The sequence below is a fragment of the Nocardia ninae NBRC 108245 genome (assembly GCF_007990755.1).
GTDB lineage: Bacteria > Actinomycetota > Actinomycetes > Mycobacteriales > Mycobacteriaceae > Nocardia > Nocardia ninae.
The window spans coordinates 1-52,337 of record NZ_BJXA01000068.1 but is presented as its reverse complement, the minus strand read 5'-3'; the positions used below and the strand labels follow the sequence as shown (position 1 = coordinate 52,337).

Sequence of the window (52,337 nt, the reverse complement as noted above, 5' to 3'; positions counted from 1 at the left end):
GCCGCCGCCATCGCCCCGCCCGCCGAAGTCGGCGGCTGCGGCAGTGCCTGCGGTGCTTGTTCGCTGCGCGACGCCTGCCAGCCCGCGACCTGACCGCTACTCGGCGCAGTCCGGTGCGGGCACGCTGCGGGACAGCGGACTCCCGACCGGGTTGAGGTAGAGCACGCAGAGTTTTACGGCGACCGACCCGCGATTACGTGCGACGTGGGGATAATTTGGGCCGCTCGGTTCGCGGAAGAATCGGCCACGGCGATAGGTCACCGGCGCGCAGTCCGCGCCGGGATGGTCGAGCACGCCCTTGGTGACCAGCACGAACAAGGTGCCGTCGTGAAAGTGCCAGCCGCTGCTGCCGCCCGGCTCGATGATCGTCTGGCGCAGCATGAGCTCGCGCTTGCCGAGGGTGCGGCGGAACAACACGCGGCTCGCGGTGCCCCGTGCGGGTGCGGCGTTCACCTGGTACTTGCGTCGCATCACCACACCATCGAATCATCCCCAGCTATCCACAGGGCTGTGGCGACGGGTGTGAAAGATCGGCCGAGTTACGTTTCGGGTCCAACCCTGTCGGCATCGTTACCGGCGGTCCATACTTGGGGCGTTGCAGTACCGGCGTGATTTCGGGGTAGAGATGACTGTGTTGGACCTGATGGCCGCGGGCGATACCTGGGGGATCTCCGGACCGGATTTCATGGCGTTGTACTGGCCGTGCGTGGCCATCGCGGTGCTGCTCGGGTTGTGGATGCGGCTGCGGGTGACCCGCGGGGCCGTCGATACCCGCGGTATCGAACGACCGGGCACAGAGCTCTCACTGCCTGAGGTCGCCATGCTGTTCGACGACCGCCGGGCGGCGCTGACCGCGCTGGCCCGGCTGCGCAGCCACGACCTCATCGACTCCGCCGCGGCGCCGGCGAGGCCGCTGAACGCCGAGGACCGCAGGCAACTGGATCCGTTCACCCGGTCGATCTACGAACGGATCGCCGCCGGGGCCAAGCCGACGGTCGCCGCGCTGACCGCAGGCTCGGCGGCGGCGCTCGGTCCGCTGCGCGACTCGATGATCAAGCGCGGCTACTTTCCCGACGCGGCTTTTCGGCGCAGCCTGCGGGACGCCGGGCTGCCGGTGCTGATCGTCGGAGCGGTCGGTGTGGTGCGGTTCGTCGCAGGGACGCTGAACCACAACCCGGTCGCGTTCCTCGTGCTCGCCCTGGTGGTGCAGGCGTTCTGCTATTTCTTCTTGGTGGCCAAACCGCGGCTGACACCACTCGGCAGGCTGGCCCGCAAGAACGCGACCAGTAGCAATGCGCATCTGCGGCCGTCCAATTCGCCTGCTTATGCCACGTACGGCGCCGAAAGTGCCGCACTTGCCGCGGCGATCTTCGGCGGCGCCGCGCTGTTGTCGCTGGACCCCGGTCTCGCGAGTGCCGTCGAGCCACCGAGCTCGTCGGGCGGCGACGGCGGTAGCGGTGGTGGTGGTGACGGCGGTGGCGGAGGTGGCGGCTGCGGGGGTGGTGGCGGCGGCTGTGGCGGCTGACCACGGCAGCGGCCGGAGCCCGCGGATGAGCGGACCCCTGCCGGACGGCGCGCTCGGGATCGGCTGGCGGCCGGAGATCTGCGGCGTGCTCGCGGAGCTGGACGGGTTGGGGTTCGCGGAGGTGATCGCGGAGTCGCTACCGGTCCGGCGGCGGCTGCTCGGCAGGTCGGAGCTCACGATTCCCGCCGAACTTGCAGCCTTGCGCGCGGGCGGGACCGTGATTGTGCCGCACGGTATTTCGTTGTCGCTCGGTGGCGCCGAACCGTTGCACGAGCACCGGATCGAGCATCTCGCCGCGTGCGCCGAAGCGCTCGGTGCGCCGCTGGTGAGCGAGCATGTCGCTTTCGTGCGCGCGGGTGGTGTCGAGGCAGGGCATCTGCTGCCGGTGCCGCGTTCCAAGGCGGCGCTGGATGTGTTGGTGCGCAACATATCCCGCACCCAGGCGGTGCTCGATGTGCCGCTCGCGGTGGAGAACATCGCGGCACTGTTCGACTGGCCCGACGACGAATACACCGACTCGGAGTTCCTCGCCGAGCTCGTCGACCGGACCGGCGTCTATCTGCTGGTCGACATCGCCAACGTCTACGCGAACGCCCGCAACCGCGCCCGCGATCCGCTTACCGAATTGCTGCGGCTGCCGACGGATCGCGTTGCCTACTGTCACGTCGCGGGCGGGCACGATGCCGACGGCCGCTACCACGACACGCACACCGATCCGATCCCCGCCGAAGTCCTCGCTCTCGTAGGTGCTTTCACCGACATGCACCCGGTGCCGCTGATGCTGGAACGCGACGGCAACTATCCACCCGCCGCCGAGCTCCTCGACGAACTCGATGCGATCGCCGCGGCCGCGCACCGACCATTGATCACCGGACGCGCGCGTTCGGCGCGCACATGAATCCGCAGCCGCTGGATGTCGATACCGCTCTGCTCGCCGAGCGCCAGGCGGCGTTGGTTCGGGCACTGGTGGCGGGGAGCCCGGTGCCGGACGGTTTCGATACCGAAGCCGTCGCCGCGGCGGCACGGGCGTTGCTGCGCAAACGCGCAGGCGAGGTCGCGCGCCGCTTCCCATTGCTGGCGCACGCCTGCGGTGCGGACTTCACCGCGCGCTTCATAGCTTGGGCCGCGGACAAGCCCAAGACGTCGACCGCCGCGGACGCAACGGCTTTCGCCGAGTACGTGGGCGTTGCGCTCAGCGGCGCCGCTTCTTCTCGCACCCGAAAGTTGTTGCTCCGCAGACGCTCATAGCGGGTACCGCCGTGTGCCACGCTTATTCGCCGTGCATCCGTGAGCAGGGCCTATTCGCTCCGGTTCGTTGCCATATCGCAGAGTTGCAGCGATTCACCAGGTGCCAGCACAGTGGTGTGCACACCGAGATCCGCAGCGGCGGCGCGGAACTCGGCCAGCGAATCGTCGACCTCCACGTAGTACGGGGGCCGGTCCAAGCCGAAGTGGATCGGAACGACAGTACGTGCGCCGAGTAGGTGCCCCGCCAGCACGGCCTGCTCCGGCGTGAGCACTGCGGGCAACGGGCTTGCCGGTTGCAAGTGTGGAAAGTCCACTGCCGCACCGTTTATCGGTAGGAACGCGACATCGAACGGGCCGCAGCGGCGGGCGATGAGCCACCACATGCCGTGGAAGAGCGTGTCGCCGCCGTGGAAGATCCGGTGGCCGCCGGCGCCGACGACCCAGTTCAGCTGTGGGTCGCCGAGTCCGTCGACGGCGGGTACCGCGGTCACGTCGAACGGGCCGATGGCGGTGGTTGCCCACTCCGTCATCACCCTGGTCGGCAGATCGTGTGCGGCGAAGCCCTTTTCGGCTGCGGCGGTCCACGCGAGATCGTCGCCGCTGCCCACCATCGGCTCGGGGCGCAGCACAATGCCGTCGGCCGCCAGGATGCGCGACAGCCCGGAGGGATCGGCGTGATCGAGGTGCAGGTGGGTGACCAGTGCGGCATTCGCGGGCTGCGGGGTGGTCAACGCGCCGTCCGGCAGTGCACCGCGCAGCAGCTCGCTGTCCTGTACGGCGTCGATCACCAGTGTGGCGCCGTCGAATTCGACTTCCACGCCTGCCCAGCCCAGTCGGCGGATCTTCATCGTCGTTCCTTCGTTCGTATCGCTTTGGGCAAGTGTACGGACGAACGTTCGTATATTTCCAGTATGCCCAGACATCCCATGGTGTGACGAAATACGTACTTCTCGGTTCGATCAGGGCACAGTCGCGGCGTTAGCGTGTGTTGTGCGATTCCTCAGCAAGTTCTATATCGACGGTTTCATCCTGTCGATCCTCGCTACGGTTGCCCTGGCCAGCGTTTTTCCCGCCCGGGGTACCGCTGCCGACGTAGTCGGTGTGCTGACGAAGATTGCCATCGCATTGCTCTTCCTGCTGTACGGCACCCGGCTCTCGCCGAAGGAGGCGCTGGCGGGGCTCACCCATTGGCGGCTGCACGTCGTCGTGCTGGCCAGCACCTTCGTGCTCTTCCCGTTGCTCGGGCTGGCGGCGCACCTGCTGGTGCCCGGCGTGCTGACCGACGACCTGTACACCGGGCTGCTGTTCCTGTGCCTGGTGCCGTCCACCGTGCAGTCCTCGATCGCGTTCACCTCGATCGCAAAGGGCAACGTGCCCGGCGCGATCGTGAGCGCGACGGCGTCGAACCTGCTCGGTGTCTTCGTGACTCCGCTGCTGGTGATCCTGTTGATGAACACCACGGGCCAGGCCAGCGTCGATTTCTCCTCGATCGGCGACATCATGCTGCAACTGCTGGTGCCCTTCTTCATCGGCCAGCTGATCCGGCCAAAGGTGCACCGCTGGCTCAGCCGGTACGCCGAGCCGACGAAGCTGGTGGACCGCGGCTCGATCCTGCTCGTCGTCTACAGCGCGTTCAGCGCGGGCATGGTGGAGGGCATCTGGCACATGCTCTCGCCGTGGCGGATCCTCGCGCTGGCCGGGGTGTGCTGCGTGCTGCTCGCGCTCGTCATCGGGGTGACCATGTTGATCGGCCGGGTCTTCGGGTTCTCGCGCGCGGACCGGATCGTGATCGTGTTCTGCGGCTCCAAGAAGAGCCTCGCCACCGGATTGCCCATGGCGACGGTGCTTTTCGCGAGCCAGCCGGTCGGGCTGATCGTGCTGCCGCTGATGATGTTCCACCAAATCCAGCTGATCACCTGCGCCGCATTGGCCCAACGCTGGGCCAAGCAGGCGGAGGAACCCGACGCGGCAGTGGCCGCCTGACGCGCGCGGCTACTTGTGAAGCGTCTTGAGCGCCCGCAGAACAGCGTGCGCCGCTACCGGATCACCAACCGCAATGCGCGCGCTCCCATCTGGATACGCCTTGGCGGCGATGCCCGCCCGCCGCAGCGCGGTGGCCACACCGGGTCCCGGCAGGTACAGGAAGTTCGCGTGACTGCGCGGCACCGCGATCCCGCAGCGCCCTAGCGCGTCGCGCAGTGCGTCCCGCTCGGCGGTGATCCGCATGGTCCGCGCGGCGAGTTCGGGCTCGGCCGCGTAGGACGCGGACACCGCCGCCGCCGCCGCGGCGCTCATCCCGAAGGGCAATTGCAGCCTGCGCACCCGGGCCACCAGCTCGCGCCTGCCGAAGGCATAGCCGATGCGCAGCCCTGCCAAGCCGTACGCCTTCGAGAAGGTGCGCAGCACAAGCAGATTGGGATGGCGGCGCAAGAGCGCGAGCGGATCGATGTACTCGGCGGCGCCCAGGAACTCGACATAGGCCTCGTCCAGAATCACCGGCACCCGCGCAGGCACCTCGCCCAAGAACGCCCTCAACTCACTCGCCGAGACCACGGTGCCCGTGGGATTGTGCGGGCGGCACACCGCCACCAGTCCGGTCCGTTTATCGATGGCCCTGGCCATCGCGGGCAGATCCTGATTGCCGGCCGAGTTCAACGGCACCGCGACCGTCTCCAGGCCCGTCATCTCGGCCATGATCGGGTAACCGTCGAATGTCGGTGTCGCGTAGACCATTCCGGCACCGGACGTGGTCAACGACTGCATGATCTGCAGCGCCACCCCGGTCGCGCCCGAGCCGACCACGACCTGATCCGGATGCAGGCCCAGATGTCGCGCGATCACCGTCGGCAGCTCGCGCGGCAAGAACTCCGGATACCGATTGGCTTGGGCCAGCGCACTGTTCACCGCACGCAGCACCGAGGGCAACGGCGGGAACGGGTTCTCGCTCAGTGTCAGGTCGAACTCCGCCGCCGCCGAAGAGCCGCCACGCTGCCGCGACGGCGTGCTCTCCTCGACGAGGTGCAGGCTCATCGCGCCGCGCCCCACCGAATGGCCGCGGCGCCCGCGAAGTCGCCCGCGTGCGCGAACGCCGACATCAGCACCACCGAACCGTTGCGCAGCCTGCCCGCCCGGTTCTCGATGTCCAGCGTCACCGGAATGCCTGCGGCGAACAGGTTTCCGCACCGGTCGAAGGTGTCCGGATGCCGTTCGGCGGGCAGCTCGAGCGCGTCGTGCCAGTTGCGCAGGAACAGCCGGTTCGGCTGATTGGTGACGAACGTGTCGATATCGCGGCCCTTCACCCCGATCCGATCGCACACCGCCTGCGCCACCTCCGGCACCAGCCGGTTACCGCGCGCGAACACCTTGGTGATCTTCGATTCGGTGAAGCTCACGCAGCCCTGGCCCTCGCCCGGCTCCCAGTACTTGCGGTCGCCGTTGGTGGAAAACTCCATGTCCCCGGCGAATTCGGGGTAGGTGCGGCACTCGATGTCCAGGATCGGCGCGCTGTCGTCCTTCACCAGCAGACCCACCCCGCAGCCGTCGCCGGGCACCGGTGCCTGGGCCAGCTTGCGGATATCGGGCTGGGTGAACACCGGTCCCGCGCAGTTCTGCGTCGCCGCGATCAGCGCGGTCCGGGCGCTGGTGGTCTGCAACACTATTCGGGCCATCGACATCATGTGCACGAAGGCGGCACAGCCGCCGTTGTGCACGTCGTAGACGAAGTCGGGGCGGGCGCCGAGCCGCTTGGCGACCTCAGGACCGCACCCCATCACCGGGTTGGTCGGCAGCTGGGTGTGTGTGATCAGTACGTCGATATCCGAGATGAACTGCGCGCCATGGCGTTCGATCAGCGGCGCGACGGCGCGCTCGACCATGTCCACCGCCGTCTCGTCCCGGTCCACGTGGTGGCGGGCCTTGGGCGAGCGGAACATCACGTTCTTGGCCATCCGGTCCGAGCGGGAGAACTGCGTGAAGTATTCGGTGCCGACCGGCTCCCCCGGCAGGTAGCTGGCCACATCGACCAGGCTGACCGAGGGCAGTCCCGGAGCGTCCGGGTTGGTGGAAGTCATGCGCATCTCACTTCATCCAGTCGGGTTTGACGGGCAGGCCGTGCGCTGCCCGGTACTCGCAGATCGCCTTGAGGTTGTCCATCTCCAGCTGATGGCCCGCGGAGAACATGTCCCAGAAGTCGCCGACCCAGACCGGCCGCTTCGGCGGCGCGGTCTCCGGATAGGGGTTCTCGTCGTAGAACGGATGCCTGCAATTGACCCACAGCACCACCGAACCCGGCTTGTTGAACACCGTCTGTGCATCGACGACCCGCAGCAGGTAGATCATCCACAGGTGTTGTGACTGGTCCCAGGCGCAGTGGTAGTCGACGGTCATCGCCTCGGGGTGCTCGACGGTCCTGGTGAAAATCTTGGTCTCGTCGCCGAGCCGGTCGTAGGCCAGCCACAGGCCCGGCTCCTCGGCCGGGACGAAACCGCGCAGGCTGTAGGTCCACTCCTCCAGCGAGCGGGTGTCGGCGAGGTACTCGTACACCTCGCGCGGCGGCGCGGCGATATAGGCCTGCACCGGACAGTATTCGCCGAAGACCTGGTCGTGCGGGTACACCGACCGCAGCATGTCCATGATGATCGGCGTGGTCGCGTCCTTGTCGGAGTTCTCGATACGCAGGACACCGGGTGGCGCGTCGTCGGCCGGGATATCGCTGAGTGCTGGCAGGGCGCTTGTCGTCATTGTTTACTCCTGAATTTGTTCGATGGCGGTCAAGAACGGCAGAAACGGCGGAATCTCGTCCGGGTCCACGTCGATCGAGAGGAACGACGGGCCAGGGTTGTGCAGGCAATGTGGCAGGGCCGCGGCCAATTCGGCAGTGCTGCGCACCGAGCAGGTGGACAGACCGGGGAACATGGCGTCGACGCCGTCCCCGAGGTGCGCGGTCTGAAACCTGTTGAAGGAGTAGCGGTCTCGGTAGTACAGCCGCTCCCTGGCCACGCACATGGCGTGAGCGTTGTTGTTCAGCACGATGAAGGTGATCGGCAACTTGTGTTCGATCGCGGTGTGAATCTCCATGCCGTGCATGAAGAACGCGCCGTCACCGGCCACGACAACGGTGCGGTGCCCGGCGCCGCGGGCGAACGCGGAGCCGATGCCCGCGCCGAACGCGTAACCCATGCCGCCCATCCCGAGCGCGACGACGAACCGGCCGCCGCGCGGCACGCGCAGGTGATGCACCACGGCCGCACCGGTATTGCCCGCGTCGGCGAAGACGTCGGTGCCGTCGGGCAGCGCCGCCTCGATGGTCTCCACCAGCTGCCGGTAGCGCAGCCCGGGGCCGGTGGATTCCGGAACACACAGCGGAGTGAGCGGAGTGGCTCGGCGCTGTTCGAACAGCGCTGGCGCAGCCGCGAATTCGTCTGCGAGATCGCTCAACGTGCGGGCCAGGTCGGTGCTCGTCGCATGCACGGCGGGCAGATAGGGCGGCATCACGCCGATGCTCGCCACGGCAGCACCCGTGAGCAGTTCATCCAGTCCGGTACGGGTCGTGATCGGCATCGGGGTGCCGACGAGCAGACACAACGCCGCAGACCGGATCGCCGCACCGAGTCCCGGATGCCCCATGCTGCCAGCGACGCCGCAGAAGCCGGCGTCGTGGTTGTCGTAGGTGTCCTTGGCGTCCGGGGCGACGCCCACCGCCGCATCCAAGACGGCGGCCAGGCGAGCCAGTTCGTCCCGCGCATCGTCGCGGGCGACCTGGTCGCCCGCGATGATCACGACCTTCCCGGTCCGTCGCGCCGTTGTCAGCGCGGCACGCAATCGGACCAGCCCCGCCTCATCGCGCCGATATACCTTGGTGGGCAAGCGAATCGGCGTCGCCTCACCTATGCTCGCCTGCTGCACCTCCTTGGGCAGCAGCAGCACGGCGGGACCGCCGCGCCGAGCAGCGCCGACCGCTTTGGCCAGCTGATCCGGCAGCTCGGCGGCGGTCTCGACGCGGGCGCAGTACCGGCTGATCTCGCCGAACATCTTGGCGGCATCGATGGTGCCCGGATGCCCACTGGTGTCCTGAAAGGCGCCGTTGCCCGCGTGCGCCGTCGGCGGCTGGCCGACCAGCGCGAGCACCGGCACCCGGGAGGCGAATGATTCGGCAAGTCCGGCAACGAGATTCATCGCGCCGCCGCCGGAGGTCGCGGCGACGACACCGAGTCCGCCGGTCGATCGGGCGTAACCGTCGGCCATGGTCGCCGCGGCGAACTCGTGTTTGGCGATCACCCCGGTGACGTCGTACGGCGCGTCGAAGATCGCGTCGTACAGGTCCTCGATATTCGCACCGTCCACACCGAAGAGGTGCCGGACGCCCAGGGCCGAAACCGCCTGTACCAGATAATCGACGACCCTGGTCTGCATCGGCACTCCTTCCCGCGGTGTCCACCTGTGCATCGGGCACACGCGAGATCACTTTCTGCGTACAGGAGTGATACGAGTCGGGACGCTGGGCGGTTCAACGCTTGACTACCGGGGAGCGGCGACGGTGTGTCGGCCCGAGTTGACCCGCCTCGGCGAACGCTCCCCGAACGGGCAAATCCGCAGCTCTACCGGGAGCGCTTGCGTGTACGTATACATCTACGTATAGTTGGGTTATGCCCAACAAGACGATCTACGTTGCCGATGACGATCTGCCGCTGTTCCAGCGGGCCCAGGAGCTGGTTGGCGGCAATCTCTCCGGGGCGGTGACCACGGCGCTGCGCCGGTTCATCGAATTGGAAGAGGGTCGACAAGAAGGGTACGACGAGGTCATCGTCCGGGTCGGCCACAACGGCGTCCGGCAGGTGCGATTCTCCGGGGCGCTGCTCTTCGAGACGAACGAGGTCACCGACACCCGCATGGAACACATCCGGGTGTTCCGCAGTCGCAAAGGCAAATTCGTGCTGCACGCGCACTACTCCAACTGGGACGAGTATCCGCAATCCGAGAACTGGATCAAGGATTTGACGAACTGGCGGCGCATGCTCGGCGTCGGCGAACAGGACTGGGGGGACTTCATTTTGGAGATCGTGGACTCGGTCGAGGAATTGAAAGACAAGCTGCCGGAAAAGGTGTACGAGCGGGTGCTCGATATCGCGAAACGCCCGCAGATCGAGGATCTCGACATCTAGTCGAACAACCTCGGCACAACTGAACAGAACTGCTCGACAGCTCGAGCCGCACCGGGACACCGGGTGCGGTGTAACTCAGTCATGCATGCATGCGCATTCAGTAATTGATTTCTCCGAAAGGACCGCCATGGTCAACGGCCATCGCGCACCCGCCATCTCGGCACTGGGCCTGCGCAAATCATTCGGCGAGCACGTCGTGCTCGACGGCATCGACATCACCGTCCCCGAGGGCACCGTCTACTCGCTGCTCGGCCCCAACGGCGCGGGCAAGACCACCACCGTGCAGATTCTGAGCACCCTCATCCACGCCGACGGTGGCGAAACCCGGGTCGGCGGGCACGATGTCGAGTCCGAACGCGACGCGGTGCGCAAAGCGATCGGCGTCACCGGCCAGTTCTCCGCGGTCGACGAACTGCTCACCGGCCGGGAGAACCTGATCCTGATGGGCGACCTGCAACATCTGCCGCGGCGCGAAAGCAAAAGGCTGGCAGCGGATCTGCTGGCACGCTTCGATCTGGTCGAGGCAGGCGACAAGCCCGCGTCCACCTACTCCGGCGGCATGACCCGGCGGCTGGATCTGGCGATGACCCTGGTCGGCGATCCGCGCATCATCTTCCTCGACGAGCCGACCACCGGTCTGGATCCGCGCAGTCGCCGGGTCATCTGGGATCTCATCCGCGGGTTGGTCGACGACTACAACGTCACCGTCTTCCTCACCACGCAGTATCTGGAGGAGGCCGACCACCTGGCCGACCGTATCGCGGTGCTCGACCACGGCCGGATCGTCGCGGAAGGCACTGCGGCGGAACTGAAGCGGCTGGTGCCGGGTGGGCATATCCGGTTGCAGTTCGCCGATCGCACCGCCTTGTTCGCCGCGTCCGCCGCGCTGGGTGTGGCCGCGCGGTTGGTCGATGACGACGACGTCGACGATGACGACCTGACCCTCGCGGTGCCGAGCGACGGCAGCGTGAAATCGCTACGGGCCCTGCTGGATCGACTCGACTACGAGCAGATCGAGGTCGAGGGCCTCGCCGTGCACACGCCCAATCTCGACGATGTCTTCCTCACCCTCACCGGCCAGCCGACCTCCGAAAAGGAAACCGTCGCATGAGTACCATGTCCTACGCCCTCGCCGACTCCGCAACGATGTTGCGGCGCAATCTGACCCATGCGAAGCGCTATCCGAGCATGAGCATCGGCGTCGTGGTGATGCCGACCGTCCTGCTGCTGGTGTTCAAGTTCGTCTTCGGCGGCGCGCTCGAAAAGTCCTCCGGCGGAAACTATATCGACTACCTCGCGCCCGGCATGCTGCTGATGGTGCCGGCCTACATCACGGCGTCGGTGGCGGTGTCCATCGCCTCCGATACGTCCAAGGGCATCGTCAACCGGTTCCGCACCATGGGCATCACGCAGTCGTCGATGCTGACCGGCCACGTGCTCGGTGCGTTGCTGCAAGCACTGGGCGGCATCGTGTTGATGGCCGCGGTCTCGTTGCTCATCGGGTGGCGCCCCGACGCCAACGTGGCCGAATGGATCGCCGCGTTCGGTCTGCTCACCTTCACCATCTTCGGATTGAACTGGCTCGCAGTGGCCTTGGGTCTGCTGTCGTCGAACCCGGAGGGCGCCAGCAACGTCGTCTTCCCGATCATCATGCTGCCTTTCCTGGGCAGCGGCCTGGTCGCCACCGACACCATGCCCGTCGGGCTGCGCCAGTTCGCCGAGTATCAGCCGTTCACGCCGATCACCGAGACCGTGCGCGGTCTGCTGATGGGCAGCGAGATCGGTAATAACGGCATCCTCGCGCTGGCCTGGTGCGCCGGCCTCACCGCCGTCGGATTCTATTGGGCCAACTCGACTTTCCGCCGTCAGACCCAGTGAGCACGACCGCACGATGAGGGGTACCGAGCCCCCCGCCATATCCGGCGGGGGGCTCGGTCTGTTGTCAGACCGTGCCGGACAGCAGCGTTTTGCCGGTCGACGCCAACCGGATCTCCACGGCTCGGATCTGGTCCGGCGCCTTGTCGATGGTCCGGTCGATGGTCAGCTCGGTGCCCGGACCGGCCGGCCACTGGTCGAGTTCGGTCTGGCTGCCGTCGGTGCCGAGCACGAACAGCTTCAATGTCCAGTTGTACTGCTGGTTACTCGGTCCGTAACTGCAGCTCATCACGATCCGCGTCCGGTTGTCGGCCCGCACGACCTTGAAACTCGCCGTCACCGGACTCGGCTCGAGCGCCTGCATACTGCGTACGGCGACAACCTGTTCGGTGGTCGGAGTATCCGACGACGTGACGGAGGCGACCACCGGCACCGCGATGGCCACCGCGGCGGCCGCGGCCGCGACGGCGGCACCGACGGACACCCACCGGCTGCGGCGCCTGCGCTGTTCGGCCGCGGCGGCGAGCCTCGGCAGCAACTGCGGCACGGGAGGACCTGCCTCGGGGGCAGGCGAGCCGGCATCCGGCGCAACGGCTTCGGGCGGCTCGAGCAGCGCCAGCGCGGTCGCCGGATCGACCATGGCGAGCATGCCGGGCATCCCGGCCAGCTCGGCGACGGCGGCCTGGCAGGCGGGGCAGCCGGCCAAATGCTCCTCGTATTCCCGGCGTTCGGTCCTGGTCAGGGAGCCGAGCACGTAAGGGGCGTCCCACGTGGTGTAGTCATCCGCGAGTTCGTTCATTGGTTCGTCACCCCCATCTCCTGTAATGCCAGCCGTAGTGCCCGCATGCCATAGTGCATTCGCGATTTCACCGTGCCCGGCGGAATGTCGAGTTCCGCGGCGATCTGATGTGTGGAAAGGCCCCGATAGTAGGCCCGCACGATCACCTCGCGGTGGTCGGGGCTGAGCCTGCCCAACGCGTCCGCGACCACCCAGCCGTCCAGCGCGCGGTCGGCCTGGTCGGGTGTGGCCTGCTCGGGCGGTGCGTCGGTGCGGAACTCGCGCCGGTTGCGGGCGCTGCGATGTTCATCCACGGCGAGATTGCGGGCCACGGTGAACAGCCACGCGCGCGCCGAGGTGTCGGACTGATCCAACACGTTCGGGCGCTGCCACGCCCGCAGCAACGTCTCCTGCACGATGTCCTCGGCCCGGCCGGGGTCGCGCACCAGACCGAGCGTGTACCGCCACAGCGCGGCCGCGTGTTCGTCGTACAGGACCCGCAACAACTCCGTACGGTTGTCGGGCATTGCTCACCTCCCGCTCATCCCACGAATCAGCAGGGGTGAACGGTTCAATCGGAGCGCACATCTCAATTTCGTTCGAGTTCGATCGGGTGGGTGGCCAGCAGTGAAAGGGGGAGGGGCTGGCGGCGCAGGACGTGCGCCCAGAGGTCCGCGCGGCCGGTGCTGATCGGGTCGGAGGGCAACGCGGACAGCACGATCCAGTCGTCGTTCTCCAGCTCGCCCTCGAGCTGCCCGAAGGTCCAGCCCGCGTATCCCGCGAACACCCGGATGCCCTCGACCAGCCTGCCGATCTCCTCCGGATCCGCGTCCAGGTCGACGAGCACCACCCGGCCGTCGATCCGGCGCAGGCCGGGGACGCCGTCGATGGTCGCGCCGACGCGCACGGTGCCGAGGCACAGTGCCGCGTCCCGTTTGACCGGGCCGCCGATGAACAGGGTGCGCGGCGCGGCCGCCACCTCCGTCCATCGGGGGAGCACGTCGTGCACGGCCGTATCGCTCGGCCGGTTCAGCACGACGCCGAGGCTGCCCGCCTCGTTGTGCTCGATGATGTAGACAACGGTGCGCCGAAAGGTGGGTTCGGCCAGCTCGGTCGCCGACACCAGCAGCGTGCCGGCGCGCACCACCTGCTCGCCGTGCCGGAAATCGCGCCGCTTACGGTCGCCGTGCCCGCCGCGAGTTTTCCGATCATCCGGGTCGTCTGCGCGTGCCACTCGGACATCATCGCAGTTGTTTCGGGGATATGCGCTTCCGCAGACGAGTTAGGTGCCCGGAATTTTGCGTCGGGGGCCGGTGTCGGGCGGATTCGGGCGTCGTAGAGTCCGTGTCATGGAACCGCCCGAGGTGCGCCTCGAGAACAGCGACACCGTGTACGACTTCTATCTCGACCATCGCCAGAATCGGCTGAAAGCCTGGGGTGCGTACGCCATTCTGGCCCGTCGCTACTATCCCCGCGTCGCGTACGCCGAGGGTGCGCGCGCAGGTTTGCGGGACGCGATTCGGCAGGGCAGGCCGCTGTTGATCTCGATCAATCATCTTTCCGAGAACGATCCGTATACGGTCGCGGCGGCGGCGTGGCGCAGTGCGTTGCGACCGGTGATCGGGCGGGTGCGGGTGCTGGCCAAGGACGAGCTGTTCGAGGAGCCCGAGCAGCGGCGCAAGATCGACATGATGGGCGGGATACCGGTGTTCCGCGGTAAGGACCACGGGATCCGGGCGGTCAATGCGGCTGGTCAGCGGATGATGGATATCTGCGCGCAGCGGATCGCGCGCGGCGACGGGGTCGCGGTGTTCCCGGAGGGCACCTGCAACGAGGTGGACCCCACCCAGGTGCAGCCGGTCGGTAGCGGCATCGGGCACATCGCGTTTCGCGCGATGAAGCTCGGCGTCGAGCCGGTGCTGGTGTCCATGGGCCTGAGTTACGGGCGGCGCCTGGACCCCACCGTGCAGCCGAACAAGGAGGAGGCCAAGTCGGCCAGCTTCTACTTCGGGAAGCCGATCACCGAATTGCCGAACAAGCCCGGCGATATCGCGCGACTGGTGCGCGCCGATCTGCAACAGGCGCTCGACGGGGCGGTCGCCGCTTACTGAGGCAGGTTCAAACTGTCACGCGCCCAATGCGGCACCATCACCAGGTATTCGGGCCTGGTCTCGATGAAGTGGTGCACCATCGGGCACATGGGCAGTGCGCCCAGTTTGTCCTGGGCGGTGCTGTTCAACGCCGCCTCGACCAGTACGCGGCCGTAGCCCTGGCCCTCGTAGCGCGGGTAGATCTCGGTGTGCACGAACGCGCGTTCGGCTTGGGTGTCTTGATACTCGACGTACCCGGCGTTCGCGTCGTCGACATAGAGCTCGAAGCGTTCCAGCGCGGTGTTGATACGGACCTCCGTCGACATGGCTCGACGCTACTCCCGTGCGACGTCATCCGCGCATTCCGCAACGCCTACCGTCCGGTCCGCTCGGTTCCCGTCCGGTCTGCCGACGGGCCGCGGCTCAGCCGTCAATTGCCGCGCGTGACCGGCGGAATCGGTCGCTCGACTTGTCTCCGCGCTCCCGGCCTGCGCAGAATGCTCATGATCGGGGTCGCGCACGCGCGCGTGGCGGCGGCCCGTGGAGGTACGAAACATGATGAAGGTTCGGCTGTTCTCCGGTGCCGCGGCTGCCATGGCCGCGGGCCTGCTCGGTGGATCGATCATGTCCGGTCCGGCCGCGGCCGCGCCGGGTCCGTCCTTCGGCGACTGCCCGGCGGGGTCAGTGGCCGCAGGTCACGGCGTGCGGTGCGCCGTCGTCGAGGTGCCGATGAACTACGCGGAACCGGACGGGCCGAAGATCCAGGTGACTGTCAGCCGGATCGCGGCGACCGGTGAACGGCGCGGTGTCGTCTTCGCCAATCCGGGTGGGCCCGGCGCGGACGGGCTTGACTTCTGGGGCCAGCGGACCGACGTGTTTCCCGCCGAGCTGACCGCCCACTACGACCGGATCGCGGTGCAGCCGCGCGGATTGCGCTGGGCCACCCCGCTGGACTGCGCCACCGGGGACGGCGGGCAGGGGTCGCTCGGCGGCGGCGACCGCAACGCCATCAAGAAGGCCTGCGACGCCGCGCTGCCCGGTTACCTCGACACCATCACCACCGAGAACACTGCTCGCGATATGGACGCGGTGCGTGCGGCACTCGGTCTGGAGCGAATCAGTTACCTCGGCACCTCGTACGGCACCTACCTCGGCGCGGTGTATGCCTCGTTGTTCCCCGACCGGGTCGAGCGAATGGTGTTGGACTCCAACGTCAATCCCGACTGGGTGTGGACCGAGGAGTTCGCTCAGCAGCAGATCGCGGGTAAGCAGCGGCTCGATGATTTGTTCACCTGGATCGCCGAGCACAGCTCCGAATATCACCTCGGCGACACCGCTTTGCAGGTCTATCAGAACTGGGTACGCCTCGCCGTCGACCAGGGCGGCGGCTGGTACGCCAACCTGACTCCGCCCCCGGCCAGCCTCGCCGATCTGCCCGGCTCGTTGCCCGAACCGCTGGCCGAGATCGCCCGCGACGGATACAACGGCGGTCTCGAACAGACCGGCAAACTGCAGAATCTGTTGCGCACCTTGATCTCTCGTGGCGCCACCACGCGGGGTCCACTGCTCGGCGCCACCTCGGTGGCCACCTATACCCGCACCTACTGGCCCACCTTCGCCCGCGCGATGGCCGACGCGCTCGCCAACCCGGCGAACGTGCAACGCCTGCGCACCATCGAAGGCGCCACCTCCGCCGACGCCACCGGGCGCTCCGTCTTCGCCGCGATCACCTGCAATGAGAACGCCGTACCCGGCCGTCTGGACGTCATCGGCTCGGCGATAGCCACTATCGCCTCGGGCGGCAATGCGATGGATGCCAGGGCCGACCTGGTTCGCTCCGGAATGGCTTGCGGCTCTTGGAAACCCGTCACCACACCCGTCGTGATCAGTGGTGCCGGGCTCGCCACTCCGCCGCTTGTCATCCAGAGCAAGCACGACGCCCTCACCAAATACGAAGGCGGACCGGCTATGTCGCGTGCGCTGAACGGATCCCTCGTCACCGTCGAAGGTGGGGATCACGGGAACTTCGGCCGCGGCAACCCCGTGGTCGACGACGCCGTGATGACCTATCTGCGCACCGGTCAGGTGACGATCACGCACGCAGAGGAAGCACCACTGCCCGCGCGCTGACGCGTTCGGCTCGGCCGTGCGTCAGACGATCTCACCGGTCTGCAGCGCGGCGAGGATGTTGAGCATCATCGACAGCGGGCCGTACAGTGCCGCCGCCAACGGATCACCGCCGTTCTGACCAGCCAGAACCCAATCGAAACTGAACGAGCTCATAGCATTCCTCCATGTGTCGGCTTCGGGTCGCAAACGCCAAGCACCATATATTCGTGGCGGACCACGGCGCGGATGGGCGCGGTCTCGGCAGCGGCACGCAGTGCGGATGTCTGGCCGAGTGGACGATAACTTCGTGGGGGCGTTGCCTGTCCGGTTCGGGCGGATCACACTGCGAAACATGACCACGTGGACACCGCTGCACGGGCATCCGTATCAGCCGATTCCTTACCACCCCAACCGGATTCCCGTCGCGGAAGCGCTCGCCAAGTCGGCCGAGTTCCGCCGGCGGATGGACGAGCGCCGCACCGTGCGGATGTTCTCGACCGATCCGGTGCCGGAGCAATTGGTGCTCGACGCCATCGCGGTGGCCAACACCGCGCCGTCGGGCGCCCATCAACAACCGTGGACCTTCGTCCTCGTCGAAGATCCCGAGGTGCGCGCCAGGATTCGGGAGGCGGCCGAAGCGGAGGAACGCATCTCCTACAACGGCCGCCTCGGCGAGGAATGGCTCTCCGCGCTGCGCCCCCTCGGCACCGACGAGCACAAGCCGCACCTCACCGAGGCCCCGTACCTGCTCGTCGTCTTCCAGCAGCGTTTCGGCCTGCGCCCCGACGGCACCACCTACAAGCACTACTACGGCGACGAATCGGTAGGCATCGCGGTCGGCATGCTCCTCACCGCCCTGCACATCTCCGGCCTGGCCGCCCTCACCCACACCCCCAGCCCGATGAAGTTCCTCTCCGAAGTCCTCAACCGCCCCCGCAACGAAAAAGCCTTCGCCGTCATCCCCATCGGCTACCCCGCCGACCATGCCGTAGTCCCCGACCTCACCCGCAAAACCATGGACCAGGTCCTCGTCCGAATCTGAACGCCGACAACGGTTACCCGGCGCGACGAAACCCCAGGACGGGGTAATGCGGGTCGGTGCCGCCTCCTCTGCCCTGGCCGTGGCCGACGAAGGACGCCGCCGCGGCCAAGTGGAGGTTGGTGGCGAGCACCGAGCGCGGTGAGTTGTGCACAGGTATCGGTGTGCGGTCGATCTTCCGGAACGGCGTTGTCTGACAGGCGGGCGGCCGCGACCTTGTCCACAGTGGTGAGGAAGAGCCCGCCGGGCCGCAGGACTCGGGCCACCTCGGTCAGTACCGGTTCAGCGTCGGTGAGCAAGTGCAACAACCACACTGCGGTCACCGTGTCGACAGAAGCGTCCGGCAGCGGGAGCGCGGTGGCGTCGGCTCGCGCCACTCTGCCCGGCAATCGTCGGGCCGCGTGCCGCAGCATGCCGTCCGAAAGATCTATGCCGACCACTCGGTGCCCGAGTGCCGCGAGTTCGGCGGCCACGATTCCGGTGCCGACGGCAAGGTCGAGTACCAGGCTGCGCGGCGGCAGCATGCTACTGAGTGCGGAGGCCGCAGCCTCCGCTCGGGGCACTCCGCCTCGGGTCCGGTCATAGTGGGTCGCTTCGTTGTCGTAGTCGAGCACCCCACCATCATGCGTAATGCAGTGTGCGATGGGCGGATCCGGTATATCGGTGCGCATACTCCTGGCTGTTCGTACGCCCATCACGGGAGGGTCAGGTAGTTCGAAAGTTTGAACATTTCAGTAATAGCAATTTGATACATGTCGTCGGTAGCCTGCTCCGCATGTCATTCAACGGGTCGCCCCCGCATGTCATCCGAGCGGTTGTCTTCGACTGGCGAGGCACGCTTGTTTCGGAACTCACGCCGCAAGGTTGGGCGCGCGAGGCGCTGCAGCGAGCAGGACGTGAATCCCACGCCGATGCCGTGTACAAGTTGTTGCTGGACATCAAAATGGCTGCGGGCCAACCGAATCGGCTGCAATCGCCGCAGGGCAATATCAGCTTCGAGGCGCATCGGGACACCTATTATGCGGTGTTCGCGGATGCGAAGCTCCCCGGTGAGGTCGCCGATGCACTATTTCATGTGGATTCCGACGCAGGCTTCAACAAGTTTGCCGTCGACGCCGCCGCCACCCTCATCGCGCTCAAACAAAGCGCCTATAAGATCTGCGTTCTGAGCAACATTCACTTCGATATCCGGCCGGTCTTCAAAGACGCGAACCTGCTCGACTTGATCGACACCTTCGTCCTGTCGAATGAGGAAGGTGTGCAGAAACCGGACCCCGCGATATTCGAGCGGGCACTCGAAAAACTCGGCACCTGTGCCGTAGAAACACTGATGGTCGGTGACCGTCCTTCGCGAGACGGCGTCGCCGTCGAGGTCGGCATGCCGACCCTGCTCGTCCCGGCCCTGACCGATCCGCAGCAACGCCGGCTGCACCTCGTCACGAGCGCGGTCGGTGTCGACCTCGGAATGCTCCCGCCGGTGCAGAACGACGCAATGCCGGACGCCGGCAAGGGAATTCCCGATACGCAGCGGCAGGAAGCGCTGACGTAAAGGCCGCAACAGTCGCGAAGGCCGAGTCCGTCTCTGCAGGGCGGGCTCGGCCCCGATCAGGCAAGCCGCATCGCACGTTCGATCGCCCCGAGCCCGGCATCGACCGCGCTCGGCTGCGCCCGTCTGCTCAGTTCGTCGACCAGATCCCGCACCGTCGGGTGGTTGTAGACATACTGCGGCGCCAGGCGTATCGCGCGCTCGAGCTGCTCGACGGCGGCAGCATCGTGTTTGAGCCTGCCCTGCGCGCGGGCGACTTCGATGCGGTGCCGAGTGTGGCGTTCCTTGGACATCAGGCCCGCCAGATTGATGCTGGTGTGGTGCTTCAGTGCGATGTCGGGTCGGTCGAGGGCGACGGCGATCTCGGTCGCGTGGATCCTGCAGTTGGTCGGTCCGAAGACTGTTTGAAAGTCGTTGCGGTCCATGCCGAGTCGAGCGGCACCCGCCTCGGCCTCGGCCAGATATGCCCATGCGGTGCTGCCATCGTGCAGGCGGGCCGACGCGACCGCACACCGTAGGTGCAACGCGCCCCAGAGCGAAAGTACCTGCGGTGTAGGCGATGTCATGAGGTCTTGCAGCTCGGTCAACGCGGCCTCGGCGACCGTGAGTGCCTCGTCCAGCGTGTCCGTGTGCAGCAGCACGCCGCAGCGATCCCACGCCGAGCAGGCACTCATCAGGGGGTCACCGAGCCTGGCCGCTGCGGTGGCGGCGTTCTCGACGGCGGTCCAGGCCAGATCGTGGTAACCGAGCTGGTTGAGCACGGTGCGGGCGACATGTGAGGTCTCGATGATGAGGCCGTCGATCACGTCCCGCTCGATGCCCGCGGCCAGCAAGGCGCCGGTGTTCAGCGCTTCGGTGAGATCGGGCAACTGCCGCATCACCTCGAACAGATTCGCGGCCTGCCTGCGCCTGGTGATCCGGTCGACATCGTCGCGCAGGTCGGTGAGCAGCGGCTGTGGTGTCACGGCCCGCAGGCCTGCGTGCCCGGACAGGCTGAGGCTGGTGCGCCGCAACGCGGCCCGCAGTGCGGGTACCGCGCTGTGCCCAGTGTCCTGGGTGAGCTCGCACCGCTGACCGAGCAGCCACGCCACATCGACCTCGAGGACGTCGGCCAGTCGGTCGATCACCGAGTGCTTGTCCAGTTTGATCCGGCCTGCCTCGATGCCGCGCATCCACGACTCGGACCGATCGACGTGCGCGGCGAGCGTTGCCTGGCTCATCTTCTTGGTCCGCCGGGAGCGCCGGATCCGCGAGCCGATAGTTGATGCGGCGGTGTTACTTGTTGCCACTCACCGAGTGTATTGCAGATTCTTCCTGCGAAACCGTCAACTATTTGACGGTCTTCCGGTCGATGAGTTGTCAGGCTATAAGCAACTGACGTAACGACTTCGGCGACGAGGTATCGAAATGATCATGGCCGCTACAAACGCGCGCGGACCACCATCGATCATCGAAAAATATCCGAATCAACCTTGCATATGTAAACAACGGACTGCACATGACTATAGGCAAACCACCTGCCGAAGGCAGCGATTCACGCTTACCACCGAACAATCTGGGCCCGCTGATCACGCCGCTGCTGGGATTGATATTGAGCACGGCCCTGACCGCGATCGCCGGGTTCCTTACCGACTGGCACACGGCATCGTTGGTCTTCCTCTCCGCCACAGCGCTTTTCAGTTCCGCGCAGCGGGAGCCGTGATCGAATAGGAGGATCTATCAGCCCGAATCCACAGTGCGTTCGATGCCGACCAGCCCGGCGTCGAACGCACTGGGAGAACCGACGAGACGTGCTTAGCGGGGTACCGGCGGCAGGTCGGGCACCTGGGCGACCAGTTCCTCGGGCGCGGACAACCGCCACGCCTCGAAGACGAGTTCGGCCAGTTCGTCGGCGGCGATACCGGACAGGTGCACGACGACCCAGCCGAAACCGCCTGCCGTGAACTGTTCCTCGAACACTTCGGGCCGTTCGGATACCAGCGCCTTCTGCTCGGAGAGGGTTTGCTTCAGGCCGACGGTCTGGGTGCGCGGCCAGTAATAGCCGAACAGCTTGCCGCGCACCTTGTACGAGGTGTACTTCTCGCCTTTCGTGGGTTGCACATCGGCGAGGGTGCCCACAATCCGGAAGAACTCGTCACTCTGCACAGCCACCGTGGACTCCTCGAAAAGTCAGAATCCGAAATATACCTGTGCCAGTTCATTCCGCCGCATCGGTGCGCCGCCGCGGGGATCGAGCTCAGCGGGTGACGGTGGCCGAGGTGAGCACGACCTGCTGGACGGGGACGTCCTGCGCACCCGTCTTGACCTTGCCGATCTGGTCGACGACGTCCTGGCCGCGGGTGACCTTGCCGAATACCGCGTAACCCCAGCCGTCCTGGCCCGGGTAGTCGAGGAACGCGTTGTCGTTGGTGTTGATGAAGAACTGGGCCGACGCCGACTGCGGGTCGGACGTGCGGGCCATCGCCACGCTGTAGGTGACGTTCTTCAGCCCGTTCTTCGCCTCGTTCTCGACCTTGTTGGGCGCGGGCTTCTCGCGCATGGTGGTGTCGATGCCACCGCCCTGGATCATGAAACCGTCGATCACCCGGTGGAAAATCGTGCCGTCGTAGTGGCCACTGTTGACGTAGGTCAGGAAATTACGCACGGTCTTGGGTGCCTTCGCTTCATCGAGTTCGAGCTCGATGTCACCCATGGAGGTTTGCAGCAGGACCTTGATCATGATTTCCCCAATTTGTGCGACAGGCTCAGTCCCGCAGTCGCCCTGACGGACTCGTGCTCCAACCGAGCTGGACACGGACCAATGCATCTTACCGGTGCGTGGCCAGGAGGAATCGGGTTCAGCGGGACTGCCCGCTACACAGTCGGTTCGGGCAGCTCCGCACCGGTCTCCAGCAAGGACTTGAGCCCGGACAAGATGCTCGGCCAACCACCGCTGATCGATTCCAGCAGAGCACTTCCCGGCTGGAAGCCGTCGTGCACCACGGTCAGCTTCACTACCTCGTCCCCGGCGGGCTCGAGTTCGAAGGTCACTTTCGAACGCGGCTCATCGGCCAGGGCGGCCACCTCACTCGTCGGCATGCCGAAGGTTTCCGCGAACGCAGAGTCGAAGGTGTGCCAGGTGTAGGCCAGCTTGGTGTACGGGTCGGCTTCCAGCACAACCTGTTCCGGATCCTTGCTGGTCCAATTCTTCTGGTGCCACACCATTTCGGAGCCGGGCTGCCAGTCGGTGTCGAAGGTCGCGCCCCAGTAGCGATCGGTGAACGCCGGGTCGGTGAGCGCGTGCCACAGCGTTTCCGGGGTGGTCTTGATGTAGGTCGTGTAGACGAATGCGTTGTCGCTCATGGGTTTTGCCTCCAGTGCCTTCTTGAGATCGGCCAGCGCGTGCACGCGGGCACGGTGGTAGTTGGTGATCCAGCGCTCGGTGATGGCGTTGATGGGTTCGGCGTTGAGGTAGTGCAGTTTTTCGCGGCCGCTGCGACGGGTGGTGATCAAGTTGGCCGCCTCCAGTACGGCCAGGTGTTTGCTGACCGACTGGCGCGCCATCGCGAGCCCGGCGCACAATTCGCGCAGGGTTTGCCCGTTGCGCGCGTTGAGGCTGTCGAGCAGTCGCCGACGATGGGGGTCGGCCAGCGCCTTGAATACCTCGTCCATGCCACCTTCCAGATTTATGCAGCCGTTCGGCTGCATGTTCAGAGATTAGGCAGCCGAACGGCTGCATGTCAAGGATGGCCCCGAGGAGTAATGCATTGTCGCGGCGAAATGTAGTAGATATGCTACGAGTCGACGGTAACCCGCAACGGGGAGAGAACCATGACAGTGGGTCAGGGCGTCGCAATCGACGTCGAAAAACTGCGGATGCGATACGGCAGCACCGATGTCCTGCACGACGTGACGTTCCAGGCCCGGCACGGCGAGGTGCTGGTGCTGCTCGGCCCGAACGGTGCGGGCAAGACGACCACCATCGAGATCCTGGAGGGCTTCCGCATGCGGTCGGCCGGCCGCGCCGAAGTGCTCGGCACCGATCCGGCGCACGGCGATGAGGCCTGGCGGGCGCGCATCGGCGTCGTCCTGCAATCATGGCGCGACCACGGCAAGTGGCGGGTGCGCGAATTGCTCGACTACCTGGGTGCCTTTTATGCGCCCTACGGCACCGAAGGCATCCAACGCCCTTGGGACACAGATGAACTCATCAAAGCTGTGGGTCTCACCGGCCAGGCGTCGAGCAGGATCAAAGACCTGTCCGGCGGCCAGCGCCGCAGGATCGACGTGGCGATCGGCATCGTGGGCCGCCCCGAAGTGCTGTTCCTGGACGAGCCGACCGCCGGCTTCGATCCGGAGGCCCGGCGCGAGTTCCACGATCTGGTCCATCGCCTCGCCGACGACCAGCAGACCACCATCCTGCTCACCACTCATGATCTCGACGAGGCCGAGAAGCTCGCCGACCGGATCCTGATCCTGGCCGGCGGGCGCATCATCGCGGACGGTTCGGCCGACGAACTCTCCCGCCGGATATCCGGTGCGGCCGAGGTGAGCTGGACCAACGGCGGGCAACGATTCGTGCACTCCACCACCGAGTCGACCGAGTTCGTGCACGAACTGTTCAAGCAGCACGGCGAGGCCATCGGCGACCTGGAGGTCCGCCGCGCCTCACTGGAGGACACCTATATGACGCTGGTGCGCCGGTTCGAATCCGGGCAGGTCGAGTCCGAGGTGCACACGATCGAGGAAGTAGGGCGATGAATCCGATGGCGATTGCGGTTCGGCAGGGCTGGACGCGCGGCATGATCGAGCTGAGACAAGGACTCACCAACGGCCAAGACCTGTTCGGGATGCTGTTCTGGCCCGCCGCCATGCTGGTGGTGCTGTTCTTCATGCGGAACGCGTCGTTCGAGGGGAGCGGCGTGCTGCTCGGCTCGCTCGCGTTGCCCAGCACGATCGGCATGGTGGTCGCGATCAACGGCATGATCGGCATGGGTCAGCAGCTCACCCTCGACCGGGAAGACGGCACGCTGTTGCGGGCCAAGGCGACCCCGAACGGGATGGTCGGCTACCTGATCGGCAAAATCGTCCAGGTGTCCGGCTGGGTGCTCATTCCGTCTGCGTTGCTGCTGGTCGGCGGCATGTTCATCGTCGACGGACTCGCGCTCGGCCAGGTCGGGTCGTGGATGACGTTGACCTGGGTGATCGTGCTCGGCTTGCTGGCCACCCTGCCGATCGGGGCAATCTTCGGCTCGGTGTTCGCCGATCCGCGCAATTTCGCGTTCATGACCTTCCCGATCATGGCGCTCGTCGCGGTGTCCGGCATCTTCTACCCGATCACCTCGATGCCCGGCTGGGTGCAGGGCGCGGCCCAGCTGTTCCCGGTGTACTGGCTCGGGCTCGGCATGCGTTCGGCGCTGCTGCCGGACGAGGCGGCCGCCATCGAACTCGGACAGTCCTGGCGGCATCTGGAAACCGTTGGCGTGCTCGGTATCTGGGCGATTGCGGGCTTGCTCATCGCGCCGGTGGTGCTGCGCAGGATGGCCCGCCGCGAGTCCGGCTCCAGCGTGGCCGTCCGACGGGAGAAAGCGATGCAGCGTGCCTACTGAGGTCATCTACAACCGCATCGCGATGTTGCGCGCCGAGCGCGGCATCTCGCGCCGCGAGTTGGCGGAGGCGCTCGGCGTGCACTATCAAACGATCGGCTACCTGGAGCGCGGCGAGTACAGCCCGAGCTTGCATCTGGCCCTGCGGATCGCGGCTTACTTCGAGGTGACCGTGGAAGTCGTCTTCTCCACCAGCCCCTTCCCGCGCCTCGGGTCCCGCGTCGAGACAGCTTGACCAGCAAGCCGACTCGACGCTCGGACCGGCGGCACTACGTGTGGTCGCCGCGGAGCACGGCGAAGGTGGGGACGAGCTCGCCGCGCCGCCCGCTTTCGGCGATCGCCCGGTGCCAGTAGGCCTGAACGGTCCGGGCCAGGGCGGTGTCGACGCCGACGGCCTCGCTGGTCTCGAGCACGTGCCGCGCGCCCGCCGCCATCATCTGCAGATTCGCGACATCGCCCAACCCGCCGGCCTGCGCCGACGCGGCCAGACCCGCGTACACATCGTCGACCCGGCCCAGTGAACGTTGGGCGTAAGGCAGGAAGCGATCGATCGGCTCGCCGGAGCGGTCGATCATCGCCAGCGCCTGTTCGGCGCCGAGTAGCAACGGATTGAAGATGGCAAGGACCGCTTGGTAATAGAGCTGGGCCAGTCCTGCGTCCTCGCCGAGATACTCCGGTGCGTTGAGCACGCTCAACAGGTCACGATGCGCTTCGAACACCGCGCGGTGACCGGCATAGAACACGTAGGACTCAGGGTTGGTGAGACCGTCGCTCTGTGCCATCACACCACCGGCGAGGAAGTCCCCGCCGTGCGAGCGCACCCACGCCGCGGCCTCGCGGGTGTTTGCGGGGGAATCCGACGACAGGTTGGCAATCACCTTGCCCGCCAGGTGATCCGATGCATTGCCGAGTGCGTCGTACATCGCCGCGTAGTGCGTGAGGCTGACCACGATCAGGTCGTTGGCGTCGAGGACCTCGCGGACCGTCGCGGCACGCCGGGCGCCGAGTTCGACCATGGCATCGGCCTTTTCGGCGCTGCGGTTCCACACCGTCACCGCGACACCAGCATTCAGGAAGGCCCGGACCACAGCCTGACCCATCGGCCCCAAACCGACGACGGAGACGGAGCCGATGGGTTTCCGCGCAGGCATGTCGACTAGACCTTGTCCCCGCGGAGCAGCGCGTAGGTCGAGACGGCCTCGCCCTTCTCCTCGCTGGCGGCAACGGCCTTGCGCCAGAACGACTGTGCGGTGTGCGAGAACGTCGCGTCGACGCCGACCTCCTCGCTGGCGTCGATGATGTGCTGTGCGCCTGCGTCCATCATCTTCAGGCTCGCCAGGGTGGCCCAGCCGCCGTTCTGGTTGGCCACCGAGAACTCCTCCATGAAATAGGGGAACGCGGCGGCGGAGCGGACGGCAAACGGGACGAACTGGGCGATGCTGTGGCCGGAGCGGTCGATCATCGCGGTCGCCTGGTCGAAGGCGAGCAGCCACGGATGGAAGATGGTCAGCAGCGCCTGGTAGAAGATCTGCGCGAGACCGTCGTCCGCGCCGAGGTATTCCTGCGGGCTCAGTGGACGCAACAGCTCCGCGTGTGCGTCGAAGACTTCCCGCGGGCCGCTGTAGAAGATGTACGACGCGGGGTGGGTGATGTTGTCACCCGCCGACATGACGCCACCGGACAGGAACTGCGCGCCGTGCGAGCGGACCCACTCCGCACCCTTGCGGGCCTTTTCCGGCGAATCGGAGGACAGGTTGACGATCACCTTGCCCGCCAGGTGGTCGGTGGCCTGGCCGAGCACGTCGTACATGGCGGCGTAGTGGGTGAGGCTCAGCACGGTCACCTCGTTGGCGTCCAGCGCGTCGGCGACGGTCGCGGCCGGCTTGGCGCCGAGTTCGACCATCGCGTCGACCTTGTCGGTGCTGCGGTTCCACACGGTCACCTCGACGCCGGCGTCCAGGAAGGCGCGGACCATCGACTGGCCCATCGGCCCGAGGCCGACGACGGAGACGGAACGGGGGCTGGTCTGTGCGGACATTGTGTGTCCCTTCGCTTCTGGTTCGGATGGTGTCGGCGCCGGGACCAATACTCGTTGCCGCAGGTAGAGTCGGGAAGACCGAACGTTCAGGTGGGGTTGCTTACCTAGAGGTTCGAAATATGGTCAGAAGGAGTGCGGTGGACATGAGCAGTGACGCGGATCACGACGTGTGTGGCATGTCCGTGGCGATCGATGTCGTCGGCGGCAAATGGAAACTGCACCTGATGTGGGCGCTGAGTGAGCGCCCGCAGCGATTCGGCGAGATCCGCCGCCTGCTGGCCGGCGTCAGCGAGAAGGTGCTCGCGGAAAACCTGCGCCACCTCGAGGCGAGCGGCGTCGTGCACCGGGAGGTCTACCCGGAGGTTCCGCCCCGCGTCGAATACTCCCTCACCTCGCTCGGCGCGGAACTCGCCGTGGCACTGCGTCCTCTCGAAGAGTGGGGCGACAAGCACCGCCACGAGTTGCTCGGCAACCTCCTGGCTTCGGCGAGCTAGTACGGCTCTGGTGGGCCAGCGGGATTCTGTAATCGCTTGCGGTGCCGGCCTTACCGAGACAGGTGCTGCTCTGCAATCTGTGCGCCTACTTGCTGCAAAAGGTGGCTCGCCTGCGCGATCGAGCGGACCGGGTCCGGCTCCAAATCTGTGAGGGCGTAACAAGCGGTGAAACCCGCCGCGCGAATCTCTTGTGCGGCAAGAAGATTGCGGCCCGCGACGGCGATGACGGGAATTCCGGCCTTGCGTGCAGATTCGCAGACACCGACGGGGGCCTTACCGTGCAGGCTCTGCGCATCGAGCGAACCCTCACCGGTGATGACGAGTTCGGCGCCATCGAGAAGTGCGGGAAAGTCCAGCAGCTCGAGGATCACCTCGATACCGCTGCGCACCTCCGCGCCGAGGACGGCGAGCGCGCCGAAACCTGTTCCGCCCGCGGCGCCGGCGCCGGGATGATCCGCGAATGCGGGGTCTGCGAGGCGTGCCCAGTTCGTGAGCCCCTCTTCGAGGAGGCCGAAATCGGCTGGATCAGTGCCCTTCTGGGGCGCGTAGACCGCGACCGCACCCTTCGGACCGAGTAGTGGATTGTCCACATCGCAGGCCAGCGTGAAAGTGCTGGCGGCGATTCCAGGATGGAGCCCGGAAAGGTCCAACTGAGCGGCGCGGGCCAAAGCCGCACCACCCTGGGCTAATTCGTGGCCGTCGGCGTCCAGGACACGGCCACCGAGCGCCTGCACCATGCCCGCACCGCCATCGGTGGAAGCGCTGCCGCCCAGACCCAGCACGATACGCGTGGCACCGTTGTCGAGTGCGTGTGCGATCACCACCCCTAATCCGAAAGTGCTCGCACCGAGTGGATCGGGCTGTCCCGCAGGAAGTTTCGCGAGACCGACCACCGCGGCCAACTCGATGACGGCTGTCTCCGCCTGCACCGCGTACGACGTGCTGCCCGGCACGCCGGTAGGGCCGGGTGCGGACAACTCGACCCGCGTCCACCCGCTCGCCACGAACGCGTCGACGGTTCCGTCCCCGCCGTCGGCGACCGGCACCTGCCGGACCTGCATCGTCGGCGCGACCCCCGCGATGCCCGTCGCGAGCGCGGCCGCCACCTGCGGTGCGGTCAGCGACCCCTTGAACTTGTCCGGGGCGAGCACCGCCCGGCGAACGGTCTCGCGCGTCATCCCCACATTGTCGGGTGCCCGCCGGAAACCCGCGCGATGCCGCCGACGCGATGCGCCGTGAACCGCGTGTTCAAGAAAAGAGAGCAGTGCTCTTGACGTGCCTTCGCGAAAGTGGAACACTTATCGCAATAGAGAGCAGTGCTCACAAAGGAGATCGACCATGGACCACAGCACCCGCTACATCGGCCCCGCCGGCCTGGACCCGATCATGAACCGGATTTTCAACTGGCTGCCCAGGCTCGGTATCAGCGTCATGGGTTCGCGGCTGCTGGCGGTCCGCGGTCGCAAGAGCGGGCAGTGGCGGACCACGATGGTCAACCTGATGGTGCGCGAAGACGGCGCCCGCTTCCTCGTCGCCCCGCGCGGGCACACGCAGTGGGTGCGCAATCTGCGTGTGGCCGGTGGCGGCGAGCTGCGGCTCGGTCGCAAGGTCGAGGAGTTCACCGCCACCGAGATCGCCGACGCGGACAAGGTCCCGCTGTTGCGGCTGTACCTGCGCAAGTGGGGCTGGGAGGTGGGCAAGTTCTTCGAGGGCGTCACCAAGGACGCCACCGACGCGGAGTTGGCCGCTATCGCACCAGGATTCCCGGTCTTTCAGATCAACTGAACACGCGGCGCTCAGGCAGAGTGAACCAGGAATTCGATCGCCGCGGCATACCCCTGAATTCCCATTCCGGCGACCACCGCGGTCGCGATCGGGGAGATGTAGGAGTGATGCCGGAACTCCTCGCGGGCGTGCACATTGCTGATATGCACCTCCACGATCGGGAGTTCCGGAATCACCAGCGCGTCCCGCAATGCCACCGAGGTGTGGGTGAGCCCGCCGGGATTGATCACGATGCCCGACTCGACGCCGCGCGCCCGATGGATCCGGTCGATCAGCGCGCCTTCGGAATTGGACTGGAAGGCGGCGATCTCGCGGCCGTAGCGTTGCGCGGTCTGCCTGCAGAGTTCGACGACGTCGTCGAGCGTCGCCGACCCGTAGACCTCCGGCTGGCGAGTGCCGAGCATGTTCAGGTTCGGGCCGTTGAGAACCAGGATCGGACCGGGTGCGGACATGCCCGCAACATTAGTCGCAGGCCTGGTCTCGAAGCCCTACCCGGCGCGTCCGGGGGACCTACAGTCCCTGCGGTCCTTCCGAGCGCAGGTCGTCCACTTTGCGCATGGCGTCGCGCAGTTCCGCCAGCCAGGATTCCGCGTGCTGGCCGGCCAGTTTCACCGTCCAGGCCAGTGCGTCCGCCCGTGAGCGCGCCACGCCCGAGTCGACGAGCGTGTCGAGAACTTTGCGTTCGGGCTGACGCAGCCGGGTCATGACGGGGACCGCCAAGTGGGTGAACATGATCCGTTCCCCGTCCACCGACACGCCCCACGCGACGCTGCGGCCGTAGCGGCGCTGCGCCTCGTCGGCGATCTGCATGCGGGCCGGGCGGGTGGACTCGCGGAAGCGCGAGATAGCGCCCTCCTTGGTCGCCCGCGGCACTTCCTCGGTCGCCGCTTCCGCGGTGCCTTCCGCGTCGACGGGAGTCTTCTCGGGCTGGGGGATCGGCAGTTCACCGATGACGACGATCTCGTCCCGGTCGATCTCGATGACGGGGGGGCCGGCGAACCAGTCCTCGGGCAACCTGCCCGCGAACCAGTCCGGCACGTCCGCGGGATCCGGTAGGTCGGCCTGCTGCCAGCCGCCCGGTCGTCCGAAGCCCCGTCCCCGGTGTTGATGTCTCATGAGGGGATCACCTACTTACTCTTCAGTGTTTCTTACAGTGATTACAAGATTACGTCGCAATCCGCGCCAATGGTTCCGCTCTGTGCGAACAGAGTTCGCCGGTGGTTAACGGGGGTGATTCGCGGTTCGTAGACGCTCGCTCTGGGTACTCATTGATCCGAAACGCCGAGTAGGGCAGTAAGTGCACAACTTTGCGTGGGGCCCCGGTACGGTAGCGGCGCCGGTTGTCGCCGTAGCACTGGACAACGATCAGGATCGGTCCCCCGAGACGGGAGATTTCGGGCACAATTGAGATGCTGAGCATGGGTAACGTCCTTGTGGCGGAGGCACCGCAGACAGGTCTTTTTCAGGTACGGTGGTCTTGTTACTGGAGTGACAAGAGTGAAGAGTGGGCGACATGGATGTCTGGGGATCCCGCCGCTTTCGCGTCCGGGGCGCTATGGCACTCGCGGGGGTGGCGGCGCTCGCGATCGCGATGGGATCGTGCGGTGTAAGTGAGGGTAAGAACGAGGCGGAGGCTGTCGTCGAGCGCTTCACCGAACTGCTCGACAAGCAGGACTACACCAAGGCTTCCGAGCTCACGTCGTACCCGTCGGCGGCTTCGGCAACGCTGAAGCAAATGTTTGCTGGGCTGCAGCCGGGCAAGGTGGATTACAAGAAGACCCAATTCATCGGCCTCGACTCCGAAGCGGCGATCTTCAGCATGGACGCCGCCTGGACCTTCGGCGACCGCAAAAACTGGAACTACAGCCTGCAGGGCAATGTCCGCAAGCTCGCCATCGGCTGGCGCATCTCCTGGGATCCGGCCGTCGTGATGCCCCAGCTCGACCACAATCGCACCGTGCGCCTGGTGCGCACCGAGCCGTCCCCGGCGCCGAAGGTCAACGACATGGCGGGGCAGCCGCTGATGACCGAGCAGATCATCAACGTGATCAAGCTCGACCCCGCGAAGATGCCCGACCCGGTCGGCTCGACCAACGCACTGGCCAAGGCCATCGAGCCGGTCGCGCCGTTGATCACCGGGCCGTCGCTGATGCAGCAGGTGGCCACCTCGCAGGGCAAACCGGTGGTCGCGGTGAATCTGCGCGAGCCCGACTTCGCCATCCTGGAGAAGGACATGGCGCCGATCCCCGGCGTGGTGATGGAGAAGCAGCCGCGGCTCATCTCCGCCGACCGCCGGGTCTGGTCGCCCATGCTCGACGCCTTGCGCAAGGTGCAGCAGGAGAGCCAGGAGCAGCACTCCGGTTGGGGTGTGCAGGTTTTCGAACAGGACGGTCGCTTCGTCGGCCAGCTCGCCGGTGTGCAGGGTCCGCCGGGCCCCGACATCGCGGGCACCATGGACCAGCGCCTGCAGCGCGCCGCCGAGGACGCGGTCGTCAGCTCCGCCACCCCCGCCGCGATCGTGGCGATCCAGCCCTCCAGTGGCGCGGTGGTCGCGGTCGCGCAGAACTCTCAGGCCAGCGAGCACGGGCCGGTGGCCTTCACCGGACTCTATCCGGTCGGCGGCAATATCGAGCTGTTCCGCAATATCGCGGCCGTCACCAAAGGCAAGGCCCCGCACGAGATTCCGGTGCAGGAAGCGGCTGAGGCCGCGACGGCGCTCGGGGTAGGTATCGACTTCAAGGTGCCCGGACTCGACGAGGTGACCGGACGACTGGCCGTCGCGGGCCGCAGCGCCGAGCAGGTCCGCCAGGGCGGCGGCTCGGACGCGGTGCTGGCCAGCCCGTTCGGCATGGCGATCGCCGCGGCCGCGATCGCGCGCGGCGAGGTGCCGCGGCCGATGATCGAGGTGGCCCGGCCGAGCACCACCGACGCGCAGCTCGCGCCGCTGTCCAGGGAGGTCACCGACCGGCTGCACAGCATGCTGCGCGATTCGACCAACGCCCCCGAGTTCGCGAGCCTGCGAATGTACCGCGATGTCAACGGGTTCAGCGCGACCGCGGGACGGGACGGCTGGCTGATCGCGATCATGGGCGACCTGGCCTTCGCCATCCACATCAACGACGTGGACAGCGGCGATGCCACCGCGCGGATGGCGGTTCGGATGTTGCAGTCGCTGGCCGCGCCCGAGACTTAATTCAATGCTTTGATGGCCGCGCGCCAGCCGAGCAGGAACAGGGCAAGCACCACACCCGCCACCAGGATGAAGCTGAACGCGGTGCCCTGACCGCTGACCACGCGCAGCAGCATGCCGCCGCCCAGAGTGCCGAGCCAGACCAGAATCCCGGTGGGCCACAAGGCGGTTCCGTCGAAGCGGGCGTCTCGTCCCGCGTCACCGAACATCCGGCTCGCCGCGGCGACCGCCACGGTCCAGCCGATCGCCAGGCCGATGGCGAACGGCCACAGCGTGCGAAGTAGTCCGGTGAGCACGGCCTCGTCGTGACTACGCCTGCCGATCGCACAGAACAGGATCACCAGCAGCGCATCTACTACCAACGGCACCAGTTTCTTCACGCGGGCAAGCGTAGTTGGCCGGTCCTGGTCAAATGTGAAGCGCCTACGGGGCTGCGTGTTCTTGGGCTGTGCCAGGTGTTTCCACCTCAGAACCGGCGCTGGGAGAATTCCTTCTCGTACTCGGCGTCGTCGTCCTGCGGGGTGCGGAACAGGAACAGGAACACGATCCATCCGACGATCGCGACCAGGATGAAGCTCACCAACCGGTAGACGAACGCCGCCGCGACCGCCTGCGCGGCGGGCAGTCCGGCGGCCGCGGTGAGGCCGTAGATGAGTGTCGCGTCGACATAGACGATCCCGCCGGGCGCGAACGGAATCGAGCCGACCGCCTTGCCCACGGCGAACGCCAGCAGCAGCCCGGCCAGCCGGGGGTCCGCGCCGACGGCATAGCAGGCGGCGCCGAGACAGGCCACGTCGGCGAACCTGTGCACCAGCGCCCACAGCCCGACCAGGGAACCGTCGCGCTTACCGAGATCCACCGACTCCAGCTGCGCCAGCACGTCGCCGACCTTGCTCGCGCCTTGGTCGGCCGGCCGCTTGCGTAGCCGATTGACCAGGCCGAGCGCCTTGCGCAGCAGCGACTCCAGCGACCCTGGATTGCGCGAGACATAGTTGCCGACCCACACCACCGCGACCACCGCTGCCAGCGACAGGATCAGTTTGAACGGCCCGATGCTGCCGCCGGACAGGAACGTGCCGCCCACCCCGAGCAACGCGAGCCCCGCCGCGGCGACCACCCCGGAGAACACCAACTGCCAGGACGCGACGATCGGACTCGCGCCGAACCGCCTGGTCTGGCGGTAGGTGAAGGCGGTGGAGAACACCTGGCCTGCGGGCAGTGTGACCGACATGGCGGTGGCGCCGTAGACGACCGCGACAGATTTTCGCTGACTTACCTCGACACCCCCGGCGTGCAGCAGCTGTTTCTGCACCCGCCCGAATCCGCTCATCGACAAGGCCTGTAACCAAATACAGGCGGCGACCCACCCCCAATGAATGTCGCTGAGCTTGCGCCACGATTCGTGCAGTCGCGGCCATAGATAGATGCCCTCGGCGATCAATAAGGCCAGCAAGGCGACCCCGAGCACCCATTTGACCCACCAGAATTTGCCACGGCGGCCATCGGTCGTGGGAGGCGGCGCAGGATCTCCTGCCGGTTCCCCGTTGGCCGTCACCAGGTCAGCCTAACGAACGTACTGTTTCGGCGTCGGGAGGTTTCGGCGCGTCGAGCTCTGCTCTGGGGTAGGCGAGCAGCGTTTTTCGGCGCCGCCCGCGCAGCTGTACCTCGTCGCCGGTTTCCCACTTGTCCTGCTCGCTTTCCTCGGCGAAATACAGCGCGCTGCCGGAGGCCAAGGTGCGGCCGGGCTGGTCTTTGGCGAGCTCGGTCAGCCGGGACGCCTCATTGACCGGATCGCCGATCACCGTGTATTCGAAACGATTGGCGGCCCCGATATTTCCGGCGACGGCCAATCCCGCCGAGACGCCGATCCCGATGTCGAGGCCGGGCACCTCCCGCAACACCGCACGCAGCTCCCGGGCCGCGGCCAGCGCGGCGGTCGGCGCGTCCGGCCGGTCCAGCGGGGCGCCGAAGATGGCCAGTGCCGCGTCGCCGACGAACTTGTTCACAAAGCCGTTGTGCCGGTCGATGACGTCGACCACGATCCGGAAGAACTCGTTGAGCAGGCTCACCACCTCGGTCGGCGGGCGCTCGGCGGCGGTCGCGGTGGAGCCGACCATGTCGACGAACAGCACGGCCACGAACCGGGTCTCACCGCCGAGCTCGGTGCCGTAGTCGAGTGCACGCTGGGCGACCTCCTCGCCGACGTGCTGACCGAACAGTTCCTGCAGCTGGCGGCGTTTGGCGGCCTCTTCCATCATCCGGTTGAAGCCGACCTGCAGCAGGCCGATCTCGCTGCCGTCGAACACCTCGACCTGGACGTCGCGCGCGCCCTCCTGCACCCGGTCGATGGCCTGGCTGAGCTGGCGCACCGGGTCGGAGATGCTGGAGCCGGTGAGCATGGACAGCGCCAGTGCCTGCAGGATCACCACACCGCAGAGCAGCAGGATGGAGATGGCCAGCGATTGGGCGGAGAATTTCACGTCCGAAGAGATCTGCGTGATACACAGCAGCACGATGGCGATGGTGGGGGCGAAAGTGCCCATTCCCCAGGTCATCGCCATCCGGGTGCCGACGCCCGGCGTCAAGGTGTGGTCGAAGGTGCCTGCGGTCAGTGCCGCGGCGGCGACCGGGCGAAGGATACGTTCGCCGAGCATGTAGGTGAAGCCGAACACGATGGTCGCGGCCATACACAGGGTGACGATGACGGCGCCGGCCAGCTTGGGCTCTTCGGAGATGATCAACAGGGCGAGGATCGCTCCGCCGATCAGCCACAGCGCCAGGTGCAGGATGGCCTGCCGCAGCGGGGCGTGCAGCGCGGCCATCTGCTCTTGGCGGCTCGGTGGTCCGCCGCGCATCTGCCAGCGCATCACCGGGCGCAGCATCAGCGCGGACGCGACCATGCTCAGCAGGCCGCCGGTGACGAACACCAGGGCGGGCACGAGCAGGCCGGTGCTCCTGGCACCGTCGGGCGCGCCCTCGGGGACCGGCAGTCCGTATTGGATGAAGGCCCACACCAGCACCGCACCGAAGGCATTGGCCAGCAGCATCGATGTCAGGTACAGCGGCCAGCGCGTTCGCATGGTCTGTTTGACCGCTTCCAAGGGCGCTGACACAACCAACAATCTAGCGTTTCGATCATGTGAGGTTCCCCGCGGCGCTGTTCGGCGGCCTGGCATTCGTCCGGCTCGGCGCACGCTGAGGACGGACAATGGGCCGCTGCGCTGGTTATGCTCGGCCAGGTGACGGACCCCAAGGCAAGCCCGAAGCGGAAAGCCGCCCTGACCCGGCCCGCCGCGGACTCGGTACACCCGATCGTGCGGGTGTCGGCGGAGTGGGGCTGGCGGCTGCTGGTCCTGTTCGCGGTGGTGCTCGCGTTCGCGGCGATCGTGCAGAAGCTGGCGACGGTGGTCATTCCGCTCGCCATCGCGCTGCTCGCGGCCGCGCTGCTGGCGCCGCTGGTGGACTGGCTGCAGCGGCTCGGCGTGCCACGGTCGGTGGGCGTGTTCGTCGCTTTGGTCGGGTCGCTCGGCTTGGTGGCAGGTGTGATGACCTTCGTCGTCGAGCAGTTCGTGGCCGGCGTGCCGCAGCTGTCGGACGAGTTCACCAACAGCATTCACAAGATCCAGGATTGGCTGATCACCGGGCCGCCGCATCTGAGCAACGATCAGATCCGCAATGCCGGTGACCAGATCATCAAGACGATCCAGTCCAATCAGGACCGGCTCACCAGCGGGGCACTGACCACCGCGACGGTGCTCGCCGAGCTGCTCACCGGCCTGTTCCTGACCCTGTTCATCCTCATCTTCTTCCTCTACGGCGGCGATCAGATCTGGCGGTTCGTCACCAGGATCGTGCCGACCCCGCAGCGCGAGCGGGTGCGCACGGCCGGCCAGCTCGGGTTCGGCACGCTGGTCGGGTTCGTGCGCGCCACCGTGGCCGTCGCGGCGGTGGACGCCATCGGCATCGGCACCGGGCTCGGCATTCTCGGTGTGCCGCTGGCCCTTCCGCTGGCCTCGCTGGTGTTCATCGGCGCGTTCATCCCGATCATCGGCGCGTTCGTGGCCGGGTTCGTCGCGGTGTTCATCGCGCTGGTGACCAAGGGGCTGATCACGTCGCTGATCGTGCTCGGCATCATCATCGCGGTGATGCAGCTGGAAGGGCATGTGCTGCAACCATTGCTGCTCGGCCGGGCGGTGAGCATCCATCCGCTGGCGGTGGTGCTCGCCATCACCGCGGGCGTGGTGCTCGGCGGGATAGCGGGCGGCCTGCTCGCGGTGCCGCTCGTCGCGGTGATGAATACCGCTATCCGGTCGCTGCTTTCGGACAGTCCGGAGGAGATGTTCGGCGAACTACAGACCGGCGAGGACTTATACGACGCCGAGCCGGACGAGCCGGAGCCTGGACGATTCGATGTGGCGGCGACCCTGGCGAAGGAAGAAGCGAAAGAATCCGGGATCGTCTATCCGGAACCCGATGAGCGCGCGCCGAAGGACTGAGTTCGATGGTGCGCCGAGGGGCTGAGCCGCACTCGTCCGACGTGGCGACGACCCCGCTGTGGCGGGCCGCGCAGGCGTTGCGGCTGGTGACGCTGCTCTACGCGGTGCTGCAGCAGTTCGCGTCGGCGCCCTACTACCAGAATCAGCGGTTGAGCTGGGTGCTCATCGCCTTGATGGCGGTCTGGTCCGGTGCGTCGGCGATCATGTTGTCGCAGTGGCGTTTTCCCGAGGTACGGCGGGTCCGCGCCTGGGTGGTGTTCGGTGACCACGTGGTGGTGATCGCGTTGATGGCGGCGACCCGGCTGGTCGCCGACTACGACTGGTACCACGGACATCAGACGCTGCCGACCACGCTGTGGGCCACCAATGCGGTGATCGGCGCGGCGATCCTGCGCGGACCGTTCGCGGGGGTACTGTCCGGCGCGCTGATCGCCTCGGTCGCGCTGACCGTGCGCGACCAGTGGGGGCAGGACGTGTGGACCGATGCGACGGTGCCGGTGCTCGTCTCGGTCGGCCTGGCGCTCGGTTTGGCGGCCAACACCGCGCGCCGCGCCCAGGACCAGCTCGAACGCGCGGTCCGGCTCACTGCGGCCACCGAAGAGCGGGAACGGCTTTCGCGTGAGGTGCACGACGGGGTGCTGCAGGTGCTGAGCTATATCAAGCGGCGCGGCACCGAGATCGGCGGCCCCACCGAGGAATTGGCCCAGCGCGCCGCCGAACAGGAAGTGGCGCTGCGGGTGCTGATCACTGAGACGGCCGATCGGGGGGATTCCGGCGGCGCCGAGGTCGATCTGCGTCCGTTGCTGACCGTGCACGCGACGCCGTCGGTGTTCGTCTCGACGCCCGGCCATCCGGTGCTGGTCGGGCGATGGGCCGGGACCGAGATCGCAGCGGCCGTCGCGACGGCACTGTCGAACGTCGTGCTGCACGCCGGACCCGACGCGAAAGCCTATGTGCTGCTGGAGGACACGGGGGACGAGCTGGTGATCAGCGTGCGCGACGACGGAGTCGGCATCCCGCCGGGCCGACTGGCGGAGGCGGAAGCCGAAGGGCGACTGGGGGTTTCGCGGTCCATCGTAGGCCGGATCGGCGCACTCGGCGGGACCGCCGATCTGCTCACCGAGATCGACGGCGGGGTCGGCTTCGGCACCGAGTGGGAATTCCGGGTGCCGCGGACATGAGCTTCGACGAAACAGGAGGTGCGCCGTGACCGACAGTGCTGCGGCCGAGCCGATTTCGGTGATGGTGGTGGACGACCACCCGATGTGGCGCGACGGCGTCTCCCGCGACCTCGCCGAGGCGGGCTTCGAGGTGGCCGCCACCGCGGACGGGGTCGGCAGCGCGACCAGGCGGGCGGCGGCGGTGCGGCCCGCGGTGGTGTTGATGGACATGCAGTTGCCCGACGGGAACGGCGCGCAGGCCACCGCCGAGGTGCTGCGCGTCTCGCCGGACAGCCGGGTGCTCGTGCTCTCGGCCTCGGCCGAACGCGACGACGTGCTCGACGCGATCAAGGCCGGGGCCTCGGGCTACCTGGTGAAGAGCGCGTCCGTGGCGGAGCTGATCGAGGCCGTGCGCGCGACGGCGGCGGGCCAGCCGGTGTTCACACCCGGACTTGCGGGCCTGGTCCTCGGTGAATACCGGCGCATGGCCACCACCCCGGCCGAGCCCGACGAACCACACCGCCCGGCCCTGACCGAGCGGGAGACCGAGGTGCTGCGGATGGTCGCGAAGGGCTTGTCCGCCAAGCAGATCGCGTCGCGGCTGGGTTTGAGCCATCGGACCGTGGAGAACCACGTCCAGGCGACGCTGCGCAAACTCCAGTTGGCCAATCGGGTCGAGCTCACCCGCTACGCGATCGAACAGGGCCTCGACGAGTAGGACGCGCTCGAAGTAGTACCCCGGCATCCGGGATTGCCCTGATACATGTCGGGGCTCGAATCGGTAATCTCGAATCATGGGCGGACCCGAATCGGTATCCAATGGCGTCGGCTCCGGAGACGCGATAGGCGACCGGGATCTACGCGTGTCCGACGCCGAGCGCGAGCACGTCGGCCAGTTGCTGCAGCGCGCCGTCGGGCTCGGCATGCTCTCGCTCGGCGAGTTCACCGAGCGGATGGACACGGCGCTGGCCGCCAAGACCCGCGGCGAACTCAACTCCGTGCTGATCGACCTGCCCGGCGTCCGGCTGGTCGGCCGGCCCAGCGCGCCGCCGTCGACCTTCGTGAATACCGCTCCCTCGTTCGTCAAGCACCCGCCGGTACCGCCACCGCTGAGTGCGAACACCGTGCCGGGTGGCGTAATTCGGTCTCGCTTGTCCGGGGTGAGCAGGCGCGGGCCCTGGCATGTCGCGCCGTCGCTGCACCTCAACAGCTTGCTGTCCGGCGTGACCCTGGACTTCACCGAGGCGATCATGTCCACCCAGGTGGTGGAGCTGAACGTCGACGACTATTGCAGCTCGCTCACGCTGATCGTGCCCACCGAGGCCACCGTCGACCTGAACGAGGTCGACCTGATCGGGTCCAGCGTGAACAACAAGGTCCGCACCGGGCCCCCGCTCGGCCCGCTGCACCTGGTGGTGCGCGGCCGGGTCCGATTCGGCTCGGTCACCGCCAAGCACCCCTTCATGGCGCACTGGCGTCGCATGATGGGGCACTGACCGGATGCGCATCGGGGAGCTGGCCAAGCGCACCGGTGTCAGCGAACGGTCGTTGCGCTACTACGAGGAGCAACTGCTGCTGGCGTCCGAACGCACGCCGGGCGGGCACCGGGAGTACTCCGAGCGGGCCGTGGACCGGGTCATTCACATCCAGGAACTGTTCGCGGCCGGTCTGAACAGCAAGACCATCGGGCAGCTCCTGCCGTGCATGCGCGATGTGGACGGTGGGCCTAACGAATCCGCGACGCCGGAGCTGGTCGCCCAGTTGACGATCCAACGGCAGCGGATCGACCGCACCATCGACGACCTCGTCCGCTCGCGCGAGATCCTGGACGAGGTGATCGACCGCGCCGCAGCACCGTTCGCGGCGGGTTGAGTGTCAGGTGTTGACGCCGATGCGGCGGGCGAAGGCGCGCAACGGGACTCGGCGGTCGTGGTCCAGCAGCTCGGAGACGATGTGGCGGGGCAGGGACTGGTATTTGAGCCAGTCGGGACCCCCGACCCGCTCGGCGGTGAGCAGCGTGTCGAGTGCGCGCCGGTGCTGGCCGGTGCGGGTCAGGGCGACGGCGGTGTCGGTGAGATGGCGGGCGCGACAGGCCTGCGGGAGCCCGCTGTTGGCGGGCATGGCCTTCGCGGCGGCCAGTGCCTCGGCGTACCGCTCGGCGGAGACGTTGACGTCGACCGTCTGCATGACGACTTGGGAAGGGCCGAAATAGGTTTCGTAGTCGCGCCGGTCCGTGCCGATCCGCAACGCGACCTCGTTTGCCGCCTCGACCAGTGACAACGCCTCCGGTACGGCCTGCGCCCGGCCCGCGGCGGTCGCGCCGAGCAGCACCAGCGAGCCGTACGCGGACAGGTGCGCCGGGGCGACCTCGCCGGTCGGCTCCAACCCGGTCGCCGCGCGCAATGCCACCCGGCGTGATTCGTCGTAGCGGCCCTGCACGAGCAGCTGCCAGGCGACCGAGCCGCGGATGGTGCCGAGCAACAGCGGGTCGTTGCCCTCCTCGGCCGCCGCGAGCGCGTGCCGGATCGCCAGGAACGCCGGATCGGTCTGGCCGAGGTGCACCAGGGTGCAGCCGGTGACCCAATACATCCGGGCCAGCAACTCATTGGCGACCGCGACCGAGCCGTTGCGCGCGGCGTGCACGGTGGCGCGCAGCTGGGTGAGGCCGGATGGCAGGATCGACGTGAGCAGTTCGTAGCGGCCCACCCAGTAGGCGCCCCAGGCGTAATCGACCGCGCGGCGGCCGTCGTCGAGGCTGATCGCCGCCTCGTCGTTCGTCTCACCGAGCAGGTCGTCGACCGGCGTCAACGCGCGCCGGATGGCGACGATGCCCGCATCGGGGTCACTGGACGGCACGCCCGCGCGTTTACCGATCAGGTCGGCGATGTCCACATCCAGTGCGCGAGCCAGTTTCTGCAGGCTGGCGATCGAGGCGGTCTGGCGGCCGCCCTGCTCGAGTTTGCGCACCAGGTCGACGCTGACCCCGGCCGTATCCGCGAGTTGGCGCTGGGTGAGCGCCTTGCCGCGGAACATTCGGATGCGCACGCCGATCGACGAATCGTCCATGTACCCAATTCCCTTTGTTACATCTGGGTTTCAGGGTACGACGCTAAGTCATCACAATCGACCGAAGTGGGACATTGCGTACGACTCGTTGACCGCTGGATGGAATACCGTTGCCTTTCTGCAACTTTGATAGCAAAGGGCGGCGACCATGAATATGTTCGAGCGCTGTCGGACTCCCCTCGAAATCGCACACGAACTCAGGAATCTGTACGGCCTCCCGGTCCAACTGCTGGCCGGCCGCCCGATGGTCACCACCGGCTCCGTCTTAAGCGCCATCGTGATGCCGCCCGAGCTGGGCCGCAACGTCCTGGCCACCCTCGACCGCACCCACCCCGCCCCCGTGATCGCCGACCCTGGCGCCCGCACCTGGACCTTCCTCGTCGCCCCGCCGACCCCCGCCCGCCCCGTCGAGATCCCGGTCCGCCGCCGCCTGGCCGCCCACCAGGTCACCATCGTCCCCGGCGGTCACCACATCCCCCTCCCCGCCACCGACTCCCCCCACGGCTGGCATTGGGCAGCCGAACCACCCCCCGGCCCCCTCCACCTCCCCCCACGCACCACCGTCCTCACCACCATCCACCAAATAACCACCCTCCAAACCACCCCCTGACCCGTATATCGGCGTGGCGGTCGAAGTCGGGTAGATATCTGGTGGGTATCGGGGGTTTCTACTCATGTTCGTGGGCGGTGGGGGGATCAGCATTGGGTTATGACCACATCTATCGATCCGGCGCTGATTTCGCGCATCTCGGGGGAGTTTTCTGCGTTGGGGGCGCAGATGGGTGTGCTCGGGCGGGACCTGGAGTTGTTGCGGACTCAGGTTGTCGGGGGTTCGGCTGGGGCACAGCAAGTTTCGGGAGGAGGGGTGTCGGAGGCCGGTGCGGGGGACCAGGGTCCTGCTGCGCCGAAGTCGGCTGCGGGGGATCAGGTTCCCGCTGCGCCGGAGTCGGGTGCTTCGGCGGGGGTGGGCGATCGGGCTCCTGCTGCTCCGGGTACGGGTGCGCCGGGTTCGGCTGCGCCGGTGGAGACGACTTGGCCTATGCATCCGATTCCGCCCGGTGCGGTGCCGCCGGGCTCGATGGTGCCGCCGGGCTATGCGCCGCGGTTCGCTCCGGCTCCGGCTGGTGCGGTGTCCGGTTGGGCGGGGCCGCGGGGCGGGATGATGCCGCCGAATGCTGCGGCGCAGGCTCAGATGCCGGGAGCGCGAGGGACGATGCCGCCGCGTGGGCCGGTACCGCCGATGGGCGCGCCGATGCCGCCCGGCATGCGGCCGCCGCCGCCTCGTAGTGCTCCGCGGGCTCCGCACACGCCGTGGTGGCAGCGGGACGGGGTGATCAGCCGGCTGCTTGCGGTGGCGGGCGTCGCTGTCACGTTGATCGGCGTGGTGATGCTGTTGGTGCTGGCCGCGCAGGCGGGGTTCTTCGGGCCGGTGCCGAGGGTTGTTGCGGGCGCGGTGTTCTCGGTGGCGCTGGTGGCTGCGGGGATGCGGGTGTTCGGGCGGGTCGGTGGCCGGGTCGGCGGGATCGCGTTGGCGGCCACCGGTATTGCGGGCGCGTATCTGGATGTGGTGGCGGTGACGGCGATCTACCACTGGTTGCATCCGGTGATCGGGTTCGCGGTGGCGTTCGGTGTCGCTGCCGTCGGTGTGGCCGTGGCGATGCGGTGGCAGTCGCAGCCGTTGGCGGTGCTGGTGGTGGTCGGTGCGGCGGTGCTGTCACCGATCCTGACGATAGAGCTGGCGTTGCTGGCGTTCCTGATCGTGTTGCAGTTCGCCTGTGTGCCGGTGCAATTGGTGCGGGACTGGCCGTATCTGCACGTGGTCCGCACACTGCCTGCAGCGCTGGCTACCTTCCTGTTCGTCGCGGGTGCGATCCTCGGCGGTCCGGCGGAAGGGGAGCGGCCGCTGCTGCTGCTCGCCGCTGTGGCGGTAGCGCTGGTGGGCTTGGCCGGGACCATCGTGGTGGTGCGTCGCAAGCCCACCGACCTCACCGCCTCGCTGATGTTCGCGGTGACAACGGTGCCGATGCTGGTCGTGCCGGGGATGTACGAGGCCGAACGGCCTGTCGCGGCAACGATCGCGGGCGTCTTCGCGGCGGTACTTCTCGCCATGGCAGCAACCACGCTGGTTCCGAAAGTGGCTGCGGTGGCGAAGATTCCGGGCCATACCGCACTGGTAGCCGCAGTAGCCGGATCGATCGCGTTGCTGGAGACGTGCGTCTCGGTGACCGAGCCACGGACCTTGCCGACCGCGTGGTTCCTGGTGGCGTTGGCCTTCCTCGGCGTGGCCGGGCAACGGCGTTCCGGTGTCACCGCCGGTATCGGCGCGGCCTTCGCGACACTCGGCGCTTTCGCCTTCCTGAACGCAGCCGGCCCGGAAATCCTTGCCTCCCAGCACCGTTCGGAAGCAAATCTGAGCATCTCGACGGTGATCGGCGCGGTACTCGCGCTCGCGGTGGTCGCCGTGGCCGTCTGGTGCGCCCGCAAACTGCCGGGCTTGCAGGGCACCGCTGAATTGCAGTGGATCGCCGCGAGCATCGCCGGGCTGTATTCGGTGACCGCCGCGACCGTCTCGATCGGCGTCGCGACCGGCGCGGACGACGGCTTCCTCATCGGCCACAGCGCCGCGACCATCCTGTGGATGGCGGCCGCCACCGCCGCGCTGTTCTACGGTCTGCGCAATATCGGCAAGGCCACCGCGGTCGCCAAACTCGCTCTCGGCTCCGGCTTGCTGGTCACCGCAGCGGCTTTGGCGAAACTGTTCCTGTTCGATCTGGCCACGCTCGACGGTCTGCTTCGCGTCGCCGCCTTCCTGGCGGTCGGCGTCCTGCTCCTCGTCGTGGGCACCAGGTATGCGCGCGCGTTCGCCGAGGCAGGTGCGACCGCACGCGAAACCGGAGAGGCGCCGACGCCCTGATCCGCGCCGGATCCCGTCCGCCGCTGCGACCGATTACTCCCGGTCGCGGCGGCGGAGCAGTTCGTTGACGCTGACGGTGCGCCCGTCGCCACCGTGGTGGCGGCCTTCTTCCGGCTTGCCGGAGCGACGCGACGAGCGAAGTTCGGCCATCCAGTTCTCGATGCTGTTGCGGTTCGGGTCACCGGCATCGGTGATCTCGGCCGGTTCCTCCGGCGGGACGGCCGGGGCGGCGTGGTGCGCGGGCCGCTCCGCAGGCGGATCCTGGCGCGGCGCAACGAACTCCGAGTACGCCGCCGGTGCCGGACCGGCGGGGGAAACCGACGGCGTCGGCTGCGTCGGTTCGAACTTGGCCTCGGGACGCCTGGCGGGGTCGAGGGAAACCGCCGGAGTCGCAGGCGGCTCGAAAGACGGTGCGGCAACAGGCGGCTCGAAACCCGACGGCGGCTCGAACGAGCTCGCCGCAGGAGACTCGAACGCCGAGAACGAAGCACCCGAGGCCCCGTCGGACCGAGCGCCACCATCACGACCGCCACCATCGAAGGGCGGGCCGGGTCGCGGCCCGGTGGGATCATGCGGAACCGCAGGGAAAGGTAGGTGCCGCTGCCCATTCGGATCCGCCGGCGCCTGCCGCGGCATGCTCGGGTCCGACACGAACCCGGACGGCGATCCGGGCCGCTGACGCGTCGGGTCGAGCGGCGCGGGCGCGGGCGTCGCCGGCGGCTTGGGCACGGCGGGCGGAATCTTGTCGAGCCTGCGCGTCGGCGCCTCGGCTTCGATCTCCGCCACCGTGCGCGGGCGGCGCGGCTTGCGCGGCCGATTGCCCTCGTTGATGGCGGGGATCTGCATGGTGACGGGATCGGTGATGGGGGTCGTCTTGACCAGGTCGACGACCTCGCCGCCGCCGGGCCGTTCGTCGTCGAGGATGGGCTCGCCGAGCCCGATCTTCTGCTGGATCTTCTTCATCCAGGCCGGCGCCCACCAGCAGTCGTCACCGAGCAGCTTCATGGTCGCGGGGACCAGCAGCATGCGCAGAATGGTGGCGTCGATGAACAGCGCGGCGATCATGCCGTAGGCGAGGTACTGCATCATCACCAGGTCGGAGAACGCGAACGCGCCGGTGACCACGAGCAGGATGAGCGCGGCCGCGGTGATGATGCGCCCGGTCTGCGCGGTGCCGATGCGCACCGCCTCGGTGGTGGACGCACCTTGCGTGCGCGCCTCGACCATCCGGGACAGCAGGAAGACCTCGTAGTCGGTCGACAGACCGTAGATCACCGCGATGATCAGCACCAGCACCGGCGACATGATCGGCTGCGGGGTGAAGTTCAGCAGTCCGGCGCCGTGCCCGTCGACGAAGATCCAGGTCAGAATGCCGAGCGTGGAACCCAAGCCGAGCGCGCTCATCAGCGCGGCCTTGATCGGCAGCACCAGCGAGCCGAAGGTCAGGAACATCAGCAGCGTGGTGACGAGCAGGACCAGCCCGATCATCAACGGCATCCGGTCCAGCAGCGCGTCGATGCTGTCCTTCTGGATCACCGGTTGGCCGCCGACGTACATTTCCACGCCGTCGGGGACGTCGATCGAGCGCAGATAGTCGATGGTCGGGTCGGCGTCCTCGGAGTCGGCGAGGGTCGCACTGGTGCGATAGACCTGGTTGTCGGTGTTCGAGCGCGACGGCACGTCGAAGGTGCCTGCGAGCCCGGGCGCCTGCTTGGCCTGCGCCCACACCTTGCCGACGTCGTTGCTGTTCTGCGACACGAACACGAGTTGGATCGGATCGGACTTACGCAACGGGAAGATCGAGTCGAATTTCGCCTGCGCCAGTCGCGTCGAATTGTCCGGCGGCAGATACCGCTCGTTGATGCCGCCGAAGGCCAGATTCTTGACCGGAATGATCAACAGCAGCAACAGGATGCAGATCGGAATCGCGATCTTGAGCGGATGCTGCATCACCCAGCGGGTGGACTTGCCCCAGAAACCGTTCTCGACCTCGTCGGCGGTCTTGGTCTTGCGGAACTTCTTGAGCCCGAACATATCCACCCGCGGCCCGAGCACGCCGAGCATCGCGGGCAGGATGGTGATCGAGGTCAGCGCCGCCAGCGAGACCGTCGCGATGGAGCCGTAGGCAATCGATTTCAGGAAGCCCTGCGGGAACAGCAGCATGCCGCCGAGGCTGGCGATGATCATCGTGGCGGAGAACACGACGGTGCGGCCCGCGGTCATCACCGACCGGCGTACCGCGGCGGGAGTGCTGTAGCCCTCGGCGAGTTCCTCACGGAATCTGCTGACGATGAACAGGCCGTAGTCGATCGCCAAACCCAGGCCGATCATCGAGACCACCGGCGCGACGAACGAGTTGACCTCGGTGAATCTGGTGATGAAAAGCACGATGCCCTGCGCACCGATCACCGTGAGACCACCGACGATCAGCGGCAGTCCGGCGGCGACCAGACCACCGAAGATGAAGAACAGCAACACCGCGACGGCGGGGATGGCCAGGATCTCCATCCGGTGCTGATCCTCGGCCATGGTGTCGTTCAGCGTGCCCGCCACCGCTTGCAGACCGGCCACCTGCACGTCCACTCCCGGAATGGTGAAGACGTTCTTCACCTTCCGGAAGTTGTTCAGCATCTCGGTGTCGTTGTCGCCCTTGATGGCGATCGAGGCGAAGGTGTACTTCTTGTCCTTCGAACCGAAGGTCAGCGGCGAGGCCTGGCCGGTCTCGGTCGGCCAGTAGGCGCCGTTGATCTTGCTGATCTCCGGGTATTCGCGCGGCAGGCTGTTCAGACTGTCGACGATCTTCTGCTTGAACTCCGGATCATCGATCGTCTTGCCCTCGGGCGCGGTGTACAGCACGATGACGTCGCTGTTGTGGTCGCGGCCGAACGCCGCGTCGGCGATCTGCGCGCCCCGCGAGGACTCCGAGGTCGGATCATCCCACCCGCTGGAGCTGAGATGGTCTCCCAAACCGAGGCCGTATCCGCCCAGCGCCAACAGCGCGGCCGCGACGATACCGATGACGCCGAAGCGCAGCTTGTAGACCAGATCGCCCCAGCGTGTGAACACTTAAGCGACTCCTTGCGCTGGGCGAGAGGTGAGCAGCGCCGACAGCGGCCGGAACGGCTGCAGCCAAGCGCCCTCGTCGGGCAGCGAGTCGAGGCTGACCCTGGGCAGCGGTTCACGGAACACGCCCGGGATGTCCTCGAGATCGATGAATTCGAGGGTATCCGAAGTGACGGCCCAACTCGCGTGCTCGCGGAAGCCGAGTACCTGACAAGGGATTCCGCTGGCGGCGAGCTCCTCGAGCGGTTCCCGAAACGCCTGGCCGTCGGCCGAGGCGACCATGATGCCCGCCAGCCCGGCGCCGCGGCTGCGCATTTCGATGTGCGCGAGCATGTCGGCGTCGACGTCGGAGTCCTCGTCGATCTTGGGCTTGGCGAAGACCGCGTAACCGACATTGCGCAGCGCCTCGACCCACGGCCGCACCACGTCGGCCGTGCCCGGCGCGATGTTGGTGAAAACGGTGGCTTCCGGCTCGACCCGATGCACAGTGCCGACCGACAATTCGGCCGTGCGCGCCAGCAGCCAGCGGCCGAGCGCGTCGAATCTGGGGCGATAGGCCGCTGTCGGCCGCCCGCCGAGGATGGCGCCGAGACCCATGTCGAGGTTCGGGGCGTCCCACACCAACAGGACCCGGCGCACGTCCGGCGTTACGCCGCCCAGACCTTCGGAACCGGTGCCCTGCACCTCCCCGGCAACATCGACCACCTCGTGGGCCATCTCAGAGACGCTCATTATTCAATCTTCCCCCATATGAGCTCTGTAATGGCGCTACCCGCACGATGTGCCTTGCCCTCGAATTTAGTGACAGGCCTTTCGAAACCGATCGGAGCGGTGTCCCGATGCTCCGCGCTTACCCCGCCTGCAGCCTCATTCATGCCTTTGAGCAGCGGTTCTTCCGCGCCTACCGCGGCAATATGTTCGGCATAGTCAGCGTGATCGGTAGCGACATGCAACACACCGCCGGGTTTTAGTCGATCGGCGATCAATGCGAATGTCGCGGGCTGCAGTAGACGCCGTTTGTGATGACGCGCCTTCGGCCACGGGTCGGGAAAGAAGACTCGGACGCCGGTCAGCGATCCAGCAGCAATCATATTTTCCAGCACATCGACGGCGTCGCCGCGCAGCAATCGGATGTTGTCGATCTTTTCCCGCTCGATGCGCTGCACCAGCTGGGCGAGGCCGGGGCGGTAGACCTCGATGCCGATCAGATTCAAGTGCGGTTCGGCCTGGGCCATCGCCGCGGTGGCGGTGCCGGTGCCGCAGCCGATCTCGATGACCAGCGGTGCTTCGCGGCCGAACCAGGCGGTGGCGTCCAGCGGTTCGTCGGCGACCTCGCGGCCGATCGCCAGCCACATCCTGGCCCACGATTGCTGCTGTGTCGCGGTCAGCGCGCCTCGGCGCGACCGGAAGCTGGTGACGCGGGGGTACAGGCGAGAGCCCGGATTCTTCCTGGGCGCACGGTCGGTCGGGGCCGAGCCTGTGGACGGCGGGCCCGGAACTGACTCGGCAGTATGGTTCGCGGCGTCGTTCACGGCGTCCATTGTCCAGCATCGAAGGAGTGGGACGGCAATCGACTGTGCGCTTGCCGTCCAGCGGGAGGTCAGGCGGCGCGTGCGCGGGCGATCGTGGCCACCGGCGCGCTCTCCTGTCGCAGCGGGCGGCCGAGTGCGACCTTGGCCGCGGTCACCATCATCTCGTACAGGCCGCGGGCGCCGGTCACCGACGCGGCGACCGACCAGACGGTGTTGTCACCCTCGTCGCTCACCGGTTGCCCGGCCAGCCGGTCTGCCAGCCATTCCAAGCTGAGCGGAGTGGACAGCGGCAGCAGCGAGAAATGCTCGCTGAGCCGGTCGCGCACGTAGCTCACCGCCGCGCCGCCGCGCCGGTAGCGCTCCACCTGGCCGTCGATGCCGTCCATGTGGATCACCTGGTCGTGTACCGGCTGCACCACGAGCAACGGGCAGGTCGGCGTCGAATTGCCCAGGCGCAGGTCGTCGAACATGGCCTGGAACTCCGGCGTCGCGATCAGCTCCTCGAGCGGACGGCTCAGGTAGTCGTCCATGCGCTTGTTGGCGAGGCCGAAGATGGCGCCGAACGGCGTCGCCGACTCCGCACGAGCCACGAAACGGCGACCGTCGAGGGTGAGTTCGTTCTGCAGCATCGCGCCGAGCACCGGATACAGCCTGCGCAGCGCCGCGATCACGATCGCGGGCAGCCCGGCGTAGCTGGAACCGTTCAGCCGGGCGAAGACCTGTCCCGGATCGCCGACGGGTGCGCCGAGCACCGCGCCGACGATGTCGAGTTCGGGCGCGTAGGTCGGCGCCATCTCCACCATCCAGGCACTGGCCATGCCGCCACCGGAGTAACCCCACACCGCGACCGGTGTGTGCGCGCCGAGGCCGAGCGGGGCGAACCGCTGCGCCGCCCGCACGCCGTCGAGCGAGCGATAGCCGGGTTCGCGTGGCGCGCCGAAGTTTCCGCGCGGGCCCTCGTGATCGGCGATGCTGACGGCCCAGCCGCGGCGCAGCGCGTTCGCGACGAGCAGCCACTCGAACTGGGTGACCGAGCCGAGCGCGCGGGCGCCGTAGCGCAACGCGTAAGAGGGGGAACATTTCTCGGTGACCGCGTCCATCGCGGTCTGAAAGGCCAACAGCGGCCGGTCTTCTTGTGGATCGGCGTCCAACGGCAGCAGCACCGTGGTGATCGCCGCCTCCGGCGTGCCGTGCATATCGCAACTGCGGTAGAGCAATTGCCAGGCCGAGACCTGCTGCGGCACAACACCGAACAGGGCGAGCTCGATCTTGCGGCTGCGCAGAATGGTGCCCGGCGGCTTGGCCGCGAAACCCTTCGGCGGGCGGTGGAACGGATCGTTACTCGGCAGCAGCGGCTTCCGGTCCGCTAGGGCGGGCTCCGTATCGGCAGTGCCGATGACATCTGCTGTCATCGCGACCTCCTCGTCGGTGAGGTCGGTTGTCGCTTGTCGAAAAGCGAAGTTGTGCACCAACACTGGCGCCGACCACGTCCAAGCAGGGTAAATGACCGGTGGCGGGTCTGGGAAGCCCGGTCCGGTCCGCCCCGCCGCACTAGACTGCGCGGTATGGGCAGACCGTCAGTGTTCATCACCGGAGCAGCGGCCGGAATCGGCCGCGCGACGGCTCTGCTTTTCGCTGCGCAGGGGTATCGGGTCGGCGCCTACGATATCGACAAGGTCGGGCTGGGCAGACTCGCGGCCGACATCGCAGGCACAGGTGGCAGCGTGCACACCGGCGTGCTGGATGTGATGAACGCCACGCAGTGGACGGAGCGGCTGGCCGAATTCCACGCGTCCGCCGGGCAGCTGGACATTCTGATCAACAATGCGGGCATTCTGCGCGCGGGTCCGTTCGAAGGCCTCGAGCTGGCCACCCACCAGGCGATCATCGACGTCAACCTCGGCGGCGTGCTCACCGGCACGCACACGGCGTTCGGCTATCTGCGGGATACGCCGGGCGCCCAGGTGGTGAATCTGTGCTCGGCCTCGGCGATCTACGGCCAGCCCGAACTCGCCAGTTACGGCGCGAGCAAGGCGGCGGTCAAAAGTCTCACGGAGGCCTTGGATCTGGAATGGGAGCGGCACGACATCCGGGTGATCGCGATCTGGCCGCTGTTCGTGGACACCGCGATGGTGGATGGCGTGGAAACCGGGACGACCAAGTCGCTCGGCGTGCGGCTCACCGCCGAGGACGTCGCGGCGGGCATCTGGGAGGCCACCCGTAAGCGCAGCCGGCTGCCCCGGGTGCACTACGAGATCGGCACGCAGGCAAAGGTCCTGGCTGCCGCCGCGAAATACGCGCCGAACTGGGCCGTGCGCACCGTGAACAAATACTTCAGCGGCACCTGAGCGGTCGTCCCCGCCAACCTCTGCGTCTTCTGCAAGAATTGCGCACCGTAGAGGGGGTACGACATGCCGACAGCCACCGAGTCCGACGGGCCGTTGCGAGAACGCGGGGTACCCGCACGCGAACACGACCAGCTCGACCGGCTGCTCGCCGAGCTGCGGTTCGGGACGGGGCGGGACAAGCAGATCGGCTATGCCGCGAGCGCCGCGGTCAGTGCCTGGCGCACACCGCCGCGCATTCAGGTGCTCGGTCGTTCGCACGCGGGTCGAACCACGGTGTTGCACGCACTCGCACTGATGTCCGCCGTCGAGTCCGGCCCGGTCGACGAGCCGGACATGCCCGATCCGGTGCTCGACGCCGATATCGCCGTCTACGTGCTGTCCGCCGCTCCATCGCCCGCGGATCGTCGCGTGCTGGCCACGCTGCCACCCGAGCGCACCATCGTGGTGCTGAACAAGGCCGACGCGATCGGCGCGCGCTGGGCGGACGCGGTCGCCGCCGCCGAGCAGTACGGCAGGGAGCTCGGTCTCGCGGTGCTGCCGGTGGTCGCCTCGCTGGCCATGCGCACCAGGGCGGGCGCGATGACGGAGGCCGACCTGACCACATTTCGCAGGCTGGCCGCGAACGCCGATGCCGCACTGACGCTTTCCCCGGACCTGTTCGTCGCGCCCGGCCCGGACCTGGCCGAACGCGAGCAGCTGCTGCAACGCTGGGACCTGTACGGGGTGACCTGTGCGCTCGCCGCACTCGGCCACGATCCGGAGCTCGCCCCGCAGACGTTGCTGCAAATCCTGCACGCCGCAAGCGGAATCGACGCGGTGCACCAGCTGCTGCACCGCCGGTACGAGCAGGTCTCGGCGCTGCGCGGCGGTGAACTCCTCGACGAACTGTCCCGGCTGGCCGCCCAAGCCGTGCCGACGGAAGGCAGCACTGCCCGAGACATCTTGGAGGCGTACCTCTTCGGTGACGACGCACGGTGGCTCGGCCTGTGCGCCGGTCTGGCTCATACCTCGGTCGCGCACCTCGCGGCGGGTTATCGCGCCCCGGCGCCCGCGGACGCCGACGACGCCATGGCCCGTGCCGCCCGCTGGCGCGCCGTCGTGTCGAGCGATATGCCGCCCGCCGCCCGCCGCGCCGCCCTGCGCGTGCACAACGGCTACATCCGACTATGGGAACGGATGAGCAGTGCCGGACTCTGAACCGCCCGGTGGTGCCGATCCGCGCGCCGTCGCAGGAATTACCGGCTCGGCCCCCGATCGACCATCTCAGTCTGTCGCTGCCGAGCGGCCCGCTGTACC

At 67.2% G+C, this 52,337-nt stretch carries 56 protein-coding genes; 27 read left to right on the top strand and 29 right to left on the bottom strand.

All coding sequences use genetic code 11. The features are described 5' to 3' along the window. Window positions 1-96: 96 nt before the first annotated feature. The gene (locus tag NN4_RS34210; RefSeq protein ID WP_147139954.1) at window positions 97-471 is read right to left on the bottom strand and encodes a cupin domain-containing protein; all 375 of its coding nucleotides are present in this window, start codon (window positions 469-471) and stop codon (window positions 97-99) included. A 154-nt stretch (window positions 472-625) separates the two neighbouring features. Here NN4_RS34210 and NN4_RS34205 point away from each other — a divergent pair, with 154 nt between their 5' ends. Genes NN4_RS34205 through NN4_RS45850 form a run of 3 tightly spaced genes read left to right on the top strand, consistent with a single transcriptional unit; the run spans window position 626 to window position 2,773 of the window. After that, window positions 626-1,525 (top strand): TIGR04222 domain-containing membrane protein, encoded by a 900-nt coding sequence (locus NN4_RS34205; RefSeq protein ID WP_186818765.1) that lies wholly within the window; start codon window positions 626-628, stop codon window positions 1,523-1,525. Between the two features lie 25 nt (window positions 1,526-1,550). Continuing rightward, on the top strand, window positions 1,551-2,423 hold the full coding sequence (locus NN4_RS34200; RefSeq protein WP_147139953.1) for an MbnB/TglH/ChrH family RiPP precursor modification enzyme: 873 nt from the start codon (window positions 1,551-1,553) through the stop codon (window positions 2,421-2,423). Then, on the top strand, window positions 2,420-2,773 hold the full coding sequence (locus tag NN4_RS45850; RefSeq protein WP_222595218.1) for an SCO6045 C-terminal-like domain-containing protein: 354 nt from the start codon (window positions 2,420-2,422) through the stop codon (window positions 2,771-2,773). Before NN4_RS34200 ends, NN4_RS45850 begins: the two co-directional genes overlap by 4 nt. 50 nt (window positions 2,774-2,823) lie before the next feature. Here NN4_RS45850 and NN4_RS34190 read toward each other — a convergent pair whose 3' ends face one another. Beyond that, the gene (locus NN4_RS34190) at window positions 2,824-3,621 is read right to left on the bottom strand and encodes an MBL fold metallo-hydrolase (RefSeq protein WP_147139951.1); all 798 of its coding nucleotides are present in this window, start codon (window positions 3,619-3,621) and stop codon (window positions 2,824-2,826) included. A 142-nt stretch (window positions 3,622-3,763) separates the two neighbouring features. Here NN4_RS34190 and NN4_RS34185 point away from each other — a divergent pair, with 142 nt between their 5' ends. Beyond that, entirely contained in the window at window positions 3,764-4,756 is a 993-nt protein-coding gene (locus tag NN4_RS34185; RefSeq protein ID WP_147139949.1) for a bile acid:sodium symporter family protein, read from the top strand. Window positions 4,757-4,765: 9 nt separating this feature from the next. On the opposite strand, the gene NN4_RS34180 is transcribed toward NN4_RS34185, so the two are convergent. Genes NN4_RS34180 through NN4_RS34165 form a run of 4 tightly spaced genes read right to left on the bottom strand, consistent with a single transcriptional unit; the run spans window position 4,766 to window position 9,184 of the window. Continuing rightward, a complete protein-coding gene (locus NN4_RS34180; RefSeq protein WP_147139947.1) occupies window positions 4,766-5,803 on the bottom strand; it encodes an aminotransferase class I/II-fold pyridoxal phosphate-dependent enzyme in 1,038 nt (345 codons plus the stop codon). After that, window positions 5,800-6,843, bottom strand: a complete 1,044-nt coding sequence (locus NN4_RS34175; RefSeq protein WP_147139945.1) for a 3-oxoacyl-ACP synthase III family protein — start codon at window positions 6,841-6,843, stop codon at window positions 5,800-5,802. Before NN4_RS34175 ends, NN4_RS34180 begins: the two co-directional genes overlap by 4 nt. A gap of 7 nt (window positions 6,844-6,850) precedes the next feature. Beyond that, a complete protein-coding gene (locus NN4_RS34170; protein ID WP_147139943.1) occupies window positions 6,851-7,513 on the bottom strand; it encodes an SRPBCC family protein in 663 nt (220 codons plus the stop codon). Window positions 7,514-7,516: 3 nt separating this feature from the next. Continuing rightward, window positions 7,517-9,184: a thiamine pyrophosphate-binding protein gene (locus tag NN4_RS34165; protein WP_147139941.1), complete on the bottom strand. Its 1,668-nt coding sequence runs from the start codon at window positions 9,182-9,184 to the stop codon at window positions 7,517-7,519. 233 nt (window positions 9,185-9,417) lie between these two features. Here NN4_RS34165 and NN4_RS34160 point away from each other — a divergent pair, with 233 nt between their 5' ends. The 3 genes from NN4_RS34160 (at window position 9,418) to NN4_RS34150 (ending at window position 11,811) form a co-directional block, all read left to right on the top strand. Next, window positions 9,418-9,933, top strand: a complete 516-nt coding sequence (locus NN4_RS34160; RefSeq protein ID WP_147139939.1) for an EXLDI protein — start codon at window positions 9,418-9,420, stop codon at window positions 9,931-9,933. Between the two features lie 127 nt (window positions 9,934-10,060). Then, window positions 10,061-11,044 carry an ATP-binding cassette domain-containing protein gene (locus NN4_RS34155; RefSeq protein WP_147139937.1) on the top strand — a complete coding sequence of 328 codons (984 nt, stop codon included), beginning with the start codon at window positions 10,061-10,063 and terminating at the stop codon, window positions 11,042-11,044. Further along, window positions 11,041-11,811, top strand: coding sequence for an ABC transporter permease (locus NN4_RS34150; protein ID WP_147139935.1), 771 nt, complete (start codon window positions 11,041-11,043; stop codon window positions 11,809-11,811). The genes NN4_RS34155 and NN4_RS34150 overlap by 4 nt, the downstream gene beginning before the upstream one ends. Before the next feature lie 64 nt (window positions 11,812-11,875). On the opposite strand, the gene NN4_RS34145 is transcribed toward NN4_RS34150, so the two are convergent. The 3 genes from NN4_RS34145 to NN4_RS34135 form a co-directional block, all read right to left on the bottom strand. Next, complete coding sequence (locus NN4_RS34145) at window positions 11,876-12,607, bottom strand: anti-sigma factor family protein (RefSeq protein ID WP_147139933.1); 732 nt, start codon at window positions 12,605-12,607, stop codon at window positions 11,876-11,878. Further along, window positions 12,604-13,113 (bottom strand): sigma-70 family RNA polymerase sigma factor, encoded by a 510-nt coding sequence (locus tag NN4_RS34140; RefSeq protein ID WP_107653329.1) that lies wholly within the window; start codon window positions 13,111-13,113, stop codon window positions 12,604-12,606. The genes NN4_RS34145 and NN4_RS34140 overlap by 4 nt, the downstream gene beginning before the upstream one ends. Window positions 13,114-13,175: 62 nt before the next feature. Further along, window positions 13,176-13,820: a YqgE/AlgH family protein gene (locus tag NN4_RS34135; protein ID WP_107653328.1), complete on the bottom strand. Its 645-nt coding sequence runs from the start codon at window positions 13,818-13,820 to the stop codon at window positions 13,176-13,178. Between the two features lie 115 nt (window positions 13,821-13,935). Here NN4_RS34135 and NN4_RS34130 point away from each other — a divergent pair, with 115 nt between their 5' ends. Beyond that, the gene (locus tag NN4_RS34130; RefSeq protein ID WP_147139931.1) at window positions 13,936-14,697 is read left to right on the top strand and encodes a lysophospholipid acyltransferase family protein; all 762 of its coding nucleotides are present in this window, start codon (window positions 13,936-13,938) and stop codon (window positions 14,695-14,697) included. On the opposite strand, the gene NN4_RS34125 is transcribed toward NN4_RS34130, so the two are convergent. Next, window positions 14,691-15,002 (bottom strand): GNAT family N-acetyltransferase, encoded by a 312-nt coding sequence (locus tag NN4_RS34125; protein WP_107653326.1) that lies wholly within the window; start codon window positions 15,000-15,002, stop codon window positions 14,691-14,693. The genes NN4_RS34130 and NN4_RS34125 overlap by 7 nt on opposite strands. Window positions 15,003-15,231: 229 nt before the next feature. Between NN4_RS34125 and NN4_RS34120 the strand changes: the two genes are divergently transcribed. After that, the gene (locus NN4_RS34120) at window positions 15,232-16,806 is read left to right on the top strand and encodes an alpha/beta hydrolase (RefSeq protein ID WP_147139929.1); all 1,575 of its coding nucleotides are present in this window, start codon (window positions 15,232-15,234) and stop codon (window positions 16,804-16,806) included. Window positions 16,807-16,827: 21 nt separating this feature from the next. On the opposite strand, the gene NN4_RS46695 is transcribed toward NN4_RS34120, so the two are convergent. After that, window positions 16,828-16,959: a hypothetical protein gene (locus NN4_RS46695; protein ID WP_255508389.1), complete on the bottom strand. Its 132-nt coding sequence runs from the start codon at window positions 16,957-16,959 to the stop codon at window positions 16,828-16,830. A 178-nt stretch (window positions 16,960-17,137) separates the two neighbouring features. Here NN4_RS46695 and NN4_RS34115 point away from each other — a divergent pair, with 178 nt between their 5' ends. Beyond that, window positions 17,138-17,827, top strand: a complete 690-nt coding sequence (locus NN4_RS34115) for a nitroreductase family protein (protein WP_147139927.1) — start codon at window positions 17,138-17,140, stop codon at window positions 17,825-17,827. Here NN4_RS34115 and NN4_RS34110 read toward each other — a convergent pair. Further along, window positions 17,755-18,348 carry a class I SAM-dependent methyltransferase gene (locus tag NN4_RS34110; RefSeq protein WP_246181230.1) on the bottom strand — a complete coding sequence of 198 codons (594 nt, stop codon included), beginning with the start codon at window positions 18,346-18,348 and terminating at the stop codon, window positions 17,755-17,757. The genes NN4_RS34115 and NN4_RS34110 overlap by 73 nt on opposite strands. A gap of 251 nt (window positions 18,349-18,599) precedes the next feature. Between NN4_RS34110 and NN4_RS34105 the strand changes: the two genes are divergently transcribed. Continuing rightward, window positions 18,600-19,373 carry an HAD family hydrolase gene (locus tag NN4_RS34105; protein WP_222595216.1) on the top strand — a complete coding sequence of 258 codons (774 nt, stop codon included), beginning with the start codon at window positions 18,600-18,602 and terminating at the stop codon, window positions 19,371-19,373. Between the two features lie 56 nt (window positions 19,374-19,429). Here NN4_RS34105 and NN4_RS34100 read toward each other — a convergent pair whose 3' ends face one another. Then, a complete protein-coding gene (locus NN4_RS34100) occupies window positions 19,430-20,659 on the bottom strand; it encodes a helix-turn-helix domain-containing protein (RefSeq protein WP_147139924.1) in 1,230 nt (409 codons plus the stop codon). A gap of 209 nt (window positions 20,660-20,868) precedes the next feature. Between NN4_RS34100 and NN4_RS34095 the strand changes: the two genes are divergently transcribed. After that, on the top strand, window positions 20,869-21,072 hold the full coding sequence (locus NN4_RS34095) for a hypothetical protein (RefSeq protein WP_147139922.1): 204 nt from the start codon (window positions 20,869-20,871) through the stop codon (window positions 21,070-21,072). Between the two features lie 92 nt (window positions 21,073-21,164). On the opposite strand, the gene NN4_RS34090 is transcribed toward NN4_RS34095, so the two are convergent. The 3 genes from NN4_RS34090 to NN4_RS34080 form a co-directional block, all read right to left on the bottom strand. Beyond that, complete coding sequence (locus NN4_RS34090) at window positions 21,165-21,521, bottom strand: MmcQ/YjbR family DNA-binding protein (RefSeq protein ID WP_147139920.1); 357 nt, start codon at window positions 21,519-21,521, stop codon at window positions 21,165-21,167. An 85-nt stretch (window positions 21,522-21,606) separates the two neighbouring features. Next, window positions 21,607-22,089, bottom strand: coding sequence for a peptidylprolyl isomerase (locus NN4_RS34085; protein WP_186818764.1), 483 nt, complete (start codon window positions 22,087-22,089; stop codon window positions 21,607-21,609). Between the two features lie 134 nt (window positions 22,090-22,223). Then, window positions 22,224-23,021, bottom strand: a complete 798-nt coding sequence (locus NN4_RS34080; RefSeq protein WP_147139918.1) for an ArsR/SmtB family transcription factor — start codon at window positions 23,019-23,021, stop codon at window positions 22,224-22,226. 159 nt (window positions 23,022-23,180) lie between these two features. On the opposite strand from NN4_RS34080, the gene NN4_RS34075 reads away from it, so the two are divergent. From NN4_RS34075 to NN4_RS34065, 3 genes are read left to right on the top strand one after another with little or no spacing between them, the layout of a single operon-like run. Then, window positions 23,181-24,110, top strand: a complete 930-nt coding sequence (locus tag NN4_RS34075) for an ABC transporter ATP-binding protein (RefSeq protein WP_147139916.1) — start codon at window positions 23,181-23,183, stop codon at window positions 24,108-24,110. Then, the gene (locus NN4_RS34070) at window positions 24,107-24,958 is read left to right on the top strand and encodes an ABC transporter permease (protein WP_147139914.1); all 852 of its coding nucleotides are present in this window, start codon (window positions 24,107-24,109) and stop codon (window positions 24,956-24,958) included. Before NN4_RS34075 ends, NN4_RS34070 begins: the two co-directional genes overlap by 4 nt. After that, entirely contained in the window at window positions 24,948-25,190 is a 243-nt protein-coding gene (locus tag NN4_RS34065) for a helix-turn-helix transcriptional regulator (RefSeq protein ID WP_107653318.1), read from the top strand. The genes NN4_RS34070 and NN4_RS34065 overlap by 11 nt, the downstream gene beginning before the upstream one ends. Window positions 25,191-25,224: 34 nt before the next feature. On the opposite strand, the gene NN4_RS34060 is transcribed toward NN4_RS34065, so the two are convergent. Next, complete coding sequence (locus NN4_RS34060; RefSeq protein WP_147139912.1) at window positions 25,225-26,106, bottom strand: NAD(P)-dependent oxidoreductase; 882 nt, start codon at window positions 26,104-26,106, stop codon at window positions 25,225-25,227. Window positions 26,107-26,111: 5 nt separating this feature from the next. Beyond that, window positions 26,112-26,993, bottom strand: a complete 882-nt coding sequence (locus tag NN4_RS34055; protein ID WP_147139910.1) for an NAD(P)-dependent oxidoreductase — start codon at window positions 26,991-26,993, stop codon at window positions 26,112-26,114. Window positions 26,994-27,136: 143 nt separating this feature from the next. On the opposite strand from NN4_RS34055, the gene NN4_RS34050 reads away from it, so the two are divergent. Continuing rightward, window positions 27,137-27,487, top strand: a complete 351-nt coding sequence (locus tag NN4_RS34050) for a winged helix-turn-helix transcriptional regulator (RefSeq protein ID WP_371865791.1) — start codon at window positions 27,137-27,139, stop codon at window positions 27,485-27,487. A gap of 50 nt (window positions 27,488-27,537) precedes the next feature. Here NN4_RS34050 and NN4_RS34045 read toward each other — a convergent pair whose 3' ends face one another. Further along, window positions 27,538-28,665, bottom strand: coding sequence for a glycerate kinase (locus NN4_RS34045; RefSeq protein WP_147139907.1), 1,128 nt, complete (start codon window positions 28,663-28,665; stop codon window positions 27,538-27,540). A gap of 160 nt (window positions 28,666-28,825) precedes the next feature. On the opposite strand from NN4_RS34045, the gene NN4_RS34040 reads away from it, so the two are divergent. Next, window positions 28,826-29,272, top strand: a complete 447-nt coding sequence (locus NN4_RS34040; RefSeq protein WP_147139905.1) for a nitroreductase family deazaflavin-dependent oxidoreductase — start codon at window positions 28,826-28,828, stop codon at window positions 29,270-29,272. Window positions 29,273-29,283: 11 nt separating this feature from the next. On the opposite strand, the gene aroQ is transcribed toward NN4_RS34040, so the two are convergent. Continuing rightward, complete coding sequence (gene aroQ, locus NN4_RS34035) at window positions 29,284-29,724, bottom strand: type II 3-dehydroquinate dehydratase (protein WP_147139903.1); 441 nt, start codon at window positions 29,722-29,724, stop codon at window positions 29,284-29,286. Between the two features lie 58 nt (window positions 29,725-29,782). Further along, window positions 29,783-30,388, bottom strand: a complete 606-nt coding sequence (gene abmR / locus NN4_RS34030; protein ID WP_107653311.1) for an ATP-binding transcription factor AbmR — start codon at window positions 30,386-30,388, stop codon at window positions 29,783-29,785. Between the two features lie 397 nt (window positions 30,389-30,785). Here abmR and NN4_RS34025 point away from each other — a divergent pair, with 397 nt between their 5' ends. Beyond that, window positions 30,786-32,465, top strand: a complete 1,680-nt coding sequence (locus NN4_RS34025; protein WP_246181229.1) for an NTF2-like N-terminal transpeptidase domain-containing protein — start codon at window positions 30,786-30,788, stop codon at window positions 32,463-32,465. Here the strand turns inward: NN4_RS34025 and NN4_RS34020 are convergent. The 3 genes from NN4_RS34020 to NN4_RS34010 form a co-directional block, all read right to left on the bottom strand. After that, the gene (locus tag NN4_RS34020; RefSeq protein ID WP_107653310.1) at window positions 32,462-32,842 is read right to left on the bottom strand and encodes a DUF3054 domain-containing protein; all 381 of its coding nucleotides are present in this window, start codon (window positions 32,840-32,842) and stop codon (window positions 32,462-32,464) included. The genes NN4_RS34025 and NN4_RS34020 overlap by 4 nt on opposite strands. Before the next feature lie 86 nt (window positions 32,843-32,928). After that, window positions 32,929-34,017: a lysylphosphatidylglycerol synthase transmembrane domain-containing protein gene (locus NN4_RS34015; protein ID WP_147139901.1), complete on the bottom strand. Its 1,089-nt coding sequence runs from the start codon at window positions 34,015-34,017 to the stop codon at window positions 32,929-32,931. 4 nt (window positions 34,018-34,021) lie between these two features. Beyond that, window positions 34,022-35,542, bottom strand: coding sequence for an adenylate/guanylate cyclase domain-containing protein (locus NN4_RS34010; protein WP_186818766.1), 1,521 nt, complete (start codon window positions 35,540-35,542; stop codon window positions 34,022-34,024). Window positions 35,543-35,701: 159 nt separating this feature from the next. On the opposite strand from NN4_RS34010, the gene NN4_RS34005 reads away from it, so the two are divergent. The 5 genes from NN4_RS34005 to NN4_RS33985 all read left to right on the top strand — a co-directional run bounded on the left by NN4_RS34005 (window position 35,702) and on the right by NN4_RS33985 (window position 39,990). Continuing rightward, on the top strand, window positions 35,702-36,958 hold the full coding sequence (locus NN4_RS34005) for an AI-2E family transporter (RefSeq protein WP_147139899.1): 1,257 nt from the start codon (window positions 35,702-35,704) through the stop codon (window positions 36,956-36,958). A gap of 5 nt (window positions 36,959-36,963) precedes the next feature. Continuing rightward, complete coding sequence (gene macS, locus NN4_RS34000; RefSeq protein WP_147139897.1) at window positions 36,964-38,139, top strand: MacS family sensor histidine kinase; 1,176 nt, start codon at window positions 36,964-36,966, stop codon at window positions 38,137-38,139. A 61-nt stretch (window positions 38,140-38,200) separates the two neighbouring features. Further along, window positions 38,201-38,836, top strand: a complete 636-nt coding sequence (locus NN4_RS33995) for a response regulator (protein WP_107659835.1) — start codon at window positions 38,201-38,203, stop codon at window positions 38,834-38,836. A gap of 124 nt (window positions 38,837-38,960) precedes the next feature. Next, window positions 38,961-39,614: a DUF1707 SHOCT-like domain-containing protein gene (locus NN4_RS33990; protein ID WP_147139958.1), complete on the top strand. Its 654-nt coding sequence runs from the start codon at window positions 38,961-38,963 to the stop codon at window positions 39,612-39,614. Between the two features lie 4 nt (window positions 39,615-39,618). Continuing rightward, window positions 39,619-39,990, top strand: a complete 372-nt coding sequence (locus NN4_RS33985) for a MerR family transcriptional regulator (RefSeq protein ID WP_147139895.1) — start codon at window positions 39,619-39,621, stop codon at window positions 39,988-39,990. A 3-nt stretch (window positions 39,991-39,993) separates the two neighbouring features. Here the strand turns inward: NN4_RS33985 and NN4_RS33980 are convergent, their stop codons facing one another. Further along, window positions 39,994-41,184 carry a helix-turn-helix domain-containing protein gene (locus NN4_RS33980; protein ID WP_147139893.1) on the bottom strand — a complete coding sequence of 397 codons (1,191 nt, stop codon included), beginning with the start codon at window positions 41,182-41,184 and terminating at the stop codon, window positions 39,994-39,996. A gap of 148 nt (window positions 41,185-41,332) precedes the next feature. On the opposite strand from NN4_RS33980, the gene NN4_RS33975 reads away from it, so the two are divergent. Then, window positions 41,333-41,794 carry a hypothetical protein gene (locus NN4_RS33975; protein WP_147139892.1) on the top strand — a complete coding sequence of 154 codons (462 nt, stop codon included), beginning with the start codon at window positions 41,333-41,335 and terminating at the stop codon, window positions 41,792-41,794. 99 nt (window positions 41,795-41,893) lie between these two features. Continuing rightward, complete coding sequence (locus NN4_RS33970) at window positions 41,894-44,098, top strand: DUF2339 domain-containing protein (protein WP_246181228.1); 2,205 nt, start codon at window positions 41,894-41,896, stop codon at window positions 44,096-44,098. A 33-nt stretch (window positions 44,099-44,131) separates the two neighbouring features. Here the strand turns inward: NN4_RS33970 and NN4_RS33965 are convergent, their stop codons facing one another. The 4 genes from NN4_RS33965 to NN4_RS33950 are packed head-to-tail and all read right to left on the bottom strand — an operon-like array spanning window position 44,132 to window position 50,105. Continuing rightward, entirely contained in the window at window positions 44,132-47,164 is a 3,033-nt protein-coding gene (locus NN4_RS33965; protein ID WP_147139890.1) for an MMPL family transporter, read from the bottom strand. After that, window positions 47,165-47,893, bottom strand: a complete 729-nt coding sequence (locus tag NN4_RS33960; protein WP_135233981.1) for an NYN domain-containing protein — start codon at window positions 47,891-47,893, stop codon at window positions 47,165-47,167. It abuts the gene before it with no gap. Beyond that, a complete protein-coding gene (gene trmB / locus NN4_RS33955; protein WP_147139888.1) occupies window positions 47,893-48,702 on the bottom strand; it encodes a tRNA (guanosine(46)-N7)-methyltransferase TrmB in 810 nt (269 codons plus the stop codon). The genes NN4_RS33960 and trmB overlap by 1 nt, the downstream gene beginning before the upstream one ends. 59 nt (window positions 48,703-48,761) lie before the next feature. Next, a complete protein-coding gene (locus NN4_RS33950; protein ID WP_147139886.1) occupies window positions 48,762-50,105 on the bottom strand; it encodes a lipase family protein in 1,344 nt (447 codons plus the stop codon). Window positions 50,106-50,258: 153 nt separating this feature from the next. On the opposite strand from NN4_RS33950, the gene NN4_RS33945 reads away from it, so the two are divergent. Both NN4_RS33945 and NN4_RS33940 read left to right on the top strand, forming a co-directional pair. Further along, complete coding sequence (locus NN4_RS33945) at window positions 50,259-51,041, top strand: SDR family oxidoreductase (protein WP_147139884.1); 783 nt, start codon at window positions 50,259-50,261, stop codon at window positions 51,039-51,041. 63 nt (window positions 51,042-51,104) lie between these two features. Then, the gene (locus NN4_RS33940; protein ID WP_147139882.1) at window positions 51,105-52,238 is read left to right on the top strand and encodes an amino acid adenylation domain-containing protein; all 1,134 of its coding nucleotides are present in this window, start codon (window positions 51,105-51,107) and stop codon (window positions 52,236-52,238) included. Window positions 52,239-52,337 lie beyond the last annotated feature (99 nt).

What these genes read in the sequence shown, in the direction of transcription:
- NN4_RS33975 (WP_147139892.1), top strand. Translation starts at nt 41,333, where the DNA reads ATGAATATGTTCGAGCGCTGTCGGACTCCCCTCGAAATCGCACACGAA.
- NN4_RS34120 (WP_147139929.1), top strand. Translation starts at nt 15,232, where the DNA reads ATGATGAAGGTTCGGCTGTTCTCCGGTGCCGCGGCTGCCATGGCCGCG.
- NN4_RS46695 (WP_255508389.1), bottom strand. Translation starts at nt 16,959, where the DNA reads ATGAGCTCGTTCAGTTTCGATTGGGTTCTGGCTGGTCAGAACGGCGGT.
- NN4_RS34040 (WP_147139905.1), top strand. Translation starts at nt 28,826, where the DNA reads ATGGACCACAGCACCCGCTACATCGGCCCCGCCGGCCTGGACCCGATC.
- NN4_RS34160 (WP_147139939.1), top strand. Translation starts at nt 9,418, where the DNA reads ATGCCCAACAAGACGATCTACGTTGCCGATGACGATCTGCCGCTGTTC.
- NN4_RS33980 (WP_147139893.1), bottom strand. Translation starts at nt 41,184, where the DNA reads ATGGACGATTCGTCGATCGGCGTGCGCATCCGAATGTTCCGCGGCAAG.
- NN4_RS34010 (WP_186818766.1), bottom strand. Translation starts at nt 35,542, where the DNA reads ATGCGAACGCGCTGGCCGCTGTACCTGACATCGATGCTGCTGGCCAAT.
- NN4_RS34155 (WP_147139937.1), top strand. Translation starts at nt 10,061, where the DNA reads ATGGTCAACGGCCATCGCGCACCCGCCATCTCGGCACTGGGCCTGCGC.
- NN4_RS34075 (WP_147139916.1), top strand. Translation starts at nt 23,181, where the DNA reads ATGACAGTGGGTCAGGGCGTCGCAATCGACGTCGAAAAACTGCGGATG.
- NN4_RS34045 (WP_147139907.1), bottom strand. Translation starts at nt 28,665, where the DNA reads ATGACGCGCGAGACCGTTCGCCGGGCGGTGCTCGCCCCGGACAAGTTC.
- NN4_RS34110 (WP_246181230.1), bottom strand. Translation starts at nt 18,348, where the DNA reads ATGCTGCCGCCGCGCAGCCTGGTACTCGACCTTGCCGTCGGCACCGGA.
- NN4_RS34210 (WP_147139954.1), bottom strand. Translation starts at nt 471, where the DNA reads ATGCGACGCAAGTACCAGGTGAACGCCGCACCCGCACGGGGCACCGCG.
- NN4_RS34190 (WP_147139951.1), bottom strand. Translation starts at nt 3,621, where the DNA reads ATGAAGATCCGCCGACTGGGCTGGGCAGGCGTGGAAGTCGAATTCGAC.
- NN4_RS34140 (WP_107653329.1), bottom strand. Translation starts at nt 13,113, where the DNA reads ATGCCCGACAACCGTACGGAGTTGTTGCGGGTCCTGTACGACGAACAC.
- NN4_RS34165 (WP_147139941.1), bottom strand. Translation starts at nt 9,184, where the DNA reads ATGCAGACCAGGGTCGTCGATTATCTGGTACAGGCGGTTTCGGCCCTG.
- NN4_RS33960 (WP_135233981.1), bottom strand. Translation starts at nt 47,893, where the DNA reads ATGAGCGTCTCTGAGATGGCCCACGAGGTGGTCGATGTTGCCGGGGAG.
- NN4_RS33945 (WP_147139884.1), top strand. Translation starts at nt 50,259, where the DNA reads ATGGGCAGACCGTCAGTGTTCATCACCGGAGCAGCGGCCGGAATCGGC.
- NN4_RS34130 (WP_147139931.1), top strand. Translation starts at nt 13,936, where the DNA reads ATGGAACCGCCCGAGGTGCGCCTCGAGAACAGCGACACCGTGTACGAC.
- NN4_RS34050 (WP_371865791.1), top strand. Translation starts at nt 27,137, where the DNA reads ATGAGCAGTGACGCGGATCACGACGTGTGTGGCATGTCCGTGGCGATC.
- NN4_RS45850 (WP_222595218.1), top strand. Translation starts at nt 2,420, where the DNA reads ATGAATCCGCAGCCGCTGGATGTCGATACCGCTCTGCTCGCCGAGCGC.
- macS (WP_147139897.1), top strand. Translation starts at nt 36,964, where the DNA reads ATGGTGCGCCGAGGGGCTGAGCCGCACTCGTCCGACGTGGCGACGACC.
- NN4_RS33940 (WP_147139882.1), top strand. Translation starts at nt 51,105, where the DNA reads ATGCCGACAGCCACCGAGTCCGACGGGCCGTTGCGAGAACGCGGGGTA.
- NN4_RS34115 (WP_147139927.1), top strand. Translation starts at nt 17,138, where the DNA reads ATGACCACGTGGACACCGCTGCACGGGCATCCGTATCAGCCGATTCCT.
- NN4_RS34025 (WP_246181229.1), top strand. Translation starts at nt 30,786, where the DNA reads ATGGATGTCTGGGGATCCCGCCGCTTTCGCGTCCGGGGCGCTATGGCA.
- NN4_RS34180 (WP_147139947.1), bottom strand. Translation starts at nt 5,803, where the DNA reads ATGAGCCTGCACCTCGTCGAGGAGAGCACGCCGTCGCGGCAGCGTGGC.
- NN4_RS33950 (WP_147139886.1), bottom strand. Translation starts at nt 50,105, where the DNA reads ATGACAGCAGATGTCATCGGCACTGCCGATACGGAGCCCGCCCTAGCG.
- NN4_RS34105 (WP_222595216.1), top strand. Translation starts at nt 18,600, where the DNA reads ATGTCATTCAACGGGTCGCCCCCGCATGTCATCCGAGCGGTTGTCTTC.
- NN4_RS34070 (WP_147139914.1), top strand. Translation starts at nt 24,107, where the DNA reads ATGAATCCGATGGCGATTGCGGTTCGGCAGGGCTGGACGCGCGGCATG.
- NN4_RS33970 (WP_246181228.1), top strand. Translation starts at nt 41,894, where the DNA reads ATGACCACATCTATCGATCCGGCGCTGATTTCGCGCATCTCGGGGGAG.
- NN4_RS34170 (WP_147139943.1), bottom strand. Translation starts at nt 7,513, where the DNA reads ATGACGACAAGCGCCCTGCCAGCACTCAGCGATATCCCGGCCGACGAC.
- aroQ (WP_147139903.1), bottom strand. Translation starts at nt 29,724, where the DNA reads ATGTCCGCACCCGGTCCGATCCTGGTTCTCAACGGCCCGAACCTGAAC.
- NN4_RS33985 (WP_147139895.1), top strand. Translation starts at nt 39,619, where the DNA reads ATGCGCATCGGGGAGCTGGCCAAGCGCACCGGTGTCAGCGAACGGTCG.
- NN4_RS34080 (WP_147139918.1), bottom strand. Translation starts at nt 23,021, where the DNA reads ATGGACGAGGTATTCAAGGCGCTGGCCGACCCCCATCGTCGGCGACTG.
- NN4_RS34085 (WP_186818764.1), bottom strand. Translation starts at nt 22,089, where the DNA reads ATGATCAAGGTCCTGCTGCAAACCTCCATGGGTGACATCGAGCTCGAA.
- NN4_RS34055 (WP_147139910.1), bottom strand. Translation starts at nt 26,993, where the DNA reads ATGTCCGCACAGACCAGCCCCCGTTCCGTCTCCGTCGTCGGCCTCGGG.
- trmB (WP_147139888.1), bottom strand. Translation starts at nt 48,702, where the DNA reads ATGGACGCCGTGAACGACGCCGCGAACCATACTGCCGAGTCAGTTCCG.
- NN4_RS34145 (WP_147139933.1), bottom strand. Translation starts at nt 12,607, where the DNA reads ATGAACGAACTCGCGGATGACTACACCACGTGGGACGCCCCTTACGTG.
- NN4_RS34205 (WP_186818765.1), top strand. Translation starts at nt 626, where the DNA reads ATGACTGTGTTGGACCTGATGGCCGCGGGCGATACCTGGGGGATCTCC.
- NN4_RS34095 (WP_147139922.1), top strand. Translation starts at nt 20,869, where the DNA reads ATGACTATAGGCAAACCACCTGCCGAAGGCAGCGATTCACGCTTACCA.
- NN4_RS34060 (WP_147139912.1), bottom strand. Translation starts at nt 26,106, where the DNA reads ATGCCTGCGCGGAAACCCATCGGCTCCGTCTCCGTCGTCGGTTTGGGG.
- NN4_RS33995 (WP_107659835.1), top strand. Translation starts at nt 38,201, where the DNA reads ATGGTGGTGGACGACCACCCGATGTGGCGCGACGGCGTCTCCCGCGAC.
- NN4_RS34125 (WP_107653326.1), bottom strand. Translation starts at nt 15,002, where the DNA reads ATGTCGACGGAGGTCCGTATCAACACCGCGCTGGAACGCTTCGAGCTC.
- abmR (WP_107653311.1), bottom strand. Translation starts at nt 30,388, where the DNA reads ATGAGACATCAACACCGGGGACGGGGCTTCGGACGACCGGGCGGCTGG.
- NN4_RS34200 (WP_147139953.1), top strand. Translation starts at nt 1,551, where the DNA reads ATGAGCGGACCCCTGCCGGACGGCGCGCTCGGGATCGGCTGGCGGCCG.
- NN4_RS34150 (WP_147139935.1), top strand. Translation starts at nt 11,041, where the DNA reads ATGAGTACCATGTCCTACGCCCTCGCCGACTCCGCAACGATGTTGCGG.
- NN4_RS34175 (WP_147139945.1), bottom strand. Translation starts at nt 6,843, where the DNA reads ATGACTTCCACCAACCCGGACGCTCCGGGACTGCCCTCGGTCAGCCTG.